Here is a 56,796-nt window from a genome sequence, read left to right as displayed (position 1 = left end):
GCACCGGCACCTGTTCAGGCGTGGCGACCGGCGCCGGCGTGTCGATCGGCGCCGGCGTGTCGTTCGGCGCCGGCGCGGTTGGCTCGACGGACGGAGCCGCGGGCGGCTGGACGAACGGAGCGGGCGCGGGGATGGCGACCGGGCCGCCGGCCTCGTCGTCGGAGTCGGTGCCGGCCAGCGCGGTACCCGCGAGGACGGCGATCGTGAGCGCCGCGAGGGGCGCGACCGCGAGAGTGCGGAGCTTCATGTGTGTCCTTCCGGAGGGGGCATGGAAACAGACCCGCGCAGAGCGCTGACGCCGTCCAGCTCGGCCGCCGCCCACTCGTAGAGCGACATCAGCGGGCCGGTGAGGCTCCAGCCGAGCGGCGTCAGCGAGTACTCGACGCGCACCGGCACGTCGGCGTACGCGCGACGGGCGACGAGCCCGTCGCGCTGCAGGCTGCGCAGGGTCTGGGTGAGCGTCTTCTTCGAGATCTCGCCGACCTCGTAGAAGAGCTCGCTGTACCGGCGCGTCCCGCTGGCCAGCAGATAGAGCACGTCGATGCTCCAGCGCCCCGAGACGAGCCCGAGCACGGCGCGAGTCGCCTCGATCATCTCGTAGTCGGAGACATCGGCGTTTGCGAGTGAGGTGCAGGTCATGACGCCGAGCGTCGCTCCGCTCGCGGTCCGGACAACACGGCTCGTCGATCGGCCGATCGCGCGATGCGATTGCTTGCCGGTGGGCGCGCCCGGAAGGTCAGAGGCGTGTTCAGCTTCTTCCGCGACGCCCTCGCCACCGCACGGGGCAGCGCGCCCACGCCGTTCATGGTCTTCTTTGTGTACGTCTGGGCCGTGTGGGTGCTGAAAGCCCTGGCCGCGCGGCGCTACCGGCCGTTCGCCGGGGAGGCTCCCCCGCTGTCGGTGACCGTGCTGGTGCCCGTCTTCCGCGAGCCGGAGGCCGTCTTCCGGCGTTCGCTGGCGAGCGTGGTGGCGGAGAACCCGTTCGAGCTGATCGCGATCGTCGACGGCGGCGATCCGGCGGTCGCGGCGGTGGCCGCGGAGTACTGCACGCGCGTGCTGCGGATCTCGAAGGCCGGCAAGCGCGCGGCGATGGCCGCCGGGCTCGCGGCCGCGTGCTCGTCGACCGAGGTCGTCGTCGTCCTCGACTCAGACACGGTCTGGGCGCCCGGAACGTTGCGCGAGCTGCTTCGGCCGTTCGCGGACCCGCGCGTGGGCGGCGTCACGCCGCGCCAAGCGATCTTCGACGTCGGCGACGACCCGGTCCGGCGGCTGGCCGACTGGATCGAGGATCTCCGCTACCTCGTCACGGTCCCCGCGCAATCGGTGTTCGGGCAGGTCGGGTGCCTGGCCGGACGGACGATCGCGTACCGCCGGAGCGCCTTTGAGCCGGCGGTCATGACGCTGGTGCGTCAGACCGTGTTCGGGATGCCGCTGAGCGTCGGTGACGACCGCGTCCTGACGAACGAGCTGCTGCGGAGCGGTTGGCGGACCGTCTACCAGTCGACTGCGCTGGTCTGGACCGACGCGCCGGGCGACTGGCGGACCTTCTGGCGCCAGCAACTGCGCTGGGGGCGCTCGAGCCAGCGCGAGACCGTGCTGAGCCTGCGCTGGCTGTGGAAGCGGCCGGTCGCAGGCGCGACGTTCGCCACCGACATCCTCACCCCGTTCGCCCTGTACGCGGTCGTGGCCTTGGGGATCGCCCACGTCATGTCCGGCGGCGGAGGGCGCCACGGGCAGGCGTTGGGGGTCGAGCTGCTGCTCGCCTTCGCGGGGATGGTCGTGAGCATCGGCGTCCGCCAGATCCCGCACTTGCGCCGGCGCCCGCGCGATGTGCTGCGGCTGCCGCTGTTCGCGCTGCAGCTGACGTTCGTGATGGTGCCGATCCGGATCCTGGCGTTCGCCACCATGCTCCACCAGTCCTGGTCCACGCGGGTGCTCGAGCCCGCCTACGAGCTGCCGCATGAAGCCGTTCTGGCTGAACCTGGTCACCTCTAGCGCGACGCTGATCCTGCTCGTCGCGCTCGCGCTGCCGGCGCGCTCGGTGGTTCTCGCCGCGCGCGAAGAGCACACCGTGGAGGTGGCGGCCGAGTCCCCCTGGCCCCGCCCGGCGCGCGATCCGCGGCGCGTGTTCGGCGTCTATGTCGACCCATGGCAGGTCGACGACTGGGCCCGCAGCGTCGGCGAGGCGCCGCAGCTCGTGGCGAAGTTCGAGGCGTTCTCGAGCGGGCGTGCGATCGATCCGTGGCTCGCTCAGTCGGCCCGGATCGGCGTGCGGCGGCTCTTGGTGTCGTGGGAGCCGTGGCGGCCGGTGCCCGCGTCTTGGGGCACCGCGCTGCAGGCCCGCCCGCAGCCGGGCCTGACGAACATCGAGATCGCCCGCGGATCCCAGGACCGCTACATGCTGCGGTTCGCCCGATCGCTGGCCTCGTTCCGCGGGGTCGTCTACCTGCGCTTCGCCCACGAGATGAACGGCTACTGGTATCCCTGGAGCCGCGGACCGCGGGCGTACGTCTACGCCTGGCGGCGGATGGTGCGGGTGTTCGAGGCGGCGGGTGCGTCGAACGTCCGCTTCGTGTGGTCGGTGAATCCGAACCTCTACGAGGACGTTCGCACGTGGAGAGGAGGGCTGCGCGCGTATTGGCCGGGCCGCCGCTACGTGGACGCGGTGGGGTCCACGATGATCGACTTCGGTGGCGTCAAGTCGTATCCGGTGGCGCGGTTCGTCCCGCGGCTGCGGTGGCTTAGGGCCGCGTTCGGGAAGCCGGTCATCCTGACCGAGGTCAACACCGCCTACGCGGGGCGGGTCCAGTGGCTGCACTCCCTGCGCGCGATGCTCGCGGAGCTGCCGTGGATCTCGGTCGTCACGTGGTCGCAGCTCCCCAGCCGCGGCAAGGTGCACCAGGCGGGCACGGGCGTACTCGATTGGGACGTGCGCTCTGACCCGTCTTCCGGGTCACTGCTCGCTTCGATCATTCGCGACGGCCAACGTCGAACACGCGGGGGGTGCGGCGCCGCATGCTGATTCGTGTCCTTCCCGCGCTGATGCTGTCCCTGCTGCTGGCCGCCGGTGCGTGGGCGATCAGCCCGCGCGACCAGGGGTCCCCGCTGCTTCCCGACCTCGAGCAGGAGGCGCCGTCGCAGCTCGTGATCACCCGCGCCGGCGGTGAGTACCGGCTCGGATTCCGCTCCGCGGTGCGTAACGTGGGCGCCGGCCCTTTGATCATCTCCGGCCATCGGAGCGAGCGATCGATCGACGAGATGGTCGCTGACCAGGTGATCACCGAGGCCGGTGCGCCCAATGCTGTCGTCAACGACGTCGGTTCGCTGCGCTACGTCGTCTCGCCCGATCACCGGCACTGGCACCTGCTCGCGTTCCAGCGCTACGCGCTCACCACGGTGGGCGGCAAGGTCGTCGTGCGCGATCGCAAGACCGGGTTCTGCCTCGGTGACCGCTACGCGGCGACGTCGAGCCCCGAGGGGAAGCGCTACACCTCGCGCTGCGGACTCGGACAGCCGGCGCGGCTCGGGATCGAGGAGGGGATCTCGCCCGGCTACGGGGACGCGTACGACGCGAACCTCGAGGGCCAGTACCTGCCGCTGACCGGCCTGCCGAACGGCAGGTACGTGCTCGTGCACCGGGTCAACGGCGACGGCCGCCTGCACGAGTTGCGCGCCGACAACGACGCTGCGTCGGTGCTGCTGTCGCTGCGTTGGCGCGACGGTGTACCGCGCGTCAACGTGCTCGCCGTGTGCGCGTTCAGCGCTCGTTGCCGATGATGCCGCGGTGGCACGGCGCCGAGCGGGTCAGCCGACGAGCTCGTAACCGAAGTCGGTTGCGTGGACGTGCGCGGCGAGCGTCGTGAGTGCGCTACGGAGAATGCGCGAGACGTGAACCTGGGAGTAGCCGACGCGGCGGGCGATCTCGGACTGGCGCAGCCCGGCGTCGAAGCGCAGGCGCAGCACCTCGCGGGCAAGGGGGGCGAGCGGCGCGAGCAGCCAGTCGAACACCGCGAGCCCCTCGACCTCGTCGTAGCCATGGTCGGCCTCGGTGACGAACTCGGCGACCGCCGGCAGCTCGTCGCTGACCTGGGCCTCGAGTGACATCGCCCAGTGGGCGTGGCCGACGCGCAGGGCCTCGACGATCTCGCTGCGCGGACGGTCCAGATGGGTGGCGAAATCGGCGGCGGTCGGTTCGCGACCGAGCCCGGCGGTCAACCGCTCTCGGGCACGCTCGATCGCGAACGCGAGCTCGGCCAGCTCGCGCGGCGGGCGGACGGCCCAGGTGCGATCGCGGAAGTAGCGGCGCAGCTCGCCGAGGATCGTCGGTGCGGCGTAGGTCGAGAAGGCGAAGCCGCGGTTCGGGTCCCAGCGGTCGGTCGCCTTGACGAGGCCGAGCGAGGCGACCTGGATCAGATCGTCGAGCGGTTCAGGCGAGTGGCGGTAGCGCAGCGCGAGCTTGCGTGCGAGGGGCAGATAGCGCTCGATCAGGGCCTCGCGGGCCTGTGCGTCGCCTGCACGCTGGCGCTCGCTCAATTCCCTGTCGTCACAACGAGTATGCATGCCACCGACTCTTGGGCCGCGGCGGAGCGCGCCCGGGCTCGCCGCGGTGCCCAAGGGGCGCGCGACGCCCCAGGAGCCGGCAGGTCACGGCGAACGATTCACGCCATGACGCAGACCCTCTCAGTCCTGGCCGCCACGCTCGCCGCGCTCGCGCTCTCCTCCGCGCCTGCCCTGGCCGGCGAGAACGACGACGATGACGACGACACCGCGACACAGGTCGCCCCTGCCGGCACGGCGGTCCCCAGCGGCGGCGTCGCCACCGGGCTCGGCGGGACCGCCGACGACGGCAACTCCCCCCTGCTCGTCGGCGGATTGCTCCTGACCGGCGCCGGCGGCCTGCTCGCGTTCAAGCGCCGCCTGTCATGAAACCCGTGATCGCCGTCGCCGCCGTTCTGGCGGTCACGGGATGCGGTTCGACCCGCGCCGTCCAGGCGCCGGAGTCGCACCCGCCGGTCGCCACCGTGACGGTCGCCACGCTGCCGCCGGCGCCGTCGAAGCCGGCCTCGGTGCCGGTGCCGGTGCGGGTCGTGATCCCGGCGATCGGCGTCGATGCGCCGCTGATCCGCCTCGGGCTCGACGCCGATGGCGCGCTCGAGGTCCCTCAGCGCTTCGACCAGGCCGGCTGGTGGACGGGCGGTTCGCGCCCCGGTGAGCGTGGGCCGGCCGTGATCGCGGGACACGTCGATTCAAGGACCGGCCCGGCCGTCTTCTACCGGCTCGGAAAGCTCCGCCGCGGCGACCGGATCGTCATTCGAGGCCGCGACGGCACCAGCGTCACGTTCCGCGTCAAGCGCAGCGAGCAGGTCCGGAAGGACCACTTCCCCACCCAGCGGGTGTACGGGGCGACGGAACGGCCCGAGCTGCGGCTCATCACCTGCAGCGGGACGTTCGACCGCTCCAGCGGTCACTACGTCGACAACACCGTCGTCTACGCCGTCTGATGCGGGTTCGTCGTCGCGTCTCGCCCGATCGGCGACTCGGATCGGATCGCCGCCGGGCACGACGGACGATCCCGACCATGGTCAAGCTCATTCCCCTCATGGGCGCCGCGGCCCTGATCGCCGCGGCGCCCGCGCTCGCCACTGAAGGACCGCCGCCGGCGGCGGGTCCGCCGCTGCCGGACATGCTGCACCCGGTCGCCATCCCGCAGACGATCCCGCCGGCGATCCGGACTGCGCGGCGCGTGCTCGCCGCACAGGTGACGCCGCGACGGATCAGCGTGGGCCATCGCAGCCGGCTGCGGGTCGCCCTCTCAGAGCCCGGGAAGGTGCGCATCGTCGTCTGGCGGATGGTGCACGGGCACCCGCATCACGTCTGGGGCCGCACCGTCAGCGCCCCGCTCTCCGGGCGCATCCTGCGCCTTCCCGCCCACCTGCGAGCTGGGCGCTATCGCGTCACCGCGATCGCCCTCGACGACCAGGGCCGCCGCGCGCACACCGTGCGGCGGACGCTCATCGTCGCGCGGCGGTAGTGGCGGACCTGGCATCGCAACCACACGAACCCCAAAGGAGCACTGTTGTCTCGTATCACCTCCCTGGCCGCGGTCGTCGCCGCGGCATCGCTGATCGCCGTCGCGCCGGCGTCGGCGGCGCAGATGCCGAGCCCGAAGGCGCACGCCTCCGGCGACCCCGTGACCGTGATCCCCTCGCTGATCCAGACCCGGCTCACGCGGGTGGACAATGCCGTCGGCCGGCTCACCGACTACGTCGACGACAACGACGCGCCCGGCGTCGACCGCACCGGCAAGGTCATCCGCCGCCAGCTCGCCGCGGCCTGGCGCGGCGCGGTCTACTACATCAAGAACCCACCGCCTCCGGTTGCCGAGGACGCGCAGGTCGGCGACGACGCGCCCGTGGTCGCCGACCAGTTCACGGCGTCGTTTGCGGTGATGGAGAGCTACCACGCGGTCGCGGCGACGATCGGCGAGCTCGTTGACGGAGCCCGGGTCCCGATCCTCGACTCGATGAGCAAGACGCTCTTCTGGACGCTCGACGCGCGTGACAAGGCGATCGGCACCGCGCACACGCTCGACACGCCGCCCGACCCCGAGGGTGAGGGCGGCGAGGACGCCGTGTCGTTCGCCACGGTGATGCCGGGAGTGCTCCCGCAGCTGGACGACGAGAACCAGCAGATCCGCGGCCTGCAGACCGATGCCACCGACCTGCGGCCGGGCGGCAAGTCGCTGCTGGCGCTCGCGCTGGCGCAGAACGCGCACACGGCCCAGACGATCAACACGTACTGGCCGCCGGTCATCGACGACTGACACCCGTTCGCGGCCCGGGCACCCGTCCCGGGCCGCGTCGGTCTTGCCCATGCTCGCTGACCTGGTCGACGACTTCCTCGTGGACGCGCCACGCGAGCTGCGCGCTCCGCTCGCGCACGTCCTCGCGTCCGACCTGGCGTTGCGCGACGTCGCTGAGATCGACGCGGCGGACGTTCGCGAGCTCGTCGAGCATCTGCGCTCGGCCGGCCTGTCGCGCGAGCGCGCGGACGCTGTCGTCGACGCGCTGCGGCTCGTGTTCGCGTTCGCCGTGGCTCGCGGGCTCGTGCGCTCGAGCCCGCTGATCGGGATCGCTTCGGCACCCTCTTCCTCCCCTTCGCCGACCACGGTGATCGTCGCGCTCGGCGAGCACCTCGTGACCTGGACGGTGCGCGCGGTCGTCGCCGGATTCGTGCTCGCGGCGATCGGGCTCGTCGTTGCCCTGGCCTGACTGGCAGCGAAGGCTCGCGGGCACCGCGGCGTGCACGCTCCCGGGGCTCTACGTGCGTCTCGACGGCCCCGCGCCGGTGGCGGTACAGCTCGCCGCCTACGGCGCGGCGGTCGTTGCAGCGGCGTTCCTTTTGGCATGGGCGTGCGAGGCGGCGCAGGTCGACGTCGCGCGCGGGCTCGTCGTGGCCGTGGTCGCGTTCGTCGCGATCCTGCCCGAGTACCTCGTCGAGCTGCACTTCGCGTTCACCGGGCAGGCGGAGTACGTGGCGGCGAACCTGACCGGGGCGAGCCGGTTGCTCTTGGGCTGCGCGGTAGCGCTGCCGGCCGTGGTCGCCCTGCTGCCACGACGGCGGGTCGGGCGGATCTCGGTGGAGCCACCGCAGCGGCTCGAGCTCGGCGTGCTGCTCGCCGGGTCCTTGTGGTCGATGCGTGGCGTCGCGTCCGGGGTTCTGACGCTGCTGGATGCGTTGGTCTTGGTCGGGCTCTACGCGGTCTACCTGCGCGGTGCTTTGAGGAGCGGCGGCTCGGCTGCGGAGCCGGAGGGCGTCGCGGCGGCGCTGGCCGCGCTGCCGCGCGCGCAGCGGCAGCGCTGGGCGGTGCGGCTGATGGCCTTCTCGGCGGGTGTGATCCTGCTGACCGCGGTGCCGTTCGGAAACGCCGTGCTGGCCGCGGGGACCGCGGTCGGGATCAGCCCGTTCCTGCTGCTGCAATGGATCGTTCCCGTGGCGACGGAGGCGCCGGAGCTGGTCGTCGCGTTCGTGCTGTTGGCACACGGTCGCGGCGGACAAAGCGTGGCGGTGCTGCTGGCCGGAGCGGTGTCTCAATACACGCTCGCCCTGGGCAGCCTGCCGCTGGTGTACCGGGTGGGCGCGGGCATCGGTCCGCTGCCAATGGCGGGGCGCGAGCGGGTCGAGCTGTTCCTGACGGCCGGCGTCGCGCTCTACGCGATCGCGGCGCTGGTCGCACTGCGGCTGAGCCGTGGCGACTCGTCGATCATGCTGGTGCTATTCACCGGCCAGCTGCTGGTGCCGACGGTGCTGACGCGCGTGCTGTTCGCGATCGCGTTCTGGGCGGTGGCGATCGACGTGCTGATCGCAGAGCGGCGGGCACTGCTCGCGCTAGTGCCGCGGTCAGGGTCGCGCCGTAGCCGACACGACCGTTCGCGTGGACGGTCACCAGCTGCAGCCGCGGATAGCCGGTCCCCGCCGTCGTGACGTAGACGGGCTGGACGTAGACGAGCGCGTCGCCGATCGGGACGAGTTTCGGCGCCCCGAGCACGGCGCGGTTGATCGAGGCCCGGCCGAGGTCGGTCGATTCGCGGTTGAGCAACTGGAGCGACTCGTCGACGCCGGCGGTGGCGAGGATCTGCCGTGTCGCCTGTGTGGGACCGGTCGCGGGGTCGTCCCTCGGGAAGGTGAGGAGCGTGAGGCCATCGCGCGAGCCGGCGAGGTAGCCGACGAGGTTCTCGCGGCCCCGCGGGGTGAACGCGGCGGTCAGTTGGAGGTGGGGTTGCGTCTCTCCCGGGAGGCGGGTCAGCAGGTAGGTGGGACGCCCGAGCGCTTGCCGGTTATCGTCCGGGAAGTGGAGGTGGACGGCCTCCTCGACCGGACCGGCCAGTTGGCGGGCGCGGTTCCAGGCGTCGGCGCCGTTCCAGAACGCCGTGGCCTCGGTGGCGTGGTGGGTCTCGAGGACCCGTGCCTGGGCGCGGAAGAGGCGGCCCGGGTAGTGGTCGTTCGAGATCGCCGGGGCGAACAGGGTGGGGAACGTCTTGCGCCAGGCGGCGAGGATCGGATCACCCGGATCCTGCGCGTGCAGGGTCGTGCGGCCGTCGAACGCGTCGACGACCGCGAGAGCGCTGGCGCGCAGGTAGTTCTTGCCGTCGACCGGCGCCGCGTAGGGGTAGTGGTCGCTGCGCGTGTAGCCATAGAAGCGGAACTGGACGCGGCCGTCGCGGACGACGGTCTGTGGCGTCGGATCCCAGTCCAGGAACGGCGCGAGGGTTCGCGCTCGCTCGCGCGCGTCGCGGTGGATGGCGATCCGCGAGGCCGGCGTGGGCGTGCGCGTGAGCCAGAGGTCGAGGTCGTCGAAGCGGATGGCAAACGCGGCCTTCGTCAGCGCGTTGCCGATCGGGATCCCGCCGCGGCCGTCGTAGTGGTAGCTGGGTTGGTTCGGGCTCGGTTGCTCGACCTCCGCGCGGCGGCTGTTGAGGATCGCGTACGGCGGGTCGAGCGTTGCGCGCTCGCCGAAGTAGATGCGCGGCTGCGTGACCGGGACCGGTTGGAAGCGCGGATAGCGCTCGGGATCGGTCTCGCCGCCGTGAACGGCCGTGACGCCGTACCCGTGTGTGTAGGCGAAGCGGGTGTTGGCCCACGACGCCTGGTCGAGGAGGCCGACGTCGAGCCGTCTTGCGCCGAGCGTCAGCAGACGGTCCCCGTAGCGGTCCACGGTCGTGCTCGCGAAGCTGTAGTAGCCGCCCTGCGCGTGCGTCTCGTCGAGCGCGGCGCGCACGACGCTCCGGTCCCAGAGCGGCACGTTGGCGATCGCCTGCGCGTTGTCGGCGATCGTTTGCTCGGTGAGCCGGCCGGGACCGCTGAGGGTGCGCGTCTTGAGCCCGTCGAGCTGGTAGGCGTGGCGCGTGGCCTGGATCGCCGCCTCGACGTACGGGCGCTCGCGCGCGAGCGGCTGCGGTGAGACCGCGAGTGCTTCCACGAGGCCCGGCAATCCGCCGGCCACCGCCACCGCCACCGCGACGATCAGACCGGGGACGAGCAGCGTGCCCGGGTTCAGCCGCCTGAACGCCGCATACGCGGCGAAGCCGGCGGCGGCAAGCGACAGCACGCACCCGATCTGCAGGAGCGGCCGGCGGACGTGGACGTCGGTATAGGCGGCGCCCGGGACGACCGAACCCCGGTGCGGCAGGGCGAGCGCGAATTCGTCGAGGTGCAGCCGCCACGCGCTCACGAGCAGCCCGAGGGCGGCGAGCGCGAGCAGGTGTCGCTCGGCGCGCTTGAGGTGGCGCTCGAGCGCGTGGGCGACGCCGGTGAGCGCCGCGGTGATCAGGACGGTCTCCAGCAGCCAGCGCGCGGTCTGCTCGTAGAGCGGAAGGTTGAAGACGAAGAAGCCGGCGTCACGATGGAAGACCGGGTCGCGCTGGCCGAAATCCGTGCGGTGCGCCCACAGCGCGAGCTGCTCCCAGTGGGGTTTGTGCACGGCCAAGCCGGCGGCGAGCGCGGCGGCGAGCATCAGCGGTCTTCGCTCGGTCGCTCGTGCAAGGTTCGCCAGCACGAAGCAGGCGGTGCCGAGGCCGGTGAACGCGACCGGGAGGACACGCCAGGCGAGCGCGCTCCAATACACGGATGGCTGCCCGACTTCGCCGAACCACAGTGCGTCCGTGTAGACGCGGGCAACCAGCGTCGCGATCGCACCGAGCAGGCCCAGCGTGCCGACCAACAGCAGGGCGCGCGTACGCGGTGTGCGCCACAGCGATTGAGAGCTCATCGGGGTCGTCCCCTGATCCTGTTGCTCCGCGCGTTGATCCGCAATCTGGTGCGGATCTCGCCGGATCGGCGGAGACGATCGAACACCGTGCCGCCGTGTGGTCCAGTGTGAGAGTGCTCGAACTCGTCCTGCCTGACCGTCGCCGCGTGGCGCTGGCCGGCGAGCTCACGATCGGCCGCTCGCCGCCGAGCGATGTCCTCCTGCTGGACCCGACGGTCTCACGCGTGCACGCGCGCATCCTCGTCGACGGCGGCGCCGCCCGGATTGAGGACGCCGGCTCTTCGTACGGAACCTGGCTGAACGGCCGCCGCGTCGTCGCCGCGACGCCGTTGGTCGCCGGCGCCTCGATCCGGCTCGGCGACAGCGAGTTGCAGGTCGCCCGCGTGCCGCGCGAGAACGAGGCGGGCGCGACCGTCGTCGTCCCCTCCGCGTACACGACGCGCGTCGGCGAGAACCCGCGGTTGCGCAGCGGGTACGCGCTCAAGCGCCTGGCGGCATCCGAGGGGTCGCGGCGGTGGGTGCTCAAGGATCTGCGCTCGGGCGCGTTCGTCCGCTTCTCGAGCGAGGATGCCGCGCTGATCCGGCTGCTCGACGGGTCCCGCTCGCTGGCGGACCTGAGCGCGGAGGCCGTGGAGGGGTTCGGCCCCGACGGGCTGTCGCGGCTCGCGCTGCTGCTCGCCTCGCTCGCCGAGCGCGGGCTGCTCTCCGGGTCGCAGCCCCGTCCCGTCGACCCCGGTGCCACCTCGGCCGGCCGCCGCGCGCTGCTGCGCCGACTGCTCGCGCCGCGCACGTGGTCGTGGCCGGGTGCCGGCCGCCGCTTCGCGCGGCTGTATCGGCCCGCATTGTTCTCCCCGCCGGCGCTCGCCGTGTTCTTCGCTGTCGCGGTCGCCGGATTGGCGTCGTTCGTCGCGCTGGTCGTCGCGCGCTACGGGACGCCGTTCGTCGTGGCGCGCAAAGTCGGGCTGGGCGCGGTCGTCTTCGTGGTCGGAAGATTGGCGATCGCGAGCGTGCACGAGACCGCCCATGGCCTGGTGATGACCCACTTCGGACGGCCGGTGCGCGAGGCGGGGTTCAAGGTCGTCCTCGTCTTTCCGTACCTGTACGTGGACACGTCGGACGCCTGGTTTGAGCCGCGGCGCCGGCGGGTCGCGGTCAGCGCGGCCGGCCCGTGCTCCGATCTGATCCTGGGCGGCGCGTTCTCGCTGGCATGCCTCGCCAGCGCAGCAGGCGCGACGCGCGACGTGTTCTTCCAGCTTGCCTTCGGCGCCTACCTCGGGGCGTTCTTCAACCTCAACCCGATCGCGCCGCGTGACGGCCAGCAGATCGCGACCGACCTGTTGCAGCGCCGGGGGCTGCGTGTGGCGCGGATCGTCTGGCTCGTGCTCGGGACGGCGATCGGGGCCGCGCTCGTCGTTCGCCGGTTCGTCTGAGATGTCCGACGAGCTGCTGCAGCGGCTGCTGGAGGACCCGGCCTTTCGCGCCGCGTATCTCGCCGCGGGCGGCTCACCGCTCGAGTCGCTCGCGACCCGCGAGTCCCGCTCCAGCCTCGCCGGCGTGCTGCTCGGCACAGCCGCCGAAGCGGTCGCTCTGCTCGGCGTCGCCGACGGCGCCGAAGCCGCCACGACCGGCGTGCTGGAGAACCACAACCTCGCGTTTGACGCCGACGGTGTCGCCGACCTGCGCGCGGGACGCATCGACCCGCGCATCGTCAGCGTGCTCGACCACCTGTCAGGGGAGCATCGCCTGACGATCTCGGCGATGCGCTCCGACCACGACCGGCTCACCGCCGGCGGGTCGGTGTCGAACCACGCCTACGGCCGCGCCGTCGACATCGCCGCGATCGACGGCCGCCCAGTCGGGCCCGGGAACGCGATCGCCCGACAGATCGCCGTCGAGCTCTCGAGGCTCGACCCCGCGATTCGCCCCACCGAGATCGGTTCCCCGTGGGCGCTCCCGGGTTCCGCGTATTTCACCGACGCCGACCACCAGGACCACCTCCACATCGGGTTCGACGACCCACCGCCGGCCGGCGGCGGCGGCGGCGAAGCCAAACCGGTCGGCGGCTCATCGCACCACGGCGATCCCTCCGACAGCGATCCGCCGTCCGACGACGACGAGCCCGAGGACGACGACGACGAGGACGCGGACGTCGCGGACGACGCGGACGACGAGGACGACGAGGACGACGAGGACGAGGACGAGGACGAGGACGAGGACGAGGACGAAGACGAGGACGAAGACGAGGACGAAGACGAGGACGAGGACGAGGACGAGGACGAGGACGAACCGGACGAAGACGAGCGCGGTCCAGATCGCGACGATCTCGAGGACCCTGACCGGGTCGCGAAAGATTCCGCGGCGCTCGACGCAGCACCGCCCGTCCCGACGGGAAGCGGCTACCCGGGCGCCGGTGCGAGCAAGCAGCAGCTGGCCGGGTGGATGGCCGCTCGTGCTCAGGCGCGCGGCCTTCCCGCGGAGTTGCCGGTGATGGCGTCGCTGGTGGAGTCCGGGCTGTCGGACCTCAACTACGGCGACGCGGACTCGGTCGGGTTCTTCCAGATGCGGACCGGGATCTGGAACACGGGCGCGTACGCGGGCTATCCGGACAAGCCGGAACTGCAGCTCGACTGGTTCCTCGACCAGGCCAAGGCGGTGATGCAGCAGCGCGTCGCGCGCGGACTGCCGATCGACGACCCGCGGCACTACGGCGAGTGGATCGCCGACATCGAGCGACCGGCCGCGCAGTACCGCGGTCGCTACCAGCTGCGGCTCGACGAGGCGCGCGGCCTCCTGCAGCGACTCGCCACAGGCGTCCAGAAGCTGCGGCTGATCACCCCCGAAGAGGCCGCGCGCAAGCGCTAGAGGGACGAACGTCAACTGCTCCGGTGAGGGAGGGGGCCGCTGCGGTGGATGGAGCCGTTCGCTGGCTCGCCGTGAACCGCTGGGTGGCCGGCCTTCCCACCTCGGGCGGTGGTCGAGACTGACCGTCGAGGTACGGGCCACGGAGACAGAAAGGGCGTTCTCACGCACGCCGATCACCCCGCCCACGGCAACGTGACACGTGGGATGCTGAACGAGCGTCGACTTTCGTGAGCAGAGCGCGAGAAACTCGACGCTCGCGTCGCGAGCGCGAACCTGATCGAGCACTACGTTGGCACTTCGAGGCCAAGAGAGCCGAGCCGAGCAGCGAACTCACGGCAGCCCGGAACGGGTGGCTCGCCACTCCCCCTCCCCCACCCGGCGCAGTTGACGTTCGTCCCTAGTCGCCGTTGTCGTTCTCGTCGGGCTCGTTCTCGCCGCCGCCGTCGGACTCGGAGTCGCCCGCACCGAGCGCGCGCTCGTCGCGGCGCGCCGTGGCAAGCGCGTCGTCGTAGTCGCTGCCGTCCTCGCGCCGGGCGGCCTCAGCGGCGCGCCCGTAGGCGTCGGCGATGCGCCGGAGCCGACGGGCCTTCGACGGACTCGCTCCGGCGGCCGCGTGCGCGTACTCGCCGGCGAGCGCGTCGGCGGCGGAGGCCCGGTCGCCGTTGCTTCGCGCCGCGGCGAGATCGGCACGCCGGTCGGACACCTGCGTTCCGAGCTGCTCGGACGGGGTCGTCCCGCGGTCGCGGAGCCGGTCCGACGTCACGGCCGCGAGCGCGATCCCCATCGCGACGAGCGCGATCACCGCCAGCGAGAAGCGCCGGCGACGACGGCGCGCGAGCGGGACGGTCGATGGCGCGAGCGTGCGCGCCGGCTCGCCCACCGCTGCCGCCGCCCGCCGGCCGCCGCCCGCCCCTCGCTGCGGCGTGCGGCCCGTCACGAGCAGCATCGGACTGGTCTGTCCGGCGGGACGCGCCGGGAGCGTCGCGGCGCGCGACCAGCGCGGGCCGAGCTGATCGAGCAGGATCGCTTCGAGCTCGTCCCACGCCACGACGGCCGACGCGGTGCGCTCTGCCGGCGTCTTCTCGACCAGGCGCGCGACCCAGCCCGAGAGCTCGGAACCCACGTCCGGGACGAGTGAGATGACCGGGGGAACGGGATCGTTGATCTGGCGCATCAGGACGGCGACCGGCTCGACCGTCTCGTCGAACGGGGTCCGCCCGACGAGCAACTCGAACGCGATCACGCCGACCGAGTAGAGGTCGCTGGACGGGCCGACGTCCTGTCCGAGCGCGCGCTCCGGGGCCATGTAGCGCGGAGTGCCGAGGGTCACGCCGGCAGTGGTGAGATTCGCGGTGGCCGAGCTGGTCGCCTTGGCGATGCCGAAGTCCGCGACCTTCGCCCGCCCGAGGTCCGAGACCATGATGTTCTCGGGCTTGAGGTCGCGGTGCACGACGCCGCGTTCGGCAGCGAACGCGAGCCCGCCGAGCACGCTTTCCAAGACGCCGCCGATCTGCGCGAGCGTGAGCCGGCCGACGTGCGCGCGCAGCGCCCCGCGCGGCAGGTACTCCATCGCGATGTACGGCGTGCCGGCGTCCTCGAAGTAGTCGTGGACCGTCACTATCGACGGGTGCACGAGCGAGCTCGCGAGCCGTGCCTCGCGCAGGAAGCGACGCGCGTCACCCGCCTCGCCCACACGCAGCGCCTTCAGCGCCACCTCGCGATCGAGGTCCGGCTGGTAGGCGAGGTACACGGTTGCCATCCCGCCGCGGCCGATCTCGCGGCGGATCTCGTACCGGCCGACGCGGCCGATCGCGGTCACGCCTAGGCGGCGCGGGTGAGCCAAGTGCCGGCGAGCTCCGCGGCGGCGGCCGACTCCTGGTCGAGCGCCGTCACGTAGGCGGCGAACGCCCACGCGCGCGTCTCCGGCTCGGCGTCCAGGAAGCCGTGCCATCTCGTCCAGACGAGTTGCTCGGCGCTTCGCCACGTCTCGAGCGCATGAGCCTGGGCACGGGCCGCGAACAGCCCCGCGTGGCGGTTGGTGGGGAACATCTGACGAACCTCCATTCGCATTCGATCCGCGCTTGACGCTACGTCCCCGAACCGGCCTTTCGCATCGCAAGACTTGACAGTGGTCTGATCGCGGAGCTGACAGTCCGACCTAACTCGCCGCTGTATACGACCGGGTGCCAAGAGTTCTCGCGAGCGGGCCGCTGGTCGCCCAAACCTCGCCGGGTCGTTACCAAGCAAAGGAGGATGCAATGTTCACCGACATTCCGCTCGGGGACGCCGTGCTGGCCAACCTGGATCTGGATCCGAGGATCCCGGATTCGCTCGAGATCGCGGTCGACGCCGATGGCGGGGCGGTCACGCTGCGGGGCACCGTGGAGAGCTTCCGCCAGCGCCGCGCCGCCGGCGAAGACGCGCTCGACGTCGAAGCCGTCTACGACGTCGACAACCAGCTCAAGGTGAGCCTGCGTGGAGCGGACCGGCGCGACGACGACGAGATCCGTGGCATCGCGCTGCAGTTGCTGGTCTGGGACGTGGAGGTCCCCGCCGACGCCGTGGACGTCAAGGTCCAGGACGGGTGGGTCACGCTCACGGGCGATGCCAGCTACCAGTTCGAGAGCAATGCCGCGTACGAGGACGTCGCCGGCCTGCACGGCGTCGTCGGCGTGACGAACGAGATCCGGGTCACCAACCCGTGATGTGAGAAGCGCGGGCGCGCGTGGCCATGCCGCACGCGCCCGCCCGCTTCACGCCCCCTGCGGCAAGGCCCGCAAGAGCTGGCTGCGTGAGCTGACGCCGAGCTTGACGAACACTTTGCGCAGGTGATAGGCGACCGTGTGCTGGCTGATGAACAGCCGCGATCCGATCTCGGCGTTGGAGAGCCCCTCGCTCGCCATCCGCGCGATCTGGGTCTCCTGCGCGGTCAGATCGTCGTGGGTCTCGACGGCGCGCTTGCGGGCGCGAACGCCGGTGGCGAGCAGCTCGCGTTCCGCGCGCGCGGCGAAGGCCTCGATCCCCATCGCGTTGAGCATCTCGAACGCGATGCGCAGCTGCTCGCGGGCTTCGAGGCGGCGGCGCTCGCTCCGCAGCCACTCGCCGTAGAGGAGGTGGCTGCGGGCGAGCTGCACGCGGATGCGCGTGCTTCCGAATCGCCTGATCGCCTCGCGATAGAGGCCGTCGGCTTCGTCGCCTTCGGCGAGGAGTGCGCGGCAACGCGCCTCGATGCCGAGGCCCCAGTCGGTGCCGCTCGCGTGGGCCGTCTCGGCGATCCGCGCGAGCGGTCCATGCGCGAGCTGCGGCTGTCCGGTACGGACGGCCGCCTCGACCAGCTCGCCAAGCGCCCACAGCGCCGGGCCTTCCTCGGCGTAGCGTTCGACCTGGCAGAGCGCGGTCAGCGTCGAGTCATAGCGGCCGAGGCCGTTGTAGAGCGCTCCGCTCAAACGCTCGGTAACCGTCAGCGCGAGCCCTTCGCCTCGCGCCTCCGCCTGTTTTACGGTGGTTCCGATCAACTGTATGAACTCGGCCTCACGACCGCGCAATCCGGCCAGTGAGAGCGCGCCGTAGGGGCCGGGAGCGATCCCGGTCGTCTCGGTGACGGCCCGCAGCTCTTCCTCATACGCCACGGCGGCGCCCAGCTCGCCGAAGGACGTGAACACGCTGATGCGCGTCGTGAGGACGAAGGGCAGCGCCGTCAGCGCCCCGGTCTCCCGCACGAGGTCGAGCTGCCGCGTCGACAGCAGCGTCCAAGTGTGGTCGTCCCACAGATCGAGCGCGATCTGGCTCGCGAACCAGAGCCACCGAGCCTCCTGCGGCGGCAGGATGGTCTCCCGCGCGAACGCGCGAAGCGCCTCCTTGAGGATCGGGGCGCCCGCCGCGTACCCGTCGGTGAAGCGGACCGCCAGCCCTTGGAGCAGGAGATCTGACGGACGCGGGGGCTGCGGCGGCGGCGGGCCGGCCAGCGCGGCCGCGCTCACCTCAGCCGTTCCGCCGCCACGGGCCAGCCGGCCGGCGAACATCGCCGCGGAAAGGGCCTCCAGGTAGGTCGAGCGCGCGAGCGCGGTGTCGACGGCTTCGAGCTCGCGAGCGGCCCTGAGCAACAGCGGGGGCGCGTCGCTGCCGCGGCGCGCGGCGAACGCGACCTGAGCACGCAGCAGGTGCACGCGCGCGCGATGGAGGTCGTCGAGCGGGCCGACCTCGGCGGTGGCGAGCAGCGCGCGCGTGTCATCCAGGGCGCCGGCTTCGTACTTGGTCTGCGCCGCGGCCAGCGATCGCCGGGCGCGGCGATCGGCCTCGGGGGTGAGCGCGGCCGCGCGCTCCAGGAACGCCGCCGCGGCGGCCAGGCCGCCCCGCGCCTGGGCTCGATCGGCCGCCCGTACGAGCTCGGTGGCGACGGCCTCGTCCGGGCGCTCCGCCGCCTCCGCCAGATGCCACGCGCGCCGATCGGGATCGACCTGTGCGTCGGTGGCCTCGGCCAAGGCTCGATGGACGCGCCGCCGCTCAGGCGGCGTCGCCGTCCTGTAGACCACGGAGCGCACCAGCGGATGGCGAAACCGTACCCGCTGACCGACCTCGAGCAGGCCGGCCGACACGGCAGGCTCGAGTCCCAGGCCGGCGATCTGTAGTCGCTCGGCCGCACGCCACAGGAGCGCAGGATCACCGAGCGGCTCAGCTGCCGCGGTCAGGAGCAACCGCTGGGTGTTCGGCGGCAGGGCCTTTAGCCGCTGCAGGAAGCTCTGCTCGATCCGCCCTTGCAGCGACAGCGGTCGGGGGATCGCGAACCCGCCTGCCAGTTGCGCCGCGGTGAGCCCTCGTGGCAGCTCCAGCAGCGCCAACGGATTCCCATGCGTCTCCGCCAGCAGCCGATCCACCACCCGCTCGTCCAACCGCCCCGGGATCACCGAGGCGAGCAGCGCTCGCGCGTCGGGATCCGGGAGTCCCCCGATGGTCAACTGCGCTAGACCGGCGAACCGGTCGCTCGGCTCACGCGCGGCGAAGAGCATCACCACCGACTCCGCGAGCACCCTGCGCGCCACGAACGCCAGAACGTCCGCGGAGGCGCGGTCCAGCCATTGCGCATCGTCGATGACGCACAGCAGCGGCCGCTCCTGCGCGGCCTCGGAGAGCAGGCTCAACACCGCCAGGCCGACGATGAACCGATCCGGCACGGGGCCCCGGCGCAGACCGAACGCGATCGCGAGCGCGTCGCGCTGCGGCGTAGGGAGGCGATCGAGCCAGTGGATCAGGGGTGCGCAGAACTGCTGTAGCGCGGCGAACGCCAGCTCTCGCTCCGACTCGACCCCGACCGCGCGGAGCGTCCGCAGATCGAACGCCGCGTCGATCGCATACTCCAGCAGCGCCGTCTTGCCGACCCCCGCATCGCCGAGCAGGACCAGGGTCCCGCTTCGGCCCGCCCGCGCGTTCGCGAGCAATCCGTCGAGTACCGCGCATTCTCTTCGTCGACCGCGCAACATGAGTAGCTCCGGTGCGCCCACTGCGATCATGCCAGAGCCTCGTGGGTCACGGAAGCGCTCGGCCGGACGGCGCGCAGCGCCGAGCCGGCAGCGTTGTAGCCGCACATGCCGTGGGCACCTGCGCCGGGCGGGGTCGCCGCCGAGCACAGGTAGACGCCGGGGATGCCGGTCGCGTACGGGTCGAGGGCTGCGCGCGGGCGGAAGACGAGCTGCCGCGCGCTGTTGGCGCCGGTGACGACGTCGCCGCCGACGTAGTTGGCGTTGTGCGCCTCCATGCCGGGCACGCTGCGAACGTGGCGGGCGAGAATCCGCTCGCGGAAGCCGGGCGCGAAGCGCTCGATCTGGCGCTCGATCGCCTCTGACACGTCGCCCGCGTGGCCGGCCGGGACGTGCGCGTAGGCGTAGAGCGGGTGCACGTCGCCTCGCGAGCGGCTCGGGTCGGCGAGGTACTGCTGGCAGACGAGCACGAACGGGCGCTCCGGCATCCGCCCGCGGGCGACGGCGCGCTCGGCGGCGGCGATCTCGCGTGCGCTGCCGCCGACGTGGACGGTGCCGGCGCGGCGGGAAGGTTCGTGCGTCCACGGCACACCGCCCTCGATCGCGAAGTCGACCTTGAAGGTCCCCGGCCCGTGGCGATAGCGCGACAGCGCCCGCGCGATGCGCCCGGGCATCTCGCCGCCGGCGATGCGCACGGCGGCGGCGGGCGCGACGTCGAGCATCACGACGTCCTGCTTGCCGAGTTGGGCGAGCGAGCGCACTTCGACGCCCGTCTCAAAGCGCACGCCGGACGCCTCCGCGAGCGAGATCATGGCGCGGCTGATCGCGGCCGAGCCGCCCTCGGCGACGGGCCAGCCGTAGCGGTGCGCGGCCGTGCCGAGGGCGACGCCGATGGCCGATGACATCGGCGCCGAGAACGGCCGGAAGGCGTGCGCGGCGACCCCGGCGAAGAGCGCCCGCGCCTCCTCGCCCGCGAAGAGACGCGTAAGGAGCGCCGCCGGCAGGGCTGACAGAGCGCCGAACCGGGTCAGTGCGATCGGATGCTCGGGAACGTGCAGCATCGGACGCAGAAAGTCGGCGGTGATGTCGTCGAAGCGCGCGGCGAGCGGACCGAAGACCGCCTGCCAGCGCCTCCCGTCGCGGCCCAGCCCGGCGGCCGTCTCCTCGACCGAGCGGTAGGCCGCGGCGCCGGCGCCGTCGTCGAGCGGGTGCGTGTATTGGACCTCCGGCCACCGCCACGTCAGCCCGTGCGCGCCGAGGTCGAACCGGCGCGAGAAGGCCGTATCCACCGCCAGCGGGTGCGCGGCCGAGCACTCGTCGTGGATCAGGCCGGGCAGCGTCAGCTCGCTGCTGCGCGTGCCACCGCCGAGCGTGTCGGCCGCCTCGAGGACGGTGACATCGACGCCCTCGGCGGCGAGGGTGATGGCAGCGGCGAGCCCGTTGGGTCCGCTGCCGACGACCACGGCGGTGCTCATGCCTTCACCAGTGCCTTCGCGGCGTGGCTGGCGCGCTGGTAGCCGGCCAACCTGAACTCGACCTGCGTGCGAATCGGCCCGTCCGGCAGCCACGGCTGCTCGGCGACGGCGTCCGTCACGGCCCAACTGCCCCGTTCGACGATCCCGACCGCGGCATCGATGACCAGGTACTGCTGGCGGCCGTTGCCGACCGGCTCGGACTCGACCCAGACCACGATGAACTCGCCCGGCGCGAACTCGCAACGCTTCTGAATGGCCTCGATCAGCCGCCGGTCGTGCAGATGCCCATCGCCGAAGTTGAAGCCGACGATCGCGTTGCAGGAGAACTCCGCCTCGCGCAACGTGTAGTGGTCGATGTCGTCGCCGAGCGTCGTCATCATCACCGAGTTCAGGCCGCGGCCCTGGCTGTGCATCGAGCGCCAGCCGAGCGTCTGCTGCATCACGACCTCGGCCGCCTCGGCGCCGTAGATCTCGCTCAGCTGCGCCTTCTGCATCGGCGCGCCCTTGATCAGGCGCTCGTCGAGCTTGGCCTCGGCGCCCGGTGCCATCGCCCACATCGCCGAGGCCCAGTTGCCCGCGTACTGGCGCATCGAGGGCAAGAACGACACGAGGTCCGGCCGCAGGTTGCCGAGCACCGGGAAGAACACGAGGCCGACGACCGTGACGACCAGGAGCACCGGGTCCATGTCGCCGAGGCCGAAGCCCTCGTGGTTCGGGTGACCGAGGAACAGGAACGCGGTGATGTAGATGAACAGCGCGTTCCACTCCAGCGGCACGGCGAGCGGGAACGTCGAGATGATGAACAGGTGAAAGCCGATCATCACCACGGCGGCGACCACGGTGACCGTCGGGTTGTGCGAGAAGAGCAGGACCAGCGGCGTGACGAACTCGACGAACGTGCCGCCCACGTGCGCCAGGCCGACCGCGCGCTCGGACGGGCGCAGGTCACGCGGGAAGTCGCGGTAGTGGGCGCGCTTGATCGCCTTGACGAACATCCACGGCGTGTTGGAGACCATCGGCGGGATCACGTTCGCGAAGTGGCGGCCGAACTTGGAGAACGCCGCTCCGGTCCACACGACGACGATCAGCAGCTTGGCCGCGACGATCATGTCGACGACCGGATAGAAGGCGAAGAAGACCAGCGCCGGCAGGTACTGCTCGCCGCGCGCGGCGATGAAGATGATCTTGTCCCGCAGGCCGACGACGACCAGCAGCGCGATGATCGGCACGATCGACGCGGTGGTGACCGTCGGCAGCGCGAGCGCGACGACGACGCTCGCCAGCAGCGCCAGATAGAGCGCGACGTCACCGCGGGTGCGAGCGTCGCCGCGCGTTCCCGGCACGGTGTCGGGCCACGGCGGGAGGCGGATCGTGCGCGGGCGAGCCCAGTAGCGGATGCCGCCCGTCATCGGCTTGAAATGCCCGGCCAGCGGACCCCACGAGCCGGCGACGCCGATGCACTCGAGCAGGACGGTCCAGAGCACGGCCTTCTGGTAGACGACGACGTCGTCCCACCAGGCAGCAGGGTGCAGGGGATCGAGCCCCGACGTGAGCGTCGCGACGAGCGCCCCGCCGAGCACGTAGAAGAACAGCAGCTTGGCGATGTAGATCACCATCGTGATCTTGGGCGCGCCGAAGCCGTACTCGGCCCAGTGCCGTGACAGCGTCCTGAGCCGCTCGCGGTACGGCATCTGGGTAAAGGTGGCCGGGTCGACAGGCGGGAAATCTCCGGTGGTGAGTGGCATGGCGGGAAGCTACGAGCGGCTCGGCCGCCGGCGTATGGGCTCTCGCGAACGAACTTCGGCGCGCGCTTGTGGACTCGCCACAATGCGCCGAGCCGCTCGGCCGCTGCCCCGCGGCCGAACGACTCGTCGGCGTCAGCGGCTAGTAGGCGATCAACAAGTCGTCGTGGACGGACTTGACGCCGGGTGCGGCCCAGGCGGCGCCGACGGCCGCATCGTGCTCGGCCCAGGAGCGGACGCTGCCCGTGAGCTTGACCGTCCCGTTGTCGGCGCTCTCGATGCGCACGCCCTCGGCGTCGAGCTTGGCGTCGCGCTCCATCGCCCGCTTGATCGACTGCTTGACGTCGTCCGCGAACGGCGGCGGGGCGATCAGCTCGACCTGGTTCGCGACGAAGGTGACGCCCTTGATGTTGCCGGCCACCTCCTCGGCCTCGTCGCGCTCGAAATGCAGGTGCGCGGTTCCGCTGAGCGTGACGACGCCGTCGTCGACCTTCGCGTCGATCGTGCTCGGGATCAGCGCGTCGAGGATCATCGCCTGCAGCACGTCGGCGCGCAGGTCGGCGTCCGCACGGCGATCGGCGGTGAGCAGCTTGACCTGGAGCTGATTGTCGACGCGCTGGGTGCCGTAGACGCGCTTGACCGCGGCCGTGGCCTCGCGCTTCTCGCGGAAGCTGCCGACGGTTCCGCGCAGCGTCACGACGCCGTCGTTCGCCGAGACGGCGATCGACGCGTCGTCGACCTTCGGTTCCCAGCGGAGCTCGTCCTGGGCGTCGCTGCGGAGTCGGTCGTCGGTCATCTAGTGACCTCCTTCAGGGATCGGTTGGGTCGGACGAAGCCACGCTAGGGCTGGATCGGCTCGCCGCTAGAGCCGATCGGCAGCGGGCGCATACGCGTCGCTTACACCCTCAATGACAACGCCGCTCCGAGCTGGTTGCGATCACTCGCGGTGATGCCCGGCGTGCGCCGTTCGTCTAACAGGCCGCGCCCGGCGTCCATACGTTCGCTGTGCTGTGACCAGCTCTCGTTCACTCCGGCGGTTCGTCGTCCCGCCCAAGCTCCCGCAGCCGATCGCCCCGGCGCAGGTCAAGCACGCCGAGGACCGCGCGGCCGATGTGCAGAACCGCATGGCGGACGCGATCACGCGCTTTTCGGGCTCGATGACGTTCGTCTACCTGCACGTCGTCTGGTTCGGTTGCTGGATCGGCTTGGGCGTCGAGAAGTACCCGTACGGGCTACTGACGATGATCGTCTCGCTCGAGGCGATCTTCCTCTCGACGTTCGTGATGATCAGCCAGAACCGCGCGGACGCCGTCCGCCAGGTGGCGGCCAACCAGCAGTGGCAGATGGTGCAGGAGGAGGACGGGCAGAACCGCGAACTGCTCGACCTCTCACACCAGATCCTCGAGCTCACCAAGGCGGTCGACGCGTACGCGTCCGCCGCTTCGCAGTCACGCCAACCCACCACCAAGTGAGGCTCCGTTGCCCAAGCTCCATCATCGTCATCCCTGGCTGCGCCGGGTGATGGCCGTCGTGCTCGTCTCCCGCGGCCGCAAGCACAAGCGCGCCAAGCGATGAGCGCCACCGACTTCGCGCCGCCCGCCAGCCGGCGCACGATCACCGTCGTCACCAACTACGAGGCTGCCGAGCAGGCCGTCGACTTCCTCTCGGACCGCGACTTCCCGGTCGAGCACGTCAGGATCGTCGGCACCGGCCTGCGCTACGTCGAGCAGGTCTCGCGCCGCGTCACGACCGGCAACGCGGCGCTGCTCGGCGCAGGCTCGGGCGCGCTGCTCGGGCTCTTCTGGGGTCTGCTCTTCGGCCTGTTCTTCACGGTCGACTCCGGCAGCTTCTTCGGCGTGCTCGGCTACAGCCTCGCCATCGGCGTGATCTTCGGCGCGATCTGGGGCGCGATCGCCCACTCCGCGACCGGTGGTCAGCGCGACTTCGCCTCGACCGCGGACACCCGCGCCGACCGGTACGAGGTCCAGGTCGACGCGGACTTCGCCGACCGCGCGGAGAAGATCCTCAATCGCATGCCGCGCGCCGGCCTCACGGCGGCGTAGACGGCGACCGGATCGGCCCCGCGGCAGGGAACTGCTGCGCGGGCCGTCCCCGGTTTGTGGCGAGGGCACGGGAGCGTCGCGGAGGTTTGGGCGCGCGCCCCATCGGTGCGGCGCGCCGGCGGACATACGGTCCCGCCAACACCGACCCCCTCCCACCGGAGCGCCGCCACATGTCTGATCACACCCATTCCAACCTGCCGCTCGCCACGCTCACGCTCGTGATCGCGCTGTGGTACCTCTTCGGCGTCGCGCTCGTGCTCGTGCAGGCGCTCTGAGCGCGATCACTCGCCGGCGGGCGGCTCGCCTTCGTCATCCTCGGCCAGCACCGACGACCCGAGAACCGCGGCGAGCGTCAGGGCGCACGTCAGCTCGATCGGGTCATCCGTCACGCGCCGGCCGAGCAGCTCCTCTGCACGTTTGACGCGGTACGCAACCGTGTTCTGATGGACGAAGAGCAGCTTGGCCACGCGCGTCGCGCTGCCGCCCGCGACCAGGAAGGCGAGCACGGTTTCGCGCAGGCGCCCGGCGGACTCGTCCGGGGCGGCGAGCGAGCCGAGGCGCGTGCCCACAAAGGCCCGCGCGCGTGGAAAGTCGCTCGCCAGCAGCGCGACGAGCTCGACGCGCTCATAGCGCGTCACGGCGGCCGCCGCGCCGCGGGCGAGCGCAGCCACACGCCCCGCCTGCAGCGCCTCTACGTGCGAGCGGCGGAAGCCGTCGATCCCCTGCCCGGGCGTCCCGACCGCCACCAGGATGCCGTCCGGAGGCACGTAGGCATCGAGTCCTGTGAGCGGGCCCGGGGGCCGAAGCGCGCCGGACCAGACGTCGACGGTCGCCGCGCCCGTCGCGACCACCAGCGGGTCGCCCGCTCCGACCGCGGCGGCGGCCTCGCGCGCCGCGCGCTCGAGCCCGCGCAGCTCGCTGCCCCGGCCGCTCACGCGCAGCGCCACGTGGTGACGGCGCAGCTCGTAGCCGAGCCGCCGGCTCGCGACCTCGCCGTCGAGCGGCTCGCCGGCCAGGATCGCGCGCACGGTCTCGGCGCGCAGCTGCTCGGCGCTGCGCATCACCCGCTCACGCTCGGACCCGTACTCGGCGACCAGCACGTCCGAGATCAAGTCGATGTAGGCGAACATGAACGCCGAGCTGTGCTGCTCGGCGGCGATGCACTCCTCGCTGTCGGGGACCCGCTCGTAGAGCTGCTGCGACCAGCGGTCCCACAGCCACGCGTGGCCGAGCCGATACGCGCGCAGGAGCGTCGCCAGCGTGATCCCGCGGCGCACGAGGCTGCGCGCCCACTCGGCGGCCTCGACCGGGAGCACGAGCTGCTGCGGGCCGGCCCCGAGCTTCTGCAGGCGCAACACCTGCGCGATGTTGACCTCGCAGCTCGCCAGCGTCTCGAGGCGCAACTCGCCGTCGTCGCGCTCGCGCAGCTCCGGCATCATCGCGAACAGGTGGTCGTTCATCGCCCGGGCGATCTCCGCGCTCTGCGGCAGCAGCTCCGCGGCCAGCTCGCGCACCGCAGGCGGCGTGGCGGTGCCCGATGCCGTTTCGGTCTGGACGACCATCTCCTCACCACCGATCGTATGCCATCGGGGGCTCAGGTTCCGAGCAGCGCGGCGGCCGAGCTGACAGTGGTGGCGACGATCACCGTGCCGAAGACGTAGGAGAGCAGCGCGTGGCGGAGCGCCACTCGCCGCATGCGCTTGCCGGTGAGGTCGGTGTCGGAGACCTGGAAGGTCATGCCGATCGACAGTGCGAGATAGGCGAAGTCCCCGTAGTCGGGCGCCTCGCCGTGGAAGTCGACGCCCCCCTCCGGCGGGCTGTAGTACAGCCGTGCGTAGCGGAGGACATAGACCGTGTGCACCGAGGTCCAGGCCAGCGCGATGCTCGTGATCGCGAGCCCCGCCAGCACGCCACGCTGCGGCTCATGCGCATTTCCGGCCTCAGCGAACGTGAACACGACGGCGATGAGGCTCGCGACACCCGCTCCGATCAGCACCGCTTCGGCCGCGGCGCGCGAGGCGTCCTCCGAGCGCGCGATCCGCGCGCTGCCCGCCGCGTCGACGCCGGCGACGCCTAGCCACACCCACACGACGAAGACGAGCGAGGCGACGTCTGAGGCGCACAGTGCCGCGACCGACCAAGACGCGCCCGCGACGAGCGCGAGCGCCGCCGCGACCGCGCCACCGCACATGCCCACAATCACGCGCCGGGCGGCGAGCCCCGTGCGGTCGGCTTCCTCGGTCATTGCGTCCTCCTCTGGCTCCGATACGTGAATCCTCTCGCCCCGATCGGTGACTCGTCTTCCCGTGCGCGGCACTCGCGCGCATGGACGCGCATGACCACTTCGAACTCCCATCCGCGCGACGCCTCCGCCGCCCACCGCGTCGTGGTCATCGGCTCGGGTTTCGCCGGACTGTTCGCGGTCCGGCGCCTCAACCACGCGCCGGTCGAGGTGACGGTGATCGACCGCACGACCCACCACCTGTTCCAGCCGCTGCTCTACCAGGTGGCGACCGGGATCCTGTCCGAGGGCGAGATCGCGCCGCCGACGCGCGACATCCTGCGCTACCAGCGCAACGCGCGGGTGGCGTTCGGCGAGGTGACGGGACTCGACCTGGCGGCGCGCACGGTCACGTGGCGCTCGCCCGAAAATGAGCACTCCACCCCCTATGACAGCCTGATCGTCGCCGCCGGCGCCGGCACGTCCTACTACGGGCACGACGAGTTCGCCGCCCATGCGCCCGGCCTGAAGACGATCGACGACGCGCTCGAGGTCCGCGGGCGCATCTTCGGCGCCTTCGAGCTGGCCGAGGTCGAGGACGATCCGATCGCGCGCGCCGCGTGGCTGACGTTCGTGATCGTCGGCGGCGGCCCGACCGGGGTCGAGCTCGCCGGGCAGGTCGCCGAGCTCGCGCGCACGACCCTGCGCTCGAACTTTCGCCGGATCGACCCCGCCGAGGCGCGGATCGTGGTCGTCGACGCGGTCGACCGCCTGCTCACGCCCTACGACGAGAGGCTCTCGGGGAAGGCGGCGGAGGAGCTGACCCGGCTCGGGGTCGAGCTGCGGCTCGGAGAACGCGTCGAGCACGTCGACCGCGAGGGGCTCGACCTCGCCGGCGGGCGGATCGAGGCAAGGACGAAGATCTGGGCCGCCGGCGTCCACGCCTCGCCGCTCGGCGAGCTGCTGGCCGAGGCGAGCGGGGCGCGGCTGGACCGCGGCGGCCGCGTCGAGGTGACGGCGAACTGCAGCCTGCCCGGGCATCCGGAGGTCTTCGTCGTCGGCGACATGATGGCGCTCCAGGGGCTCCCCGGCATGGCCCAGGTGGCGCTGCAGTCAGGCCGCCACGCGGCGGGCGAGATCGTGCGCGCGGTGCGCGGCCGTGGCGAGCCGCGGCCGTTGAAGTACCGCGACCGCGGGAGCCTCGCCGCGGTGTCGCGCTCGTTCGCGGTCGCGCAGCGCGGGCGGATCCGGCTCTCCGGCTCGCCCGCGTGGCTGCTGTGGCTCGTCGTGCATCTCGCGTTCCTCACCGGCTTCAAGAATCGGGTGAGCGCCGTCTTCCATTGGGCGATCAGCTTCGCCGGCCGGGGTCGCGCCGAGCGGACGATCACGCTGCAGCAGGTGCGCGCGCGGGGCTCGCTCGAACTCGCGCAGCGGCTTGTGGCGACGCCCCAACGCATCGATGAACTTCGTCGTGACGTCCCATAGGTGCGCTGTCTGCCCGCGCGTAGGTTGGCTGCCGATTGCGAACCACCGAACACGAGGAACGCCATGTCCCTACCCGAAACCGTCACCGTCCCATTGGCCGCGCTGCCGGAGACCCGTGCCGCCGCCCAGCCGGACGGCCGGGCGATCGCCGACGACACCGTCACGCTCGACAACACCGCGTTCGCGGATCGCGTCGCGCGCGCCGCCGCCCTGCTCGTCCGCATGGGTGTGGGTGCGGGCGACGTCGTCGCCGTCGCCCTCCCGAACAGGGTCGAGTTGATCGTCACGCTGTTCGCCGCGTGGCGCGTCGGCGCCGCGGCGACGCCGGTCAACCCCGCGCTCACCACCTCCGAGATGCAGTACCAGGTCGACGACGCCGGGGCCAAACTGGTCATCGGCGAAGGGCTCGACCTCGACGCGACCGTCGTCGAGGTCGGCGCACTCGCTGCCGAGCCCGCGCTCCACGCCGAGCCCGCAGCGGTCGAGCCCGGCGCGCTCGCACTGCTGATCTACACGAGCGGGACGACCGGCAAGCCGAAGGGCGTGATGCTCGATCACGCGAACCTCGCCGCGATGACCGAGATGACGCGCGCCGGGCTGGGAATGAGCGCCGCCGACCACAGCCTCCTGATCCTGCCGCTCTTCCACGTCAACGGCATCGTCGTCGGCACCCTCACGCCCCTGCTTGCGGGCGGCCGCGTGACCGTCGCCGGCCGGTTCAGCCCGAAGACGTTCTTCGGCCTGGTCGAGCGGGTCCGGCCGACGTACTTCTCGGCCGTCCCGGCGATCTACGCGATGCTGACCTCGCTGCCGGAAGCCGGCTCCGCCGACACCGCATCGCTGCGGCTCGTGGTGTGCGGCGCCGCGCCGATGCCCGCAGAGCTGATCGCGCGCGTGGAGCGCACGCTCGGCGTCGTGCTCGTCGAGGGCTACGGGCTGTCCGAGGGCTCGTGCGCCTCGACGCTGAACCCCTACGACGGCGTGCGCAAGCCCGGCACCGTCGGGCTCCCGCTGCCGGGGCAGGAGGTGCGCGTCGTCGACTCCAACGGCGACCCGGTGCCTCAGGGCGAGCGCGGCGAGGTCGTCATCCGCGGAGCGAACGTCATGCGCGGCTACCTCAACCGGCCCGAGGACACGGCGAAGACGGTTGTCGACGGCTGGCTGCACAGCGGCGACGTCGGCGTCTTCGACCCCGATGGCTACCTGCGGATCGTCGACCGCATCAAGGACATGATCATCCGGGGCGGCGAGAACATCTATCCCAAGGAGATCGAGACCGTTCTCTACAGCCACGACGCGGTGCTCGAGGCCGCCGTCGTCGGCCGGCCCGACGGCGTGCTCGGCGAGGTCGTCGTCGCCTACGTCGCGTTGCGTCCGGAGGCCGACGCCGGCGTGGGCGAGCTGCACGACCTCTGCGTCGAGCGTCTGGCGAGGTATAAGCGGCCGGTGGCCATCGAGCTGCTCGAGACCCTCCCGAAGAACGCCGTGGGCAAGATCGACAAGCCCTCGCTCCGCCTCCTCGCGGCAACATAGGCGACCGTGGCGGGCGGCGCAGAGCCGCCGCCCCGCCGCCGGTCAGGCCGCGACCGCCAGCGACTGGCGCTTGGTCTCGGCGTGAGCGAGACGCTCCGCGAGCGCGATGAAACCGGCGACCCTCGTGGACGCCTGCGGACGCGAGACGATCGCGATCTCACACGTGGGGCCACCTTGCAGCGGCACGATGCGTACGCCGGGGACCGCCACGCGCTCCGCGCTCGAGGCAGGCAGCACCGCGACGCCCGCCCCGGAGGCCACGGCCAGTTGCGCGTGCCCGATGTCAGCCTGTGCCGTGTCGAGGTAGGCCGGCATGAGGCCGGCGGTGCGCCACGCGGCGACGACGCCGTCGTGAAACCCCGGGTTGTGCGCGCGCGGGAGCAGAACGAGCTGGCGCTCGCCGATCTGTCTCGGTGAGACGCTCGGGTACGCCGCGAGCCGATCGGTGGCCGGTAGCGCGACCACGGCGGTCTCGGTACCCAACCCTGTCACCCGGAGGTCGCCGACGGGCGCGGGCAGGCAGAGGATGGCGAGGTCGAGCGTGCCGTCGCTCACGTCCTTCGCGAGCCGCGACGCCGGCCCGGCGCGCAGCAGCACCTCGATGCCAGGTGCGGCGATCCGGAACCTGGCGAGCGCCCGCGGGATGCTGGCAGGCAGCGAATCAGCGAGGTAGCCGACGTGCAGCCGGCCGAGCTGTCCCTGCTGGGCCGTGCGCGCGGCCTGCACCGCGACGTCGGCTTGGCGGAGCACCACGCGGGCCTCCTCCAGCAGCGCCGCGCCCGCGACCGTGAGCGACACGTCGCGGTGGGTGCGATTGAGCAGCGTGACGCCGAGCTCGGCTTCGAGCTTGCGGATCTGCTCGCTGACTGCAGGTTGTGCCACGTGCAGCTGCTCGGCGGCGCGGCGGAAGTGCAGCTCCTCGGCGACGGCGACGAAATACCTCAGATGACGGAGTTCCATGAGGAAACGATGTGTGGCAGGTGTGCCACACCCGCCAGACACGGCGTCTGAGACGCCGATACGTAGAACCTCTAGCTCGTGCCTCATGACGGACTCATGGTCGTCGGATGACTCATTCGACGACCGCTGCGGCGACGCTGCCGAAGGCGCCCACTCCGCACTTGCATCCCGGGCCGCTGCCGGGCGATTTCTATGCGTACGAGGACCTGCTGTCCGACACGGAGAAGGCGGCGATCGGCCGGTTGCGTGAGTTCCTGCGCACCGAGGTCGCGCCGATCGTGGACGAGTACTGGGCCCGCGCCGAGTTTCCGTTCCAGCTCTTCGACGGCTTCGCGAAGCTCGGGCTGACGGACTGGGCGGACCCGGCATCCGCACAGGACAAGCCGAGCAACCTGCTTCAGGGAATGATCGCGATGGAGCTCGCGCACGCTGACGCGTCGGTGGCGACAGGCTTCGGCGTACACACCGGGCTGGCCATGGGAAGCATCCTCGCCTGCGGCTCCGCGGCGCAGCAACGCGCGTGGCTGCCGGCCATGAGCCGCTTCGAGAAGATCGGCGCATTCGGCTTGACCGAGCCGCATGGCGGGTCGGATGTCGCGGGCGGGATGGCGACGACCGCGCGCCGCGACGGCGACGCATGGATCCTCGACGGAGCCAAGCGCTGGATCGGCCACGGAACCTTCGCCGACGTGGTGATCATCTGGGCCCGCGACGCCGAGACCGATCAGGTCCTGGGGTTCATCGTCGAGAAGGGCACCCCCGGATTCAGCGCGACGAAGATCGAGCGCAAGATCGCGCTGCGGATCGTCCAGAACGCCGACATCACGCTCGAAGACTGCCGGGTTCCGGAGGCCAACCGTCTCCAGCACGCGAACTCGTTCAAGGACACCGCCAAGATCCTGCGCCAGACGCGTAGCGGCGTGGCCTGGGAAGCGGTGGGCATGACGCTGGCGGCGTACGAGATCGCGCTCCAGTACGCCAAGGAGCGCGAGCAGTTCGGACGGCCGATCGGCAAGTTCCAGCTCGTGCAGGATCTGCTTGTGAAGATGCTGGGCAACGCCACGGCGTCGTTCGGCATGATGGTCCGCCTGGCCCAACTGCAGGACGCGGGCGTCTACAAAGACGAGCATTCGGGGCTCGCGAAGGCCTACTGCACGGTGCGGATGCGCGAGACGGTGAGCTGGGCCCGCGAACTGCTGGGCGGCAACGGGATCGTGCTGGACTACAACATCGGCCGCTTCGTGGCCGACGCCGAGGCGATCTACTCCTATGAGGGCACGCGCGAGATGCAGACCCTCATCGTCGGGCGCTCGGTGACCGGCCTCAGCGCCTTCGTGGGGTGAGACGATGACCGTATTCTCGGGCCTGAAGGTCCTCGACGCCGCCAGCTTCATCGCCGGACCGGCTGCCGCGACCGTGCTCGCGGACTTCGGCGCCGACGTGATCAAGGTCGAACCGCCGGCCGGCGATCTCCAGCGGGTGCTGAGCAGCGTGCCGCCGAGCCCGCGGGCGCATGCGAACTACTCCTGGCATCTCGCCAATCACAACAAGCGCGGGATGTGCATCGACCTCAAGTCTCCAGGCGGGACCACCATCCTCCAGCGGCTCGTGGAGTGGGCGGACGTCGTGATCACGAACGCGCCCCACGGCGCCCGCGAGGAGCTGCACCTGGGCTACGAGCAGGTCAGCGCGTGGAATCCGCGCGTCGTCTACGCCGATGTCACCGGGTTCGGGGATGCCGGCCCGGACGCCAAGCTGCCGGGCTTCGACCTGACCGCCTACTGGTCGCGCAGCGGGCTGCTGTCGTCGACCCGCGACGCAGGAGCGCCGCCGACGGTACCGGTCCCCGGCAGCGGCGACTACGCGTCGGCGATCGGGCTCTACGCGGCGATCGTGACCGCGATCTACCACCGCGAGCGCACCGGGAAGGGCACGAGCGTCGGCACCTCGCTGCTCGCCGGGGGTGTGTGGGCGGCCGGAACCTTCGTCACCGGCGCCCTCGCCGGCGGCCGGTCGTACGGCCTGCACAACCCGAACGCACCCACGAACCCGCTCATCAACCCGTACCAGTCCTCCGACGGCCGCTGGTTCATGCTCGTCGCCTCCCCGCCACACTGGCCAGGCCTCGCGAAGGCGGTCGGGCATCCCGAGCTGCCCGCGGACCCGCGCTTTGCCGACGCGCACGCCATGGCGAAGCACTCCGCGGAGCTGACCGACCTCCTCGACGCGGCGTTCCGCTCGCAGTCGCTGGCGCACTGGCAAGACGTGCTCGATCGCGCGCATATCACCTACGGCGTCATCCAGACGCCCGAGGAGGTTGCCGCCGACCCGCAGCTGCGCGCCAACGAGATGGTCGTGCCCCTGGACGGTGTCGGTGAGCTGGCTGAGACCGTGAGCAGCCCGGTCACCGTCCGCGGGCTCACGAAGGCGCGCGCGACGCGCGCCCCGGAGCTCGGCGAACACAACGACGAGGTGCTCGGCGAGCTCGGGTTCAGCAGCGCCGAGATCGCGCGACTGCGCACCACGGGCGTCATCCCAGCAGCGACGAAGCAGGAGGCAGCGTGATGCCGACGGATCTCGTGCTCGCCGAGCCTCACGACGGCGTGCTGATCATCACCATCAACCGCTCCGCCCAGAAGAACGCGGTCAACCATGAGGTCGCCGTCCAGCTCGCGGCGGCGGTCGATCGGCTCGACGCGGACCCGCACCTCTCGGTGGGCGTGCTGACCGGGGCGGGTGGCACGTTCTGCGCTGGGATGGATCTGAAGGCGTTCGCCGCGGGCGAGGTTCCGACCCTTCCGGGCCGCGGGTTCGGCGGCTTGACGCGAGCGACGGTGCGCAAGCCACTGATCGCCGCCGTCGAGGGCTGGGCGCTCGGCGGCGGCTTCGAGCTCGCGCTGGCCTGCGACCTGATCGTCGCCGCCGAGGATGCGAAGTTCGGCTTCCCCGAGGTCACCCGGGGACTCGTCGCCTCCGAGGGAGGCCTGATCAGGCTGCCGCAACGCGTCCCGTACCACGTCGCGCTCCGCGTCCTGCTCACGGGCGAGCCTTTGCCCGCCGCCGAGGCCGGCCGGTTCGGGCTCGTCACGACGTTGACCGCATCCGGCGCCGCGCTGGACGAGGCGCGGGAGCTGGCCACACGCGTGGCCCGCAACGCGCCGTTGGCGCTGGCGGCCGTCAAGCGGATCGTGCGCGCCGCCGAAGGATTGGATGACGAGGACGCGTTCGCGGCGCAGGACCCCCTCGTCGCCGGATTGATCGCGAGCGATGACGCCCACGAGGGGGCGCGGGCGTTCAAGGACAAGCGCGCCCCGGTGTGGCACGGACGCTGAGGAGGCATCGCTAGGCCGCGCGCGCCGACGGGGCCGCGACCGCACGCAGGCGGTGCAGTGCGTCACGCTCGATCTGGCGGCTGCGTTCCGGTCCCACCCCCAGCCACGCCCCGATCTCCTCGTGGCTGTGGGTGCGCCCGCCATCCAACCCGTAGCGACGGATGAGCACCTCGCGGTGACGTTCCGGGAGCAGCCGCAGCATCGCGGCGACCTCATGGCGGCTCTCCTTCGCGATCGCGTTCTCCGCCGGATCGATCGCGCGCTCGTCGGCCATGACGTCGCCCAGCACCGCCGCGTCCTCGCCGATCGGCTCGTCCAATGAGGCGATGACCCTTCCCGCGCTGCGCAAGGCACGGACGGTTCGCGGGCTCAGATGCGCGTGCTCCGAGATCGCCGTATCTGAAGCGTGCCGCGGGCCGGTTCGCCCGAGCTCGGCCTCGGCGCGCCGCACCGCGGCGAGCTGCTGACGCGCCTTGGGCGGGATTCGGATCATCCGCGAATCCGCGACGGCGTCATGGATCGAATGCCGGATCCACCACATCGCGTACGTCGAGAACCGCAGCCCGCGGCGAGGATCGAACCGTTCGACGGCGCGCACCAGACCGAGCGTCCCCTCTTGAACCAGATCCGCGAACGGAACCCCGCTTCCGCGGTACGTTCTCGCCACCGCGTGCACCAACCGCAGATTGCTCTCGATCATCGTCTCCTTGGCTGCGAGGTCTCCGCGTTCCACCCGCCGTGCGAGTGCGACCTCCTCGGCCGCGGTGAGCAGCCGAGAAGGTCGCCGGCTGTCGTCGCGGGGGTTCACGCGACGGCCGCGAGCGAGCGGACGGACATGCGCGTTGGACGAGCCGCCGCGCTGATTAGTGCCGCCACTGCGGCGGACGGCGCTTCGTTGCGCCACAGCAGCTCGAAGTCCAACGTGCGGCGAGGATGCAGTGTCCGGGCGATCACGCCGGGCGGGACATCGTCGGGCATCGTCGTCAGCGCGATCACCTCGTTCTCCGCGACGGCCGCGTACAACGGCGGTCCCGGGAGGCCGCGTGTGTGCGCGGCGACGACGTCAAGGTCCGCGAGCAGTTGGGTGACCGCCGCGTCGAGCGCCGCATCGTCACGGTGGCCCGTGACGGCGATCCGCTCGCCGTCGAGATCCGTGGCGGCGATCGGACCGGCAGCGGCCAGCCGATGACCACTGCCTATGAGGGCCACCCACCCCTCTGAACCGAGTTCGAGCGCCTTGAGGTCGGGCGACCCGTGCCCCGCCGGCGCGACGACCGCGTCGAGACGCCGTTCGCGGAGCTCATGCCACAACGTTCCGCCGTAGGCCTCGACCATGCTGACCTCCACCCCGGGCCGCTCGCGCGTGAAGCGCCGGAGCAGAGCCCAGACGTGCCGCCACCGGGGGCCGCTGGCGATTCCGAGCCTCACGCTCCCGGTTACTCCTGCTTCGAGCTCGCGTCCCGTGACGGCCGCCGTCTCCACCGCGGCCAGCGCGGCGCGGGTGCGCTGGAGGAACTCCTGCCCCGCCGTGGTCAAGTGGACGCCGCGTGGATGGCGTTCGAAGAGCCTGACGCCGAGTTCGGCTTCCAGCTGCCGAATCTGCGTCGAGAGCGCCGGTTGAGCGACCCACACGCGCTCGGCGGCGCGGCTGAAGCTCCCCTCCTCGGCGATGGCTACGAAATACCGAAGATGCCGCAGTTCCACAGTCGGTCCTTCCATCTTTGCCAAACCCGGCGCCGACGGTACGTGGACACGCTGCGATTCGAATCGTCTGAGTTGACAGTCATGACTGCGCTGCTGATAGTCGTCCTGACTGCTGCCCGACCTCGCGCTTAGCGATAGAGCGTGCTCACCCAGTTGCCTTCGGTGGCGTAAGCGCGCAGAGTTCAACATGTGACCGGCTCACGTTCCCCCGCCGAGGTCCCCAGGCCCCGCGGTCGCACGGACGAACTCGCGGCCCTGGCCGGGCTCCTTGAGGGCGCGCGGGCAGGCCGCAGCGGCGTGCTGGTCCTGCGGGGGGAGGCGGGCATCGGGAAGACCGCCCTGCTCGAGTACACGAGCGAATCGGCGTCGGACTTCACGCTGCTGCGGGCGATGGGCGTCGAGTCTGAGATGGAGCTGCCATATGCGGCCCTGCATCTGTTGTGCGCGCCCGTCCTCGGCTTCGTCGATCGGCTTCCCGGTCCGCAGCGCGATGCGCTCGAGGTCACGTTCGGGGTGACCTCCGGCGGGGCGCCGGATCGCTTTCTGGTTGCCCTGGCAACGTTGAGTCTGTTCTCGGAGGCCGCGCAGGAGCGTCCGCTGCTGTGTATCGTCGACGACGGGCAGTGGTTGGACCGCGCGTCCGCACAGGTATTGGGCTTCGTTGCGCGTAGGCTGCTGGCGGACCCGGTCGTCCTCCTGTTCGCCGTTCGCCAGACGACCGATGCCCTCGCGGGTCTGCCCGAGCTCCTGATCGAAGGGCTCGACGACGCCGACGCGAGCAAGCTCTTGGCGTCGGCGATCGCGGGGCGGTTGGACGACCGCGTCGCGGAGCAGTTGGTGGCCGAGGCACACGGCAACCCGCTGGCGCTGCTCGAGCTCCCGCGCGGGTTGTCACTCGCGCAGCTGGCAGGCGGATTCGGGTTGCCGGACGTGTTGTCGCTTGCCGACGGGCTCGAACAGAGCTTCCAGCAGCGATTGGAGGCCCTGCCCGAGAACGCTCAGCGACTGTTGTTGGTGGCGGCGGCGGAGCCTCTTGGTGATCCGGCGTTGGTGTGGCGTGCGGCCGAGCGGCTCGGCATCACGCGCGCGGCGCAAGAGCAGGCGGAATCGGCCGGGCTGATCGAGATCGACGGCCGGGTGCGCTTTCGCCATCCGCTCGTGCGCTCAGCCGCCTACCGGGCCGGATCGGCGGAGCAGCGGCGAGAGGTGCATCGAGCGTTGGCCGAGGCGACCGACGCCGAGACCGATCCAGATCGCCGCGCCTGGCACCTCGCCGCGGCGACCGGCGGCACCGACGAGTCCGTCGCCGGCGAACTCGAGCGTGCCGCCGGCCGCGCGCAGGCGCGTGGCGGCGTGGCCGCCGCCGCCGCCTTCCTACAGCGCGCCGCCGCCTTGACGACGGATCGGGTCCTGCGAGCTCAGCGGGCCCTGGCGGCGGCGCAGGCGAAGTACGAGTCGGGCGCCTTCGACGACGCCCTCGCTCTACTCGCCGCCGCGGAGGCCGGCGGCGTCGACGATCTCCAACGCGCGCGCGTGCATCTCCTGCGCGCGCAGATCACCTTCGTGGCGACGCGTGGAAGAGACGCTCCGCCGCTCCTGCTGAAAGCCGCCCGCGAGCTCGAGGCGGTCGACCCGGAGCGAGCGCGCACCACGTATCTCGAAGCGCTCGAGGCGGCCCGGTTCGCCGGCCCGCTCGCCCACGGCGCCGATGTCGTCGAGGTCAGCGAGGCGGCGCTGGCCGGACCCGCCGCCCACCGGCCGCCGCGGCCGACCGACCTCCTGCTCGAAGGGATGGCGACGCTGCCCATCGACGGTCACGCGAGGGCCGTGCCGATTCTCAAGGCCGCCCTGAGGGCGTTCCGCGACGATCGGACCCTCACACCCGAGGAGTCGCGCTGGTTCTCGTTCGCCTGCCGCGCCGCATGGGACGTCTGGGACGAGGAGAGCTGGAGGCTGCTCGCCACGCGAGAGCTCACGCGTGCTCGTGATGCCGGTGCCCTGACGCTCACGCCGCTGGTCCTCACCTCGCTCAGCTACCTCCACGTCCTGTGCGGGGAGCTGTCCGCGGCGGAGTCGCTGCTCGGCGAGATCCGGGCGATCACCGCGGCGACCGGCATCCCCGCGCATCGCTACGTCGAGATCTGGCTCGCGGCGCTGCGCGGGCGTGAGCCGGAGCTGTCGGCGCTGGTCGAGGACTTCACCGCGGACGCGAAGGCACGCGGGGAGGGCTTTGCGTTGGCGTTCGCCGCGCTGGCCAGCGCGGTCCTCTACAACGGTCTGGGCCGCTACGAAGAGGCCTTCGCCGCGGTGTGTGAGGCAGTTGATGTCGCGCCCTATTCCGAGCTGAGCACGCCCAGCGCGGTCGCCGAGCTCGTGGAGGCGGCCGCCCGCGCCGGAGAGCGCCGCGCTGCCGAACGGGCGCTGGAGCGGCTCGTGCTGAGCACCGGGCCCAGCGGCGGTGATTGGGCGCTGGGGGTCGAGGCCCGCTCGCGCGCGCTGCTCAGTGACGGCGCCGACGCCGAGCGCCTCTACCAGGAGGCGATCGAGCGTTTGCGCCGCACCCGTGTGCGCGTGCAGCTCGCGCGTACACACCTGCTCTACGGCGAGTGGCTGCGGCGCGAACGCCGCCGCCTCGACGCCCGAGACCAGCTGCGCACCGCGCTCGAGCTGTTCACCAGCATGGGCGCCGAGGCATTCGCCGCCCGCGCCGAGCGTGAGCTGCTGGCCACCGGCGAGCACGTCCGCCAACGCCAGGTCGAGACACGCGACCAGTTGACCTCCCAGGAAATCCACATAGCGCAGCTCGCACTCGACGGCCTCTCGAACCGTGAGATCGGCGCCCGCTTGATCATCAGCCAGCACACGGTCGCCTACCACCTGCGCAAGGTCTTCACGAAACTCGGCATCACCTCCCGCAACCAGCTGAACCGTGTGCTGCCCCAGATCCCCGATCCCGCGCCGTTGGCGTAAGGCGACATACACACGACGTCTGGTAGCAGTGGCATCACGTATTCCGGGTGGGTCGGCGCGGCAGCAGATGCTCGGGACATGCCAGACGACATCAACCAACGAATCGCTCGGTTCATCGAGCCGTTTCGCGTGAGCCCCGGCTCGAGCGTGAAGCTGGCGAAGGACTTCGACCCCGCGTTCAAGGCGGGCATCGAGAAGAAGAAGGACGGGGTCGGGCTGCTCGACGATGGCATCTCGCTCCTGTCGGAGTACCAGCAGCGGCTGGCGGCTCAGGCCACGCACGGCGTCGTGGTGGTTCTCCAAGCGCTCGACGCGGCGGGGAAGGACGGGACGATCCGCCACGTCATGAGCGGCGTCAACCCGCAAGGCGTGAAGGTCGAGAGCTTCAAGATCCCATCCGCGAGCGAACTCGACCAGGACTATCTGCGTCGCTACCAGGAGCGTCTCCCGGCGCGTGGCGGGATCGGGATCTTCAACCGATCCCACTACGAGGAGGTGCTGGTCGTCCGTGTGCACCCCGAGAACCTCGTCGCCCAGAAACTCCCTGCCGCGTCCCACGAGCACCACGTCTGGAAGCACCGCTACCGCGCGATCAACGAATGGGAGCGGTACCTCTCCGAGAACGGCTTCCGGGTCGTGAAGCTCTTCCTCAACCTCTCAAAGGAGGAGCAGCGCACGCGCTTTCTGAGACGTATCGACCTGCCCGAGCACAATTGGAAGTTCTCCTCACACGACCTGCAGGAACGCCGGTACTGGGACGCCTACCAGGACGCCTTCTCGGAGATGTTCACGCACACCAGCACCGAGTGGGCGCCCTGGTACGTCATCCCGGCGGACCGCAAGTGGTTCGCGCGCGTCGCCGCGGCAGCGGTCATCGCACAGGCGCTGATCGAGATCGATCCGCAGTACCCGGCTCTCGGCGAGGACGCGCACCGCGATCTCCAGCTGGCCAAGAGCCAGCTCGAAGCCGAGGCACCCGATGGTGCGGCTCCGGATCCCTTCGAGGCGGCAGCCGTGCCCGCCGGCGCCGGTGCGTGAGGTCGAGCATGTCCGCCCGCTTCGTCGCTGCCATCGACCACGGCACCACCAGCACGCGCTGCATCCTCCTTGCGCCCGACGGCACCCCGGCGGCGATCGCCCAGCGCGAGCAGACCATGTACTACCCGCGGCCCGGCTGGGTGGAGCTCGACATGGAGCAGGTCTGGCGACGGACCCAGGAGTGCATCCACGAGGCGCTCAATACGGCAGGCGCCACCGCCGCCGATGTGGCCGGCATCGGGATCGCGAACGAGCGCGAGTCCGTCGTGCTCTGGGATCGACACACAGGACGCCCTGTCGCACGCTCGATCACGTGGCAGGACACGCGCACCGCCGGCGAGGTCGACGCGCTCGCGGCCGACGGTGGCATCCACCGCTTCCAACGCACCACCGGCCTGCCGATCTCGACCTACTCGTCCGCGCTCAAGCTCCGTTGGCTGCTCGACGAGGAGCCCTCCCGGCGCGCGGCAGCCGAGCGCGGCGACCTGCTGTTCGGAACGCCGGACACCTGGCTGTTGTGGAACCTGACCGGTGGGCCGGACGGCGGGGTGCACGCCACCGATCCGACCAACGCCAGCCGCACGCTGCTGATGAACCTTCACACCCTCGAGTGGGATGACGACCTGCTCGACGTCATGGCGATCCCGCGCGCGCTGCTTCCTCAGATCCGCTCGTCGAGTGAGGTCTACGGCGCCGCAGCCGGTGACCTGGCCGGAGTCCCCATCGCGGGGATCCTCGGCGACCAGCCCGCGTCGCTGTTCGGCCACACCTGCTTCGATCGCGGCGACGTCAAGAACACCTACGGCACGGGAGCGTTCCTCCTGTTCACGCTCGGGACGGAGCCGCGGATCTCGGAGCACGGCTTGATCACCACGGTCGCCTGGAAGCTCGGTGACGCGGACGCGGTCTACGCGCTGGAGGGTTCGGTCGCGATGGCCGGGGCGCTCGTCCAGTGGCTGCGCGACAATCTCGGGCTGATCGACGCCGCGCCCGAGGTCGAAACGCTCGCGCGCTCCGTTCAGGATGCCGGCGGGGTGGTGTTCGTCCCCGCGTTCTCCGGGCTGTTTGCGCCCTACTGGCGCGACGATGCCCGGGGCGTGATCGTCGGCCTGACGCGTTTCGCAAACAAGGGGCACATCGCCCGGGCCGCGCTCGAGGCGACCGCGTACCAGACCTACGATCTCGTCGAAGCGATGCTCGCCGACACGGGTCTCCAGCAACTCGGAGAGCTCCGAGCGGACGGCGGCATGACCAAGAACGAGCTGCTGATGCAGCTCCAGTCCGATGTGTTGGGCTCGCCCGTGGCCGCCCCGTCGATGGCTGAGATCACCGCCACCGGCGCCGCGTACGCCGCCGGGCTTGCGACCGGGTTCTGGGCCGGGCTCGACGAGCTGCGCGCCAATTACACGATCGCGCGCCGCTGGGCCCCGGAGATGCACGCCGACGAACGCACCCGGCGGGTCGCCGACTGGCGCCGAGGAGTCGACCGGACCTTGGGTCTTGCGGCGCCGGAACAGGTCGCACGCAGCGCCTCGATGTAGACCCCGGGCGGCGCCAGCTCACTGTGATAACTGGACCGGTTTGGGGACGTCGGTCATCAGCGCGCCGACTCGAGCCGGTTGTGAACCTCATCCACCCCGGGCACGCTGAACGCGATGGCCGCCGCCTTGCCACGCAGCTCCGCGTTTTCGACCACGCCACGCAGCGTCACCGTCCCGCCGCGGGTCGCGACGTCGAGGAAGGCGGTGTGGAGGTCCGGGTCCGCCGTCAGCGCGTCGACGACCGCGGCTTGTGTAGCGGCGTCCGCTCGCCGATCGGAGTCCATGAAACGGACTCGCAACTGATCGTCGACGTGGCGGACGCCGGGTACGGCCTCCGCGGTGGTCGCGGCCTCATCGCGCTGCAGCGGGCTGCCGACGGTTCCGTGCAGGACTACGTCGCCCGCGTTGACCTGCGCGGCGATCTCATCGGCGTGGACGTGCGGGTTGTCGGCCAGCGCCTGCATGATGGCCCGCTGAACTTCGGTGTCAGACATGCGTGAATCCATGTGGATCATGCGGCGCGGCGCTCGTCGACCTTGATCTCGTTCGTGACACCGGTCACGCCGTGGAGACTCGCGACGCGGTCGAAGGCCTCGTCGCTCTGCCATTGGTGCGACAGCTGCCCCTTGAGTGTCAGCCAGCCGTCTTTGACCTTGACGTCGAGGAATTCGCCCGGGATCTCGGAGTCCCAGATCAGTCGCTGCAGCGCCGCCCCACGGATCTCGGCGTCCTTGCGACGGTCCTCGTTGAGCAGCCGCACCTGCAGCTCGTCCCACACGTCCGTGACGCCAACCGAGCGGCGGGCATCGGCGACTGCGGCACGCAACTGGGCGAAGCTGCCCACCGTTCCGCGCAGCGTCACCAGCCCCGCATCGACCGCGATCGCGACCTCGTCGGGATGAGGCAGGCGCGGGTCGCCCATCAGTTCGGCGCGCACTGCTGCTTCGATCTCACCGTTTGTGCTCATGCTGCACACTGGCCGCCGCGCTTGACCGACCGCAAGACGATCGAGCGCGCCTGGGATAAGCGACACGTCTGGCCATCTCCCCGCATGCGCTGCCGCACCTGTGTGCGGCGGAGTTCGCGTCGGAGACGTGGCGGCTATCGAACGTATCGCCGATGCGTATTGGTCCGCCGGCTCGGCGTCGCCATAGCCGCGTATAGGCGGCCGTCGCCGTCGTTCCGATCCACCTAAAAGGGAGCGTCACATGTTCGCGTTCACCCCTCCGCTCTCGCGCGGTCACGCTGCATTGCGCGGCGGCCTCGCGGTCGTGCTGGGCATCGTGTTCCTGGTTTGGCCAAACATCACGATCGGCACCGCGGTCGTGTTGTTCGCAATCTTCTGCTTCACCGACGCACTGGTCGCGCTCGCCCGTCTGTTCAGCGCCGATCGCACCGCCGGCGACCGGGTCCTGCAGATCTTGCGCGCCCTCATCGATGTTGCTGCCGCGATCGTGGCGATCGCCTACCCGGGGCCGACGGCGCTGGCGCTGACCATCATCGTCGGCGTCTACGTCATCGTCGCCGGCATCCTCGAGCTCTACGGCGCCTCGGCGTTGTCGCGGCTGGACGCGGGCGGTACCGGCTGGCTCATCGTCGGCGGCCTGATGTCGATCGTCGCCGGCGTGCTCCTGATCGTCTGGCCCAACATCGGCGTCGTGACGCTCGCGCTCGTCGTCGGCGCCTACCTGGTCGTCTACGGCACCTGGTGGATCATCTCCGCCATCGCCGCCCCGAAGGGCAGCACCGTCCGCGACCCGCTGACGTCCTAGGCGGTAACGGCGACGACGACTGGCTCTGCTGGCCGAGCGGCCGCAGCTATCGGTATGCACCAGCGACAGCACTCCCACGTGACCGCGGCCACGGCGCTTCTCGCCGCCTTGGCCGCGAGCGTCATCGTCCTCTCCAGCACCGGCGGCCAGGGCCAGCGCGCCGGCACCGCCCCAGCAGTGGCCGACACACCCCGCGACGATCCGCGATGTGTTCAAGCCCGATGATGTCGCCGTCCTTCACACCGACGCGGCGCTCCATCCGGCGACGTTCGCGGACTCTTCGAAGCTGCGGATCGGGCAGATGGTCCTCGCCATCGGAAACCCGCTCGGGCTGCAGTCGAGCGCGACACAGGGAATCGTGAGCGCGACGAGCCGCACGGTGAGCGAGGGCGACGGCGTCGTATTGCCCTCCGTGATCCAGACGAGCGCCGCAATCAACCCTGGCAACAGCGGCGGCGCGCTCATCGACCTGCAGGGGCGCGTGGTCGGCATGCCAACTCTGGCCGCCGCCGACCCTCAGCTCGGCGGCGGCGCCGCACCTGGGATTGGTTTTGCAATCTCGAGCAACAGCGTGCGCAATGTGGTCCGGCAACTGGTGAGCACCGGGCAGGTCACGCACTCGGACCGGGCCGCGATCGGGACCGACCTGCGCACCGATCCCGAGGGAGGTGCGCGGGTGGTCGCCGTCAGCGCGGGTGGGCCGGCTGCACGCGCCGGCATCCGGGCCGGCGACCTGCTCGTCACGATCGACGCCAAGGCCACGCCAACGGTGGATGACGTCGCCGGCGTGCTGGCCACGATGCGGCCGGGGAGGCGCGTGTTCGTCGGGCTGGTCACCGACAGCGGCGCGCGACGGTCAGTGACGATCGAGCTCGGCGAGATCAAGAGCTCGTGACCCGTTCCGGTCAGCAGTGCCGGCGCGGCGCGCCGGCTCGGCCGCGCGTAGTGGCACCAGCATGGCGGCGTCTTGCGAGCCTGCCACTGCATATGCCGTCCGCATACCGCCCGAGGTGTCGACGTCTTGCCGGATCAGCTGATCGGGCAGACGCTGTACATGACGCGCAGGTCAGCTCGCGTCCCGCTCCCGGCGATCTTGACCCCTCGCCGGCCTAGGGACGCCTTCCAGCGACCAGGCCGCCGCGGCGCCTCTCCCCGCCGCGGCGGCCGCCGCGTCGCACACGCGTAATTCCGATCGCCGCCGTCAGCCGTAGCCAGGACGTCTAGTCCGCGCGGCTCACCGCCCTTAAGACAGACGCGATGGCCACCGATGCCGACCAAGAGCCGCCGCCGCGCATCGAGGCGCAGCTCGGCGCGCCCTCGCTGCGCGGCGTTGCACGGCTCGTAGCGATCGTGGCCGCGTGCGCGGGGGCACTGTACGTGCTCTACCTCACGCGTGGCGTCATCAAGATCTTCGTGATCGCGCTGTTCACGGCGACGGCGCTCGGCCCGGTCGTGGACGCCGTCCAGCGCAGTCGGCTGCCCCGCGCCTGGGCGATCGTTGCGGTCTACCTCGCCTGCCTGGTGTCGGTACTCGCCGTCGGCGCGCTCGTCGTCCCGAGCGTCTCCTCACAGGTCGGCCACCTGTCGGCTGACGCGCAGCATGCGGTCGCCGATCTTCGGGCGAACCCGCACGTCCGCGGCTACGACGATCGCTATCACATCACCGAGAAGGTCCAGGCGCAGCTGCGGAATCTGCCGGCCCAGACCGGCCGCGTCGCCGGGCCGCTGCGCGACGTCACCGTCGGCGCCATCGGCTTCGCGTCCAACCTCGTCGCAGTGCTGTCGATCGCGTTCCTGCTGATCCTGCACCGCGACCGCTATCTCGAGCTGCTGCTGTCGGCGCTGCCGGCGAAGCGCGCAGAGCGCTGGCGGCGCATCGCACCGCGGATCTACGTGGCGGTATCCGGCTATGTCCTCGGCAACCTGGCGATCAGCGTGATCGCCGGCGCCTGCGCATGGATCGCGATGACCGTGCTCGGGATCCCATTCGCCGTTCCGCTGGCGCTGCTGATCGCGTTTCTCGACCTGATCCCGATGATCGGCGCGACGCTCGGCGCGGCCGTCGTCGCGCTCGCCGCGCTGCTCGTCTCGCCGCTCGCCGCAGCGCTCTGGCTGGCGTACGCGATCGTCTACCAGCAGGCCGAGAACTACCTAATCCAGCCGGTCGTGTATCGGCGCGCCGTGCAGGTGAGCGCGCTCGCGACGATTGTCGCGGTGCTGATCGGCGGCACGTTGCTCGGGCTGCTCGGGGCGCTGCTCGCGATCCCCGCGGCCGCGACCGTCTCCTTGGTCGTCCAGGATCTGCGCGCGCCGCAACCGCTCGCCGGCGGGGACGGGGCTCGAACGCGGGAGCACGACCCGGAGACCGTGCTCGACGAGTCCGCTACGTCGGTCTGACGGGCCCCACACCAGACGTCAGGGAATGAGGACGATCTTCCCGGCGACGTGACCGGCTTCGAGCTCGGCAAACGCCGCTTGAACGTCGTCAAGCGGATAGGTGCTTTGGATCGGCACCACGACCTCGCCCGCCGCTATCGCCTCGGCCAGTTCGGCCAGGGTCGCCGCGCTCGCCGCTGCCGCGCCGCCTTCGCCCTTGACGCCGTACTTCTCGATCGCCGGAAAGTCGACGATGGTGTCGATCCGGTCCTTTGCGATGCCCAGCTTGAGCGCGAACTCCACGTAGCCGCGTCCGACGAGGTCGATGAACGCGGCCACCGGGGCCTCCTGGGCGGCCGCGGAGATGCGCTCGCCGACGCCGTCGCCGTAGGCGACGGGAAGCGCCCCGCGCTCGCGCAGCCATGCGTGATGGCGCTCGTCGGCGAGCGCGATCACGCGGGCGCCGGTGCGGACGGCGAGCTGGACCGCGAACACGCCGACGCCGCCGCCCGCTCCGGCGATCACGACCGCCTCACCCGCCGTCGGGGCGACTGCGCGAACGGTCGCGACCCCCGTCGAACCGGCGACGAACAGCGCGCCCGCCACTTCCCACGGGATCTCCGCGGGTTTGGCGGTGAGGTTGGCCGTCTCGACGAGTACGTATTCGGCCTGGCTCGCGCGGTTGTCGGTGAAGCCGATCACCTCGTCGCCCACCGCGACGCCCGTCACGCCCGGGCCGACCTCCTCGACCACGCCGGCGAGGTCCGAGCCCTGGCCGCTCGGAAAGGTCGCGGGGAAGATCGCGCGGACCCGGCCCGTACGGATCGCCGCCTCGCTGGGATTGATGCCGGCGGCGCGGACCGCCACGAGCACCTGGTCCGCCCCAGGCTCCGGGCGCGCGACGTCGCGCACCTGGAGGACCTCGACGCCGCCGTACTCGTCGAATTGAACTGCCCTGGACATCGGCCGATCCCTCCTATACGGCGACGCGTTGCGCGCCGTTCGTTGGTGCCGGGGCCCCGGCGACCGCGAGCTTTGCCGCCGGTGAGGTGACGCCGCATCGTCGGATCCCGGTGATTGAGAGCACGAGCCGTCATCGACCAGGTACCGACATTGGCGAACGCGTGCCCAGCGCTCGCGCGCGACGTTCGCCGAGGATTCGGCGTGGCGGGCCAAAACGAACAGCCTGCCCGCACCCGCCCCGGCTCCCGTCATGGGTGGATCTGTGAGCCGAACCCTTGGTCGAGGCGGATCGACTCGAGCAACAGGAACGCGGTGCTCGCCGTGTAGACGTCGACGGCGGCGAGCACGCCGGTGTACTTCTGGATGATGGGCGCCGCCGCGTAGGCCGTCTGCGCGTCCTGGTAGGTCTTCACGGCCGCCCAGCTGTTGTTGCCGTACTTGGCGAAGAAGGGTGTCGGGTCGACCGCCACCACGGCCTGCTTGATGCTCTCGATCAGGTCCGACACATATCGCTGGTAGACGGCCATGTCTTGACGGGTGCCGAGCCGGCCCATGTGCCCGCCGATGAAGTGCTTCCAGCGGTACGTGTTGGCGGTGTCCGCGGCGGTGATGGAGCCGGGCACGTCCTCGTTGACGTTGAAGCCGTCATACGGCGCCCAGCCGGGCAGGAGGATGTCGACCAGCATCAGCGTGTCGTGGTCGGGGAAGTGGATGAAGATGTTGTCCGGGGTGTGGTTTGCGCCGTGCCATGCCAGCTCGACCCGCTCTCCGCCGACGCGCAACGTGTGCCGGGTCTCAAACGTCACGTCCGGCAACGGTACCGCCGGACCCAGGTCTGGGCCACGTGCCAGCAGCCGCTTGGTCTCGACGTGCCCGACCCGGACCACGTTGCGCCCGAACAGCGACGATGCCCCGACGTGGTCGGCGTGGTGATGCGAGTAGACGATGTGGGTCACCTTGTTCGACACACGAGCGCTGGACGCGACCTCGTTGATCGCCCGCTGCAGGTTGCGCCCGATCGTCGGCGGCGCGTCGAACAGCACCACGCCGTCCCGGGTGGTCAGGAACGCGGCCTGATAGGTGCCGTCGGTGACCCAGTAGAGGTTCTTCTGCACCCGCCCCACGTAGTAGCCCTGCGGGTTGAGCGCCGGGCCCAGCGCGGACGCCGGAATCGGCGCGTAATCGGGCAGCGTGTCAGCCGATGCCGGCTGCGCGAAGGCGCCCCCGGCCAGCGCGGTGACCGCGGGGACGGCCGTGATCGCCGCGCCCCGCGCGAGGAACGAGCGGCGGTTCAGGGCTGAGCTGGGTGTCACGGTGCATCTCCCTCGGATCGTGGAACGACTAGGAGTGGGCCAGTTGCTGCTCGGTGGTGGGCTCAGCCGCCGCGCCGGCCTCGATCTTGATCGAGCGCATCAGCGACCCGACCGCGACCGCGCCGAGCGCGAACACGCCCGCCGCCACCCAGAACGCGACGGTGTAGCCGTGCATCGCCGCGTCGGCGGCGACCTGCGCGCTCGGCGGCTTGCCCTTCGCGAACGACGTCACCGCGCCGGCGAAGATCGAGCTCAGCAGGGCCGTGCCGATCGAGCCGCCGACCTGCTGCATCGTGTTGACCATCGCGGAGGCGACGCCGGCGTCAGCGGGGTCGACACCGTAGGTCGCGCTGGAGAGCCCCGGAGCGAAGATGTTGCCCATCCCGACCCCGAGCACGACGAGCCCGGGCAGCACGTGGCCGGCGTAGCTCGAGTTCGCGTCCAGCTGCGCGAACCACGCCATCGCCAGCGCGCCGAGCGCCATGCCGAGCACCAGCAGAGGACGTGGCCCGACCTTGGCCAGGAAGATGTTGTTCGCCAGCGTCGCGCTGACGACGATCGCGACCGTCATCGGCAGGTAGGCGAGGCCGGTCTCGATCGGTGAGAAGCCCTTGGTCAGCTGCAGGTAGTAGGTCAAGAACAGGAACACCGCGAACAGCGCGGTACCCGAGATCCCGAGCGCCAGGTAGGAACCTCCCCGCACCCGGTCGGCGACCACCCGCAGCGGCAACAGCGGATGCTGCACGCGCGACTCGACGTACACGAACGCGGTGAGGAGCACCGCCGCGAGCGTCAGGGCGACGATGGTCACCGGGTGTCCCCAGGAATGCGACTCGGAGTTCGAGAAGCCGAAGACGAGCGCGAACAGCCCTGTGGCGGACAGCGCGGTGCCGGGCAGGTCGAGGCGCGGCCGCTCGGGCTGCGCGACGTTCTCGATCAGCCGCAGCGCGGCGATGGCGGTGGGCACGGCGATCAACAGATTCACGTACAGGCACCAGCGCCAATTGAGCCACTCGGTGAGGATTCCCCCGAGGAGCAGGCCGACCGCTGAACCGCCGCCCGCGACCGCGCCGAAGATGCCGAACGCCTTGCCGCGCTCGTCGGGGTCGCTGAACGTGGTGGCGAGCAGCGCGAGCGCTGACGGCGCCAGCAGCGCCCCGAAGACACCTTGTGTCGCACGCGCGGCGACGAGCACGCCGAAGGATCCTGCGGCGCCGCCCGCCGCCGAGGCGGCGGCGAAGCCGAACAGCCCGCCGATGAAGGCCCACTTGCGCCCGAACAGGTCGCCCAGCTTGCCGCCGAGCAGCAGCAGCGAGCCGAACGCCAGCGCGTAGGAGGTGACGATCCACTGCCGGTCGTCGTTGGAGAAGCCAAGGTCCTGCTGAGCGCTCGGCAGGGCGATGTTCACGATCGTCAGATCCAGCACGATCATCAGCTGCGCGGTGGCGATCACCGCCAGGATCAGCCAGCGGCGCTCGTACGAGGAAGACGGTGACATCGATGTCCTTTCCCGGTGCCGGACGAGGGGCGGAGTGGAGCCACGTCTGGTCTGCTCCACCGCAAGCAGGCTCGTCCCGAGCCCGGTGAGCCGTCATCGCCGGATCGTGGTGATTGACCAGCGCGAGCGCGGCAATCGCCGGATTCGGGCGTCGCGAGCTCACCAGGTCCCGTTGCACCATCACGCGATGTCCGGCGTCATCGAGACCTCTATGTGAAGGAACCCGCGTGAGCACGACGATGTTTCTCGGTGACAAGCCGGTCAATCGCATCGGCTTCGGCGCGATGCAGCTCGCCGGTCCCGGTGTGTTCGGACCGCCGCGCGATCCTGCCGCGGCCCGTGCCGTCTTGCGCCGCGCGATCGAGATCGGTGTCGACCACATCGATACCTCGCAGTACTACGGGCCGGATGTCGTCAACGACCTGATCCGCGAGACGCTGCATCCGTATCCCGAGAACCTCAAGCTCGTGACCAAGGTGGGCTGGCGCCGCGACGACGCGGGAGGGGTGCTCCCCGCGCAGTGGCCTTCGGAGCTGCGCGCGGGGGTGGAGGAGAACCTCCGCTCCCTTCGCGTCGAGCGTCTGGACCTCGTGAACCTGCGCCTGGTCGGCGGCGGAGACGCCGCCATCGCGCTCGACGATCAGCTGGGTGAGCTCCAGACGCTGCGCCGCGAGGGCAAGATCGATCTGATCGGTCTCTCGAACGTCGAGCAGCCGCTCGTCGAGCGCGCGCTCGGACTGGTCGACGTCGCGGAGATCCAGAACGGCTACAGCATCATCGACCGCCGCGACGACGCGCTGGTCGACTTCGCCGGCGAGCACCGGATCGCGTACGTGCCGTTCGGTCCGCTCGGCTCCGCGTACCGCCGCGGGCCGGCGCGACTGGCCGCGGACACGACCCTCGCCCGGGTCGCGACCAAGCACGGCGCCACACCGGCCCAGATCGCGCTCGCATGGCTGCTGGCCCGCTCCGACTCGATGCTGCTGATCCCGGGCACCAGCTCAGTCGCGCATCTGGAGGAAAACATGGCGGCGGGCGCCATCGTGCTCGACGACACCGACCTCGCCGCCCTCGACGCCGTCGGCGTCAGCTCACCGCCTCAGCAAGCCTGATGCCGTCTCCGTGTCCTCGCCAGATCCAGGTGATTCGCCGGCGTGGGGCTGTCCGGCCCGGGCAAGGCCTGATAGCACTCGTTCATGGCTCAAACCAACCGCAGCGCGCTGATCTTCGGAGCACGCAACCTGGGCCGGGCGATCATTGAGACGCTCGTCGCGCAGGGCTGGAACGTCGCCGGCGCCGCGCGATCCGACGAGACGCTGGCGACAGTCGCCGCGGCGGGCGCGATTGCGCTGCGCTCTGACATCACCGATCAGGCGGCCGTGCGCGCGACCGTCGAAGAGGCCGCACAGGCGCTCGGCGGCATGGACCTCGTCGTCAACGCGGCGGCAGCCTACGGCGGCAACCGCACAGGCCCGTTCGGCGGCGGCCCGCTCGCCGAAGCTGCCCCCGACGCCTTCGACAGCTGGTCGGTCGCGCCCGCGCGCTCGGCGTTCGCCTTCCTGTCGGGCACGGCCGGCGCGCTGGCGACGCTCGACCTGCACGCGACCCTGATCCAAGTGACCGGCGGCTCGTCAAGGCGGGCGATGCCCGGCCGCGGGCTCTGGGCGGCGGGTGCGTTCGGCGTGCGCGCGATCACGCAGGCCGCAGCGCTCGAACTGCGCGAGCAAGGCATCCACGTGGCGTTGCTGATCGTCGATGCGGGCATCGAGCCCTACGCCGGCGGCGGGCGACCGGGCGTCGACCCCGCCGCACTCGCCGACCCGCGCCAAGTCGCCGACGCCGTCGTGTTCCTCGCCGAGCAGGGACCGCGCTCGGCGACTCACGAATTGCAGGTGACCCCGCTCGCGGAGACCTGGGTGCCGTAAGCGACCGACACTCGACCAGTCGACATCGTCCCGAGCGCGCCGGGACGTCGCTGTGTGTGACTTCTAGGTGCGACTCGCCGCGGGCATGGTCGCCTCGACGGCTTGGAGGATGAGCTGGGTCGCGGCGTCCGGCTGCGACACGAACGAGACATGCGAGGCCGCCACTTCCACGATCGTCGCGTCCGCGCGCTCGGCCATGAACCGCTGGAGCGCCGGCGGGATCGCCTTGTCCTCCGTGCCCAGCAGATACCAGCACGGCAACGTCTTCCACGCCGGCGGGGCCGACGGGGTGGCGGCGAACGCGGCGGCGGCGTACGGCCGCTGCGCGGCGGCCATGACGTCCGCGGTGGCTTGGTCGACGTCGGCGGCGAAGGCTTCCCGGAACGCGTCGGGGTCGAGGAAGAGGTCCACGCCCTCGCTCCCGTCCGCGCTGGTGAACGGCACGGGCCTGATCGAAGGTCCTACAAGGCTGCCCTCGAAGCGCTCGAGGAGCTCTTGCTGGCTCTCGCCCTCGTCGCACATCCAGCCGTTGAGATAGACGAGTGCCTTGACCTGCTCGTTGCCGATCGCGGCGGTCGAGATGACGTTGCCGCCGTAGGAGTGGCCGACGAGTACGATCGGGCCGGTCAGCGTCCGCAGGAACTCCGCGAGGTAGGTCGAGTCGCCGGCGAGGTCGCGAAGCGGATTGGCGAACCCGACGGCGCGGAATCCTTCGCTCCGCAGAGCGCGGAGCTCGGCGTCGAAGCCCGTCGCATCGGCCCACGCGCCGTGGACCAGGACGATCGTCGGTTTGCTTTCGTCGGGCTGGGTCCCCATGTCAGCTCCTCTCGTACGCCGTGTGTCATTGGACCGGCGTGAGCAGTCTCCTCCTCACGGCCGGCCTCCGCAAGCTGATGGACAACCCGGCGAGGCTCGCGTGACGACGAGCCCCAGCAAGGCAAGGTGCAGGTGCGCTCTAGCCCGGCAGGTCTTCGGGTCGCTTCTTGGCGAGCCTGCCCTCGAGCAGTCCGGTGGACTGGCCGACTTCGATCATGTAGCCGTCAGGGTCACGCATGTAGCAGCGGATTTCCGCACCGCGATCGATCGGCGGAGTGACGAACTCCGCCCCCTTGCCGCTCCATCGCGCATAGCACTCCTGGATGTCGGCGACGCGCAAGTTCAGGAAGCTCGAGACGGTGTTCCCAGGCTCGTAGTTGACGACCGAGATATCGGGCTTGTCCGGAGTCGGGCCGCCGCCCGGGTTCATGATCAGCCACGAGTTGGCGAGCTTGACCATGCACGGGTTCTCTTCCAGCACGACCTGGCCGCCGAGGACATCCGAGTAAAACGCGCGGGACCGAGCCACGCTGCGTACGGTGATGAAGTGGGTGACCAGAAAGCCTTCGCTCGGATTGGGGAGGTTCTCGTAGTCGATGGATGGCGTCTGCTCACTCACGGGGCATGCTCCTCCTTACGCGTCCTGCCACGGCGACAACCGCTGATCGGAGCCTACGCCGACCGAGCAGGCTGCCGCTGACGCACGCTCGAGCTCGAGCTCGGCGCTTCGCCCGCATCGCTCGGTGACCCCCACGCTGCGCGCGGGCGCGAGCGTGGGTCATTCCGGAGCCGACGGCGGCTAGCCTGAATTGTCTTGCCGAGTCTGGCGCTGAGGCGAAGGCGACGTGGCTCGCCGTTGAAGTGGCTTGCGCTCATCGCAGGCCTGCTGCTGGTGCTTGCCGCGGGGGCGGTCGGGGCGGGAGCCACCTGGTTCCTGCGGATCTACGACTCCGCTCCGGCGCTCAGCGATCTGAAGCCTCGCAAACAGTCGTTGGTGACGAAGATCTACGCCGCGGATGGCTCACAGCTTGGCGTGGTCCATTCCGAGACGAATCGTGAGCCCGTGGCGGGCGACCTCATGTCGCACTGGGTCAAGGACGGCACGATCGCGATCGAGGACAAGAACTTCTACAAAGAGGGCGGGGTCGACGTGCAGGCGATCGTGCGTGCCGGGTGGCGCGATGCGAAGGCCGGCGGCAAGCCGCTTCAGGGCGCCTCGACGATCACGCAGCAGTTGGTGCGCAACCTGTACATCGCGAAACCGAGCCAGACGATCCGGCGCAAGATCATCGAGGCGCACCTGGCCAACGAGGAGAACGACGCCAACTCGAAGGACACGATCCTCACCGAGTACCTCAACACGGTGCCCTACGGCACCAACGCGGGCGCCACCGCGCTCGGCGTGCAGGCCGCCGCCGAGACCTACTTCTCGCGCCCGGCGAAGCGTCTGACGCTGCCTGAGGCGGCGCTGATCGCCGGACTCCCGCAGGCCCCGTCGGAGTACAACCCGCTGCTGCATCCGAAAGCGGCGCTGACGCGCCGCAACGACGTGCTGCAGGCCATGCTCAAGCAGCACTACATCACCGCGACGCAGTACACGAGCGCGGTCGCACACAAGCTCGCGCTGCATCCGTCCAAGCGCTACACCCAGATCAAGCAGCCGTACATCTTCGACTACGTCCAGAAGGAGCTGATCCAGCGCTACGGAGCCGACGTGGTCCGCACCGGCGGCCTGAAGGTGTACACGACGATCAACCCACGCCTGCAGAAGGCGGCGCAGGGCGCGGTCGACGCGTGCGCGGTCTGCAATCCGAACGGAGGACCCGCGTCGGCGCTGGCCTCGGTCGACCCCAAGACCGGCGAGATCGTGGCGCTCGCCTCCAGCCAGCACTACTCGGGCGACAGCCAGTTCAACTTCGCCGCCCAGGCGCACCGGCAACCGGGGTCGTCGTTCAAGCCGTTCGTCCTCGCGACCGCGATCAAGCAGGGCGTCGACCCGAGCTCGACGTACTACGACGGCAGTGCGCCATTGACGTTGACGCTCCCGGGTGGCAGCTCGTGGACGGTCAACAACTCCGAGCCGGGGAGCGGGACGATGTCGCTCGTCGACGCGACGGTGGACTCGGTCAACGCGGTGTTCGCCCAGCTCGTGCTCGACGTCGGCGTGCAGCAGTTCGCGGACACCGCGTACTCGATGGGCATCACATCGCCTCTGGGCGTCACCGCCAAAGGCCATGCCTGCAAGCGCGGCGCGAACTGCTACATCCCACCGGCAGCCGCGATCGGCGGACTGAGCGAAGGCGTCACGCCGCTCGAGATGGCCAGCGCCTACGCGACGCTCGCCGACGGAGGCGTCCGCCGCGCCCCGACCATGATCGCAAAGGTCGTCTTCCCTGACGGTCACGTCGAGCGGCCGGCGAGCGCTTCCGGCCACCGCGTGCTCACCGAAGGCGAGGCCTATGCCGTCACGAAGGTCCTCGAGGGCGTGATCACCAAAGGCACCGGCGCCGGATACACCTCGATCGGCTGCAGCTCAGAGGCCGGCAAGACCGGAACCACCGACGGCCTGTCCGACGCCTGGTTCGTCGGCTACACGCCGCTCTACTCGACCGCGGTGTGGACCGGGCATCCGCTCTCACGCAGCTATACCGGCTTCGGCGGCCCGACATCCGGGCCGATCTGGCGCTCCTACATGAAGGCCGCCCAGGGCCACGATTGCCCGGACTTCAATGTGCCCGCCGAACTGCCGGCGCTCTCCGCGCTGCACAGCACCCGCACCGGCGCCCGACCAGCACCAACGCCCACCCCGGGTGCGGCCGGCCTCGCGCCTCAGAGCCCGAGCGCCAGCCCCAGCCCGACCGCCAGTGCCAGCCCGACCGCCAGCCCCGCAGCCACGCCCACACCGCGGAAATGATCGTGATCTCGCTGCCACCGCCGTCAAGGGCCGACGCATGGAGGAGGGCCGCCGCTCGGCTGCAGGACCACGTTCCGTGTCCTGTCGTCGTACGTACATGAGGGTCCGGGTCAACGGGCTGAACACAACTCGCGGATGAATGCGCGCTTGAGTCGCGGCGGATGCGACGACTTCTCTCACTCCTCACGGCCGCGGTGCTCGTCAGCGCCGCGCCGGCGAATGCCCAGACGACCGATGCTTCGACGCTCGGCGTGATCGGCGACGTTCCGTACGGCGCGCAGCAGATCGCCGGGTTCCGGACCGACATCGCGGAGATCAACGCGGACCCGTTCGTGGACCGCGTGATCCACCTCGGCGACATCAAGGACGGCAGCTCGCGCTGCGACGACGACTACTTCGCCGCGCGCCTCGCCGACTTCCAGACGTTCGCGGACTCCTTCATCTACACGCCCGGCGACAACGAATGGACCGACTGCCACCGGGCCAACAACGGCGGCTACCTCCCCACGGAGCGGCTTGACACGATCCGGCGCGTCTTCTTCCCGGTGCACGGGCGCACGCTCGGCGCCGGCGCGGAGACCGTCACCTACCAGTCCGACGCGTTCCCCGAGAACATCCGCTGGACGCAGTCCGGCGTGACGTTTGCCGATCTGCACATCGTCGGCTCCGACGACGACCAGGCCACGTGGTACGGCGACCGCACCGAGAACGGTGTGCGCAAGCCCGAGACGGCCGAGGAACGCGCTCTGCGCACGCAGGAATACACCACGCGCGGTGCCGCGACGCTCGCATGGATCGACGCGACCTTCGACGCCGCCGAGCGCGACGGCTCCGCGGCGGTGGGACTCGGCCTGCAGGCCAACATGGGCAGCCAGAGCGCGTTCGCCCCGATCAACGCCAAGATCGCCGAGCGCGCGACCCGCTTCGGCAAGCCCGTGCTGCTGATGGAGGGCGACTCGCACCTCTTCCTCGTCGACCGGCCCGCCGGGATGCCCGCGAACGTCACCCGCTTCGTCGTCCAGGGCTCGACGAACACCCCGCGCCTGTGGCTGCGCCTGCACGTCGACGGCACCGCCTCCCAGCCGTTCTCCTGCGAGAACGTCGAATACCGCACCGGCAAGGTGAGCCCGTGCCCGGCGCCGCTGGCCCCGATCGCCACGGCGAAGGGCACCGTCGGAGCCACGGTCGGCGCCACCCTCGCGTTGACGCTGGGCGGATCGGCGACCTTCGGCGCGTTCGTTCCCGGCGTCGCGGCGGATTACACGACGACGACGACGGCCACGGTCACGAGCACGGCAGGCGACGCGACGCTGAGCGTCGCCGACCCGAGCTCCACCCACACGGGTCACCTGGTCAACGGCGAGTTCGTTCTGCCGCGGGCGCTGCAGGCGGCCGCCGGCGGCGCGCTTGCCGACGTCGGCGGCGTCGCGAGCCCGACCACGCTGCGCACGTACGCAGGCCCGGTCTCCAATGACGTGTCGACGCTCTCCTTCCGCCAGGCGATCGGCGCCGGCGACGCACTGCGCACCGGCACCTACGCCAAGACGCTGACGTTCACGGTCTCCACGACGACTCCATAGCCGACGAAGCCTGTCCGGCGCAGCCATCGTCATGGTGGCTGCGCCGGCGGTGAGCGGGTGCTACTCGGAGCGCCGTCTTAGGTCGTCGGCGTGGTCTGAGTCTTCGAGCGTTGCGCCCGCGACGCCTTCGCCTGGGGCTTGTCGGCGCCGCAGGGCCCAGCGTCCTCGTTGGCGTGCCTGTCCTCCACTCCGGCGAAGCCGCAGGCCTTCAGCGTGTCCTTGCCGGCGGCGGTCTGGGACTGCTGCAGGATCCACGGCTTGAGCTCGTCGAGCCTGGCGGGCGGAGTGAGCCCCTTGCCGGTCAGGCACGCGCGCAGTTCCTCCGGCCCCGGACCGCCGTCCTTGGCTCCGTGAGGGGGATTGGGGTCGCAGGCCTTGAACGCGTCGTCGAGGCCGGCGGTGTCGGGATGGGCGCCGACCCATTCCTTGATCGCCACGCCCTCGAGGTCGGCGGGGATCGGGATGTCGTGC

51 protein-coding genes and 1 pseudogene (2 of these 52 running past the window's edge) are annotated in these 56,796 nt (G+C 70.9%); 29 read left to right on the top strand and 23 right to left on the bottom strand.

Going from position 1 to position 56,796, the window contains the following annotated elements; translation table 11 throughout:
• A protein-coding gene (locus tag OM076_RS06535) for a hypothetical protein (protein WP_270038679.1) crosses the window boundary here: on the bottom strand, window positions 1-247 show its 5' portion. 167 nt of this gene lie to the left of the window's left edge; only the first 247 of its 414 coding nucleotides appear in the window; its start codon is at window positions 245-247; its stop codon lies beyond the left edge, outside the window.
• Complete coding sequence (locus OM076_RS06530; protein ID WP_270038678.1) at window positions 244-639, bottom strand: winged helix-turn-helix transcriptional regulator; 396 nt, start codon at window positions 637-639, stop codon at window positions 244-246. The genes OM076_RS06535 and OM076_RS06530 overlap by 4 nt, the downstream gene beginning before the upstream one ends.
• 105 nt (window positions 640-744) lie before the next feature.
• Between OM076_RS06530 and OM076_RS06525 the strand changes: the two genes are divergently transcribed.
• Genes OM076_RS06525 through OM076_RS06515 form a run of 3 tightly spaced genes read left to right on the top strand, consistent with a single transcriptional unit; the run spans window position 745 to window position 3,777 of the window.
• Window positions 745-1,995, top strand: a complete 1,251-nt coding sequence (locus OM076_RS06525; RefSeq protein WP_270038677.1) for a glycosyltransferase — start codon at window positions 745-747, stop codon at window positions 1,993-1,995.
• Window positions 1,961-3,022, top strand: a complete 1,062-nt coding sequence (locus tag OM076_RS06520; protein WP_270038676.1) for a glycoside hydrolase family 26 protein — start codon at window positions 1,961-1,963, stop codon at window positions 3,020-3,022. The genes OM076_RS06525 and OM076_RS06520 overlap by 35 nt, the downstream gene beginning before the upstream one ends.
• On the top strand, window positions 3,016-3,777 hold the full coding sequence (locus OM076_RS06515) for a lysyl oxidase family protein (RefSeq protein ID WP_270038675.1): 762 nt from the start codon (window positions 3,016-3,018) through the stop codon (window positions 3,775-3,777). The genes OM076_RS06520 and OM076_RS06515 overlap by 7 nt, the downstream gene beginning before the upstream one ends.
• A 27-nt stretch (window positions 3,778-3,804) precedes the next feature.
• On the opposite strand, the gene OM076_RS06510 is transcribed toward OM076_RS06515, so the two are convergent.
• The gene (locus OM076_RS06510; RefSeq protein WP_270038674.1) at window positions 3,805-4,533 is read right to left on the bottom strand and encodes a sigma-70 family RNA polymerase sigma factor; all 729 of its coding nucleotides are present in this window, start codon (window positions 4,531-4,533) and stop codon (window positions 3,805-3,807) included.
• Between the two features lie 132 nt (window positions 4,534-4,665).
• On the opposite strand from OM076_RS06510, the gene OM076_RS06505 reads away from it, so the two are divergent.
• From OM076_RS06505 to OM076_RS06480, 6 genes and pseudogenes are all read left to right on the top strand, one after another.
• Window positions 4,666-4,926: a GVDTG sorting domain-containing protein gene (locus OM076_RS06505; RefSeq protein ID WP_270038673.1), complete on the top strand. Its 261-nt coding sequence runs from the start codon at window positions 4,666-4,668 to the stop codon at window positions 4,924-4,926.
• Window positions 4,923-5,501, top strand: a complete 579-nt coding sequence (locus OM076_RS06500; RefSeq protein ID WP_270038672.1) for a class F sortase — start codon at window positions 4,923-4,925, stop codon at window positions 5,499-5,501. Before OM076_RS06505 ends, OM076_RS06500 begins: the two co-directional genes overlap by 4 nt.
• A gap of 77 nt (window positions 5,502-5,578) precedes the next feature.
• Complete coding sequence (locus OM076_RS06495; RefSeq protein ID WP_270038671.1) at window positions 5,579-6,031, top strand: hypothetical protein; 453 nt, start codon at window positions 5,579-5,581, stop codon at window positions 6,029-6,031.
• A gap of 45 nt (window positions 6,032-6,076) precedes the next feature.
• Window positions 6,077-6,823: a hypothetical protein gene (locus OM076_RS06490; RefSeq protein ID WP_270038670.1), complete on the top strand. Its 747-nt coding sequence runs from the start codon at window positions 6,077-6,079 to the stop codon at window positions 6,821-6,823.
• A gap of 49 nt (window positions 6,824-6,872) precedes the next feature.
• The gene (locus tag OM076_RS06485; protein ID WP_270038669.1) at window positions 6,873-7,271 is read left to right on the top strand and encodes a site-specific integrase; all 399 of its coding nucleotides are present in this window, start codon (window positions 6,873-6,875) and stop codon (window positions 7,269-7,271) included.
• A 52-nt stretch (window positions 7,272-7,323) separates the two neighbouring features.
• A pseudogene (locus tag OM076_RS06480) lies at window positions 7,324-8,238 on the top strand (calcium:cation antiporter family protein); the annotation flags it as partial.
• A 40-nt stretch (window positions 8,239-8,278) separates the two neighbouring features.
• Here OM076_RS06480 and OM076_RS06475 read toward each other — a convergent pair.
• Window positions 8,279-10,768: a UPF0182 family protein gene (locus OM076_RS06475; protein ID WP_270038668.1), complete on the bottom strand. Its 2,490-nt coding sequence runs from the start codon at window positions 10,766-10,768 to the stop codon at window positions 8,279-8,281.
• Window positions 10,769-10,881: 113 nt separating this feature from the next.
• On the opposite strand from OM076_RS06475, the gene OM076_RS06470 reads away from it, so the two are divergent.
• Together OM076_RS06470 and OM076_RS06465 are read left to right on the top strand one after the other, a co-directional pair.
• Window positions 10,882-12,198, top strand: a complete 1,317-nt coding sequence (locus tag OM076_RS06470; protein WP_270038667.1) for an FHA domain-containing protein — start codon at window positions 10,882-10,884, stop codon at window positions 12,196-12,198.
• 1 nt (window position 12,199) lies between these two features.
• A complete protein-coding gene (locus OM076_RS06465) occupies window positions 12,200-13,630 on the top strand; it encodes a hypothetical protein (protein ID WP_270038666.1) in 1,431 nt (476 codons plus the stop codon).
• A gap of 397 nt (window positions 13,631-14,027) precedes the next feature.
• On the opposite strand, the gene OM076_RS06460 is transcribed toward OM076_RS06465, so the two are convergent.
• Entirely contained in the window at window positions 14,028-15,449 is a 1,422-nt protein-coding gene (locus OM076_RS06460) for a serine/threonine-protein kinase (RefSeq protein ID WP_270038665.1), read from the bottom strand.
• Between the two features lie 2 nt (window positions 15,450-15,451).
• The gene (locus tag OM076_RS06455) at window positions 15,452-15,679 is read right to left on the bottom strand and encodes a hypothetical protein (RefSeq protein WP_270038664.1); all 228 of its coding nucleotides are present in this window, start codon (window positions 15,677-15,679) and stop codon (window positions 15,452-15,454) included.
• Window positions 15,680-15,888: 209 nt separating this feature from the next.
• Here OM076_RS06455 and OM076_RS06450 point away from each other — a divergent pair, with 209 nt between their 5' ends.
• The gene (locus tag OM076_RS06450; RefSeq protein ID WP_270038663.1) at window positions 15,889-16,335 is read left to right on the top strand and encodes a BON domain-containing protein; all 447 of its coding nucleotides are present in this window, start codon (window positions 15,889-15,891) and stop codon (window positions 16,333-16,335) included.
• Window positions 16,336-16,383: 48 nt separating this feature from the next.
• Here the strand turns inward: OM076_RS06450 and OM076_RS06445 are convergent, their stop codons facing one another.
• From OM076_RS06445 to OM076_RS06430, 4 genes are all read right to left on the bottom strand, one after another.
• Window positions 16,384-19,107: a helix-turn-helix transcriptional regulator gene (locus tag OM076_RS06445; protein ID WP_270038704.1), complete on the bottom strand. Its 2,724-nt coding sequence runs from the start codon at window positions 19,105-19,107 to the stop codon at window positions 16,384-16,386.
• A 26-nt stretch (window positions 19,108-19,133) separates the two neighbouring features.
• On the bottom strand, window positions 19,134-20,579 hold the full coding sequence (locus tag OM076_RS06440; RefSeq protein WP_270038662.1) for a phytoene desaturase family protein: 1,446 nt from the start codon (window positions 20,577-20,579) through the stop codon (window positions 19,134-19,136).
• A complete protein-coding gene (locus OM076_RS06435; RefSeq protein ID WP_270038661.1) occupies window positions 20,576-22,324 on the bottom strand; it encodes a DUF3556 domain-containing protein in 1,749 nt (582 codons plus the stop codon). The genes OM076_RS06440 and OM076_RS06435 overlap by 4 nt, the downstream gene beginning before the upstream one ends.
• A 139-nt stretch (window positions 22,325-22,463) precedes the next feature.
• A complete protein-coding gene (locus tag OM076_RS06430) occupies window positions 22,464-23,117 on the bottom strand; it encodes a BON domain-containing protein (protein WP_270038660.1) in 654 nt (217 codons plus the stop codon).
• Between the two features lie 214 nt (window positions 23,118-23,331).
• On the opposite strand from OM076_RS06430, the gene OM076_RS06425 reads away from it, so the two are divergent.
• Window positions 23,332-23,793 carry a DUF1003 domain-containing protein gene (locus OM076_RS06425; RefSeq protein WP_270038659.1) on the top strand — a complete coding sequence of 154 codons (462 nt, stop codon included), beginning with the start codon at window positions 23,332-23,334 and terminating at the stop codon, window positions 23,791-23,793.
• Window positions 23,794-23,892: 99 nt separating this feature from the next.
• Window positions 23,893-24,384, top strand: coding sequence for a general stress protein (locus tag OM076_RS06420; protein WP_270038658.1), 492 nt, complete (start codon window positions 23,893-23,895; stop codon window positions 24,382-24,384).
• Window positions 24,385-24,665: 281 nt separating this feature from the next.
• On the opposite strand, the gene OM076_RS06415 is transcribed toward OM076_RS06420, so the two are convergent.
• Both OM076_RS06415 and OM076_RS06410 read right to left on the bottom strand, forming a co-directional pair.
• A complete protein-coding gene (locus tag OM076_RS06415; RefSeq protein ID WP_270038657.1) occupies window positions 24,666-25,946 on the bottom strand; it encodes a PucR family transcriptional regulator in 1,281 nt (426 codons plus the stop codon).
• A gap of 32 nt (window positions 25,947-25,978) precedes the next feature.
• A complete protein-coding gene (locus OM076_RS06410; RefSeq protein ID WP_270038656.1) occupies window positions 25,979-26,629 on the bottom strand; it encodes a DUF1345 domain-containing protein in 651 nt (216 codons plus the stop codon).
• 90 nt (window positions 26,630-26,719) lie between these two features.
• Here OM076_RS06410 and OM076_RS06405 point away from each other — a divergent pair, with 90 nt between their 5' ends.
• Together OM076_RS06405 and OM076_RS06400 are read left to right on the top strand one after the other, a co-directional pair.
• Window positions 26,720-28,090 (top strand): NAD(P)/FAD-dependent oxidoreductase, encoded by a 1,371-nt coding sequence (locus OM076_RS06405; RefSeq protein ID WP_270038655.1) that lies wholly within the window; start codon window positions 26,720-26,722, stop codon window positions 28,088-28,090.
• Between the two features lie 63 nt (window positions 28,091-28,153).
• Window positions 28,154-29,623, top strand: a complete 1,470-nt coding sequence (locus OM076_RS06400; RefSeq protein WP_270038654.1) for a class I adenylate-forming enzyme family protein — start codon at window positions 28,154-28,156, stop codon at window positions 29,621-29,623.
• Between the two features lie 42 nt (window positions 29,624-29,665).
• On the opposite strand, the gene OM076_RS06395 is transcribed toward OM076_RS06400, so the two are convergent.
• The gene (locus OM076_RS06395) at window positions 29,666-30,583 is read right to left on the bottom strand and encodes a LysR family transcriptional regulator (protein ID WP_270038653.1); all 918 of its coding nucleotides are present in this window, start codon (window positions 30,581-30,583) and stop codon (window positions 29,666-29,668) included.
• A 107-nt stretch (window positions 30,584-30,690) separates the two neighbouring features.
• Between OM076_RS06395 and OM076_RS06390 the strand changes: the two genes are divergently transcribed.
• The 3 genes from OM076_RS06390 to OM076_RS06380 are packed head-to-tail and all read left to right on the top strand — an operon-like array spanning window position 30,691 to window position 33,915.
• Window positions 30,691-31,926, top strand: a complete 1,236-nt coding sequence (locus OM076_RS06390; protein WP_270038652.1) for an acyl-CoA dehydrogenase family protein — start codon at window positions 30,691-30,693, stop codon at window positions 31,924-31,926.
• 4 nt (window positions 31,927-31,930) lie between these two features.
• Window positions 31,931-33,148: a CaiB/BaiF CoA transferase family protein gene (locus tag OM076_RS06385; RefSeq protein ID WP_270038651.1), complete on the top strand. Its 1,218-nt coding sequence runs from the start codon at window positions 31,931-31,933 to the stop codon at window positions 33,146-33,148.
• Entirely contained in the window at window positions 33,148-33,915 is a 768-nt protein-coding gene (locus OM076_RS06380) for a crotonase/enoyl-CoA hydratase family protein (protein ID WP_270038650.1), read from the top strand. The genes OM076_RS06385 and OM076_RS06380 overlap by 1 nt, the downstream gene beginning before the upstream one ends.
• A gap of 10 nt (window positions 33,916-33,925) precedes the next feature.
• Here OM076_RS06380 and OM076_RS06375 read toward each other — a convergent pair whose 3' ends face one another.
• Window positions 33,926-34,723, bottom strand: coding sequence for a sigma-70 family RNA polymerase sigma factor (locus OM076_RS06375; RefSeq protein WP_270038649.1), 798 nt, complete (start codon window positions 34,721-34,723; stop codon window positions 33,926-33,928).
• Window positions 34,720-35,808, bottom strand: coding sequence for a LysR family transcriptional regulator (locus OM076_RS06370; RefSeq protein WP_270038648.1), 1,089 nt, complete (start codon window positions 35,806-35,808; stop codon window positions 34,720-34,722). Before OM076_RS06370 ends, OM076_RS06375 begins: the two co-directional genes overlap by 4 nt.
• Here OM076_RS06370 and OM076_RS45895 point away from each other — a divergent pair, their 5' ends adjacent.
• From OM076_RS45895 to glpK, 3 genes are all read left to right on the top strand, one after another.
• Entirely contained in the window at window positions 35,809-38,589 is a 2,781-nt protein-coding gene (locus OM076_RS45895) for a helix-turn-helix transcriptional regulator (protein WP_270038647.1), read from the top strand.
• Window positions 38,590-38,667: 78 nt separating this feature from the next.
• Window positions 38,668-39,627, top strand: a complete 960-nt coding sequence (locus tag OM076_RS06360) for a PPK2 family polyphosphate kinase (RefSeq protein ID WP_270038646.1) — start codon at window positions 38,668-38,670, stop codon at window positions 39,625-39,627.
• 8 nt (window positions 39,628-39,635) lie between these two features.
• On the top strand, window positions 39,636-41,168 hold the full coding sequence (gene glpK, locus OM076_RS06355; protein WP_270038645.1) for a glycerol kinase GlpK: 1,533 nt from the start codon (window positions 39,636-39,638) through the stop codon (window positions 41,166-41,168).
• Window positions 41,169-41,224: 56 nt separating this feature from the next.
• On the opposite strand, the gene OM076_RS06350 is transcribed toward glpK, so the two are convergent.
• Both OM076_RS06350 and OM076_RS06345 read right to left on the bottom strand, forming a co-directional pair.
• A complete protein-coding gene (locus OM076_RS06350) occupies window positions 41,225-41,662 on the bottom strand; it encodes a BON domain-containing protein (RefSeq protein WP_270038644.1) in 438 nt (145 codons plus the stop codon).
• 17 nt (window positions 41,663-41,679) lie between these two features.
• The gene (locus OM076_RS06345; protein WP_270038643.1) at window positions 41,680-42,135 is read right to left on the bottom strand and encodes a BON domain-containing protein; all 456 of its coding nucleotides are present in this window, start codon (window positions 42,133-42,135) and stop codon (window positions 41,680-41,682) included.
• Between the two features lie 241 nt (window positions 42,136-42,376).
• On the opposite strand from OM076_RS06345, the gene OM076_RS06340 reads away from it, so the two are divergent.
• The 3 genes from OM076_RS06340 to OM076_RS06325 all read left to right on the top strand — a co-directional run bounded on the left by OM076_RS06340 (window position 42,377) and on the right by OM076_RS06325 (window position 45,337).
• Window positions 42,377-42,940, top strand: coding sequence for an HdeD family acid-resistance protein (locus OM076_RS06340; RefSeq protein ID WP_270038642.1), 564 nt, complete (start codon window positions 42,377-42,379; stop codon window positions 42,938-42,940).
• 208 nt (window positions 42,941-43,148) lie between these two features.
• Window positions 43,149-43,835, top strand: coding sequence for a S1C family serine protease (locus OM076_RS46750; protein ID WP_372517998.1), 687 nt, complete (start codon window positions 43,149-43,151; stop codon window positions 43,833-43,835).
• Between the two features lie 362 nt (window positions 43,836-44,197).
• Window positions 44,198-45,337, top strand: coding sequence for an AI-2E family transporter (locus OM076_RS06325; protein ID WP_270038641.1), 1,140 nt, complete (start codon window positions 44,198-44,200; stop codon window positions 45,335-45,337).
• A gap of 18 nt (window positions 45,338-45,355) precedes the next feature.
• Here OM076_RS06325 and OM076_RS06320 read toward each other — a convergent pair whose 3' ends face one another.
• The 3 genes from OM076_RS06320 to OM076_RS06310 form a co-directional block, all read right to left on the bottom strand.
• Complete coding sequence (locus tag OM076_RS06320; RefSeq protein ID WP_270038640.1) at window positions 45,356-46,279, bottom strand: NADP-dependent oxidoreductase; 924 nt, start codon at window positions 46,277-46,279, stop codon at window positions 45,356-45,358.
• Window positions 46,280-46,527: 248 nt separating this feature from the next.
• Window positions 46,528-47,592 (bottom strand): MBL fold metallo-hydrolase, encoded by a 1,065-nt coding sequence (locus OM076_RS06315; protein ID WP_270038639.1) that lies wholly within the window; start codon window positions 47,590-47,592, stop codon window positions 46,528-46,530.
• A 28-nt stretch (window positions 47,593-47,620) separates the two neighbouring features.
• Window positions 47,621-49,090: an MFS transporter gene (locus OM076_RS06310; RefSeq protein ID WP_270038638.1), complete on the bottom strand. Its 1,470-nt coding sequence runs from the start codon at window positions 49,088-49,090 to the stop codon at window positions 47,621-47,623.
• A 227-nt stretch (window positions 49,091-49,317) separates the two neighbouring features.
• Between OM076_RS06310 and OM076_RS06305 the strand changes: the two genes are divergently transcribed.
• Window positions 49,318-50,202, top strand: a complete 885-nt coding sequence (locus OM076_RS06305) for an oxidoreductase (protein ID WP_270038637.1) — start codon at window positions 49,318-49,320, stop codon at window positions 50,200-50,202.
• An 84-nt stretch (window positions 50,203-50,286) separates the two neighbouring features.
• Window positions 50,287-51,015 (top strand): SDR family oxidoreductase, encoded by a 729-nt coding sequence (locus OM076_RS06300; protein ID WP_270038636.1) that lies wholly within the window; start codon window positions 50,287-50,289, stop codon window positions 51,013-51,015.
• A gap of 63 nt (window positions 51,016-51,078) precedes the next feature.
• Here the strand turns inward: OM076_RS06300 and OM076_RS06295 are convergent, their stop codons facing one another.
• Entirely contained in the window at window positions 51,079-51,831 is a 753-nt protein-coding gene (locus OM076_RS06295) for an alpha/beta fold hydrolase (RefSeq protein ID WP_270038635.1), read from the bottom strand.
• Between the two features lie 139 nt (window positions 51,832-51,970).
• Entirely contained in the window at window positions 51,971-52,450 is a 480-nt protein-coding gene (locus OM076_RS06290) for a VOC family protein (RefSeq protein WP_270038634.1), read from the bottom strand.
• Window positions 52,451-52,687: 237 nt separating this feature from the next.
• Here OM076_RS06290 and OM076_RS06285 point away from each other — a divergent pair, with 237 nt between their 5' ends.
• Complete coding sequence (locus OM076_RS06285) at window positions 52,688-54,745, top strand: transglycosylase domain-containing protein (RefSeq protein WP_270038633.1); 2,058 nt, start codon at window positions 52,688-52,690, stop codon at window positions 54,743-54,745.
• A gap of 161 nt (window positions 54,746-54,906) precedes the next feature.
• Window positions 54,907-56,325: a hypothetical protein gene (locus OM076_RS06280; RefSeq protein WP_270038632.1), complete on the top strand. Its 1,419-nt coding sequence runs from the start codon at window positions 54,907-54,909 to the stop codon at window positions 56,323-56,325.
• A 77-nt stretch (window positions 56,326-56,402) separates the two neighbouring features.
• Here the strand turns inward: OM076_RS06280 and OM076_RS06275 are convergent, their stop codons facing one another.
• On the bottom strand, window positions 56,403-56,796 hold the 3' portion of the coding sequence (locus OM076_RS06275) for a hypothetical protein (RefSeq protein WP_270038631.1). 122 nt of this gene lie beyond the right edge of the window; only the last 394 of its 516 coding nucleotides appear in the window; the start codon falls outside the window, past its right edge — the gene reads right to left on this strand; the stop codon is at window positions 56,403-56,405.

Source organism: Solirubrobacter ginsenosidimutans (genome assembly GCF_027587205.1).
This window is presented reverse-complemented; position numbering and strand designations above follow the sequence as displayed.

Bases quoted from the DNA above. Each gene is read 5' to 3' on its own strand.
- OM076_RS06435 (WP_270038661.1), bottom strand. From the start codon at position 22,324: ATGCCACTCACCACCGGAGATTTCCCGCCTGTCGACCCGGCCACCTTT.
- OM076_RS06350 (WP_270038644.1), bottom strand. From the start codon at position 41,662: ATGTCTGACACCGAAGTTCAGCGGGCCATCATGCAGGCGCTGGCCGAC.
- OM076_RS06340 (WP_270038642.1), top strand. From the start codon at position 42,377: ATGTTCGCGTTCACCCCTCCGCTCTCGCGCGGTCACGCTGCATTGCGC.
- OM076_RS06505 (WP_270038673.1), top strand. From the start codon at position 4,666: ATGACGCAGACCCTCTCAGTCCTGGCCGCCACGCTCGCCGCGCTCGCG.
- OM076_RS06515 (WP_270038675.1), top strand. From the start codon at position 3,016: ATGCTGATTCGTGTCCTTCCCGCGCTGATGCTGTCCCTGCTGCTGGCC.
- OM076_RS06300 (WP_270038636.1), top strand. From the start codon at position 50,287: ATGGCTCAAACCAACCGCAGCGCGCTGATCTTCGGAGCACGCAACCTG.
- OM076_RS06520 (WP_270038676.1), top strand. From the start codon at position 1,961: ATGAAGCCGTTCTGGCTGAACCTGGTCACCTCTAGCGCGACGCTGATC.
- OM076_RS06385 (WP_270038651.1), top strand. From the start codon at position 31,931: ATGACCGTATTCTCGGGCCTGAAGGTCCTCGACGCCGCCAGCTTCATC.
- OM076_RS06400 (WP_270038654.1), top strand. From the start codon at position 28,154: ATGTCCCTACCCGAAACCGTCACCGTCCCATTGGCCGCGCTGCCGGAG.
- OM076_RS06405 (WP_270038655.1), top strand. From the start codon at position 26,720: ATGACCACTTCGAACTCCCATCCGCGCGACGCCTCCGCCGCCCACCGC.
- OM076_RS06450 (WP_270038663.1), top strand. From the start codon at position 15,889: ATGTTCACCGACATTCCGCTCGGGGACGCCGTGCTGGCCAACCTGGAT.
- OM076_RS06500 (WP_270038672.1), top strand. From the start codon at position 4,923: ATGAAACCCGTGATCGCCGTCGCCGCCGTTCTGGCGGTCACGGGATGC.
- OM076_RS06320 (WP_270038640.1), bottom strand. From the start codon at position 46,279: ATGTCCAGGGCAGTTCAATTCGACGAGTACGGCGGCGTCGAGGTCCTC.
- OM076_RS06420 (WP_270038658.1), top strand. From the start codon at position 23,893: ATGAGCGCCACCGACTTCGCGCCGCCCGCCAGCCGGCGCACGATCACC.
- OM076_RS06495 (WP_270038671.1), top strand. From the start codon at position 5,579: ATGGTCAAGCTCATTCCCCTCATGGGCGCCGCGGCCCTGATCGCCGCG.
- OM076_RS06475 (WP_270038668.1), bottom strand. From the start codon at position 10,768: ATGAGCTCTCAATCGCTGTGGCGCACACCGCGTACGCGCGCCCTGCTG.
- glpK (WP_270038645.1), top strand. From the start codon at position 39,636: ATGTCCGCCCGCTTCGTCGCTGCCATCGACCACGGCACCACCAGCACG.
- OM076_RS06280 (WP_270038632.1), top strand. From the start codon at position 54,907: ATGCGACGACTTCTCTCACTCCTCACGGCCGCGGTGCTCGTCAGCGCC.
- OM076_RS06360 (WP_270038646.1), top strand. From the start codon at position 38,668: ATGCCAGACGACATCAACCAACGAATCGCTCGGTTCATCGAGCCGTTT.
- OM076_RS06370 (WP_270038648.1), bottom strand. From the start codon at position 35,808: ATGTTGAACTCTGCGCGCTTACGCCACCGAAGGCAACTGGGTGAGCAC.
- OM076_RS06440 (WP_270038662.1), bottom strand. From the start codon at position 20,579: ATGAGCACCGCCGTGGTCGTCGGCAGCGGACCCAACGGGCTCGCCGCT.
- OM076_RS06465 (WP_270038666.1), top strand. From the start codon at position 12,200: ATGTCCGACGAGCTGCTGCAGCGGCTGCTGGAGGACCCGGCCTTTCGC.
- OM076_RS06390 (WP_270038652.1), top strand. From the start codon at position 30,691: ATGACTCATTCGACGACCGCTGCGGCGACGCTGCCGAAGGCGCCCACT.
- OM076_RS06395 (WP_270038653.1), bottom strand. From the start codon at position 30,583: ATGGAACTCCGTCATCTGAGGTATTTCGTCGCCGTCGCCGAGGAGCTG.
- OM076_RS06310 (WP_270038638.1), bottom strand. From the start codon at position 49,090: ATGTCACCGTCTTCCTCGTACGAGCGCCGCTGGCTGATCCTGGCGGTG.
- OM076_RS06325 (WP_270038641.1), top strand. From the start codon at position 44,198: ATGGCCACCGATGCCGACCAAGAGCCGCCGCCGCGCATCGAGGCGCAG.
- OM076_RS06415 (WP_270038657.1), bottom strand. From the start codon at position 25,946: ATGGTCGTCCAGACCGAAACGGCATCGGGCACCGCCACGCCGCCTGCG.
- OM076_RS06380 (WP_270038650.1), top strand. From the start codon at position 33,148: ATGCCGACGGATCTCGTGCTCGCCGAGCCTCACGACGGCGTGCTGATC.
- OM076_RS06485 (WP_270038669.1), top strand. From the start codon at position 6,873: ATGCTCGCTGACCTGGTCGACGACTTCCTCGTGGACGCGCCACGCGAG.
- OM076_RS06295 (WP_270038635.1), bottom strand. From the start codon at position 51,831: ATGGGGACCCAGCCCGACGAAAGCAAACCGACGATCGTCCTGGTCCAC.
- OM076_RS06345 (WP_270038643.1), bottom strand. From the start codon at position 42,135: ATGAGCACAAACGGTGAGATCGAAGCAGCAGTGCGCGCCGAACTGATG.
- OM076_RS06410 (WP_270038656.1), bottom strand. From the start codon at position 26,629: ATGACCGAGGAAGCCGACCGCACGGGGCTCGCCGCCCGGCGCGTGATT.
- OM076_RS06445 (WP_270038704.1), bottom strand. From the start codon at position 19,107: ATGTTGCGCGGTCGACGAAGAGAATGCGCGGTACTCGACGGATTGCTC.
- OM076_RS06430 (WP_270038660.1), bottom strand. From the start codon at position 23,117: ATGACCGACGACCGACTCCGCAGCGACGCCCAGGACGAGCTCCGCTGG.
- OM076_RS06455 (WP_270038664.1), bottom strand. From the start codon at position 15,679: ATGTTCCCCACCAACCGCCACGCGGGGCTGTTCGCGGCCCGTGCCCAG.
- OM076_RS06530 (WP_270038678.1), bottom strand. From the start codon at position 639: ATGACCTGCACCTCACTCGCAAACGCCGATGTCTCCGACTACGAGATG.